This window comes from Nonomuraea bangladeshensis (assembly GCF_039529455.1).
Classification (GTDB): domain Bacteria; phylum Actinomycetota; class Actinomycetes; order Streptosporangiales; family Streptosporangiaceae; genus Nonomuraea; species Nonomuraea bangladeshensis.
The window spans coordinates 50719-106827 of record NZ_BAAAMV010000020.1; the positions used below are offsets into that span (position 1 = coordinate 50719).

The 56109-nt window shown below is 72.8% G+C and carries 54 protein-coding genes (2 of these 54 cut by a window edge); 30 read left to right on the top strand and 24 right to left on the bottom strand.

Annotation, left to right across the window (positions count from 1 at the left end; translation table 11 throughout):
* From ABD292_RS45415 to ABD292_RS45435, 5 genes are all read right to left on the bottom strand, one after another.
* Positions 1 to 1258, bottom strand: the 5' portion of a protein-coding gene (locus ABD292_RS45415) for a SpoIIE family protein phosphatase (protein ID WP_344219009.1). The gene continues 737 nt to the left of window position 1, outside the view; the window shows 1258 of its 1995 coding nt (coding positions 1-1258); it begins with the start codon at positions 1256 to 1258; its stop codon lies beyond the left edge, outside the window.
* Positions 1255 to 1566, bottom strand: coding sequence for an STAS domain-containing protein (locus tag ABD292_RS45420; RefSeq protein ID WP_344219011.1), 312 nt, complete (start codon positions 1564 to 1566; stop codon positions 1255 to 1257). Before ABD292_RS45420 ends, ABD292_RS45415 begins: the two co-directional genes overlap by 4 nt.
* 166 nt (positions 1567 to 1732) lie before the next feature.
* Complete coding sequence (locus tag ABD292_RS45425) at positions 1733 to 3520, bottom strand: SpoIIE family protein phosphatase (protein ID WP_344219013.1); 1788 nt, start codon at positions 3518 to 3520, stop codon at positions 1733 to 1735.
* A gap of 99 nt (positions 3521 to 3619) precedes the next feature.
* Positions 3620 to 4387, bottom strand: a complete 768-nt coding sequence (locus ABD292_RS45430; protein ID WP_344219015.1) for a hypothetical protein — start codon at positions 4385 to 4387, stop codon at positions 3620 to 3622.
* Positions 4384 to 4884 carry a SigE family RNA polymerase sigma factor gene (locus ABD292_RS45435; RefSeq protein ID WP_344219017.1) on the bottom strand — a complete coding sequence of 167 codons (501 nt, stop codon included), beginning with the start codon at positions 4882 to 4884 and terminating at the stop codon, positions 4384 to 4386. The genes ABD292_RS45430 and ABD292_RS45435 overlap by 4 nt, the downstream gene beginning before the upstream one ends.
* A gap of 164 nt (positions 4885 to 5048) precedes the next feature.
* Between ABD292_RS45435 and ABD292_RS45440 the strand changes: the two genes are divergently transcribed.
* The 3 genes from ABD292_RS45440 (at position 5049) to ABD292_RS45450 (ending at position 6722) form a co-directional block, all read left to right on the top strand.
* Positions 5049 to 5372, top strand: a complete 324-nt coding sequence (locus ABD292_RS45440) for a hypothetical protein (RefSeq protein WP_344219019.1) — start codon at positions 5049 to 5051, stop codon at positions 5370 to 5372.
* A gap of 102 nt (positions 5373 to 5474) precedes the next feature.
* Entirely contained in the window at positions 5475 to 5768 is a 294-nt protein-coding gene (locus ABD292_RS45445) for a TraR/DksA C4-type zinc finger protein (protein WP_344219021.1), read from the top strand.
* A 222-nt stretch (positions 5769 to 5990) separates the two neighbouring features.
* A complete protein-coding gene (locus ABD292_RS45450) occupies positions 5991 to 6722 on the top strand; it encodes a dienelactone hydrolase family protein (RefSeq protein WP_344219023.1) in 732 nt (243 codons plus the stop codon).
* Positions 6723 to 6759: 37 nt separating this feature from the next.
* Here the strand turns inward: ABD292_RS45450 and ABD292_RS45455 are convergent, their stop codons facing one another.
* Together ABD292_RS45455 and ABD292_RS45460 are read right to left on the bottom strand one after the other, a co-directional pair.
* The gene (locus tag ABD292_RS45455; RefSeq protein WP_344219025.1) at positions 6760 to 6990 is read right to left on the bottom strand and encodes a hypothetical protein; all 231 of its coding nucleotides are present in this window, start codon (positions 6988 to 6990) and stop codon (positions 6760 to 6762) included.
* Between the two features lie 298 nt (positions 6991 to 7288).
* A complete protein-coding gene (locus ABD292_RS45460; protein ID WP_344219027.1) occupies positions 7289 to 8719 on the bottom strand; it encodes an MFS transporter in 1431 nt (476 codons plus the stop codon).
* Positions 8720 to 8784: 65 nt separating this feature from the next.
* Between ABD292_RS45460 and ABD292_RS45465 the strand changes: the two genes are divergently transcribed.
* The 4 genes from ABD292_RS45465 to ABD292_RS45480 all read left to right on the top strand — a co-directional run bounded on the left by ABD292_RS45465 (position 8785) and on the right by ABD292_RS45480 (position 11759).
* On the top strand, positions 8785 to 9465 hold the full coding sequence (locus ABD292_RS45465; RefSeq protein WP_344219029.1) for a TetR/AcrR family transcriptional regulator: 681 nt from the start codon (positions 8785 to 8787) through the stop codon (positions 9463 to 9465).
* A 186-nt stretch (positions 9466 to 9651) separates the two neighbouring features.
* Positions 9652 to 9840, top strand: coding sequence for a roadblock/LC7 domain-containing protein (locus ABD292_RS45470; RefSeq protein ID WP_344219031.1), 189 nt, complete (start codon positions 9652 to 9654; stop codon positions 9838 to 9840).
* Between the two features lie 48 nt (positions 9841 to 9888).
* Entirely contained in the window at positions 9889 to 10539 is a 651-nt protein-coding gene (locus tag ABD292_RS45475; RefSeq protein WP_344219033.1) for a GntR family transcriptional regulator, read from the top strand.
* Between the two features lie 20 nt (positions 10540 to 10559).
* Complete coding sequence (locus ABD292_RS45480) at positions 10560 to 11759, top strand: MFS transporter (protein WP_344219035.1); 1200 nt, start codon at positions 10560 to 10562, stop codon at positions 11757 to 11759.
* A 9-nt stretch (positions 11760 to 11768) separates the two neighbouring features.
* Here the strand turns inward: ABD292_RS45480 and ABD292_RS45485 are convergent, their stop codons facing one another.
* On the bottom strand, positions 11769 to 13073 hold the full coding sequence (locus ABD292_RS45485) for a S1 family peptidase (protein ID WP_344219037.1): 1305 nt from the start codon (positions 13071 to 13073) through the stop codon (positions 11769 to 11771).
* A 171-nt stretch (positions 13074 to 13244) separates the two neighbouring features.
* On the opposite strand from ABD292_RS45485, the gene ppk2 reads away from it, so the two are divergent.
* The 3 genes from ppk2 to ABD292_RS45500 all read left to right on the top strand — a co-directional run bounded on the left by ppk2 (position 13245) and on the right by ABD292_RS45500 (position 15883).
* Entirely contained in the window at positions 13245 to 14171 is a 927-nt protein-coding gene (gene ppk2 / locus ABD292_RS45490) for a polyphosphate kinase 2 (protein ID WP_344219039.1), read from the top strand.
* 117 nt (positions 14172 to 14288) lie between these two features.
* Positions 14289 to 14843 (top strand): helix-turn-helix domain-containing protein, encoded by a 555-nt coding sequence (locus tag ABD292_RS45495; protein ID WP_344219041.1) that lies wholly within the window; start codon positions 14289 to 14291, stop codon positions 14841 to 14843.
* Positions 14844 to 14950: 107 nt separating this feature from the next.
* Entirely contained in the window at positions 14951 to 15883 is a 933-nt protein-coding gene (locus tag ABD292_RS45500; protein ID WP_344219043.1) for a DUF8094 domain-containing protein, read from the top strand.
* A 36-nt stretch (positions 15884 to 15919) separates the two neighbouring features.
* On the opposite strand, the gene ABD292_RS45505 is transcribed toward ABD292_RS45500, so the two are convergent.
* Positions 15920 to 16162, bottom strand: a complete 243-nt coding sequence (locus ABD292_RS45505) for a hypothetical protein (RefSeq protein WP_344219045.1) — start codon at positions 16160 to 16162, stop codon at positions 15920 to 15922.
* Between the two features lie 366 nt (positions 16163 to 16528).
* Here ABD292_RS45505 and ABD292_RS45510 point away from each other — a divergent pair, with 366 nt between their 5' ends.
* The 3 genes from ABD292_RS45510 (at position 16529) to ABD292_RS45520 (ending at position 18833) form a co-directional block, all read left to right on the top strand.
* The gene (locus tag ABD292_RS45510; protein ID WP_344219047.1) at positions 16529 to 17116 is read left to right on the top strand and encodes a hypothetical protein; all 588 of its coding nucleotides are present in this window, start codon (positions 16529 to 16531) and stop codon (positions 17114 to 17116) included.
* Positions 17109 to 17996, top strand: coding sequence for a transporter substrate-binding domain-containing protein (locus ABD292_RS45515; RefSeq protein ID WP_344219049.1), 888 nt, complete (start codon positions 17109 to 17111; stop codon positions 17994 to 17996). Before ABD292_RS45510 ends, ABD292_RS45515 begins: the two co-directional genes overlap by 8 nt.
* Before the next feature lie 660 nt (positions 17997 to 18656).
* Positions 18657 to 18833 (top strand): hypothetical protein, encoded by a 177-nt coding sequence (locus ABD292_RS45520; protein ID WP_344219051.1) that lies wholly within the window; start codon positions 18657 to 18659, stop codon positions 18831 to 18833.
* A gap of 128 nt (positions 18834 to 18961) precedes the next feature.
* Here the strand turns inward: ABD292_RS45520 and ABD292_RS45525 are convergent, their stop codons facing one another.
* The 3 genes from ABD292_RS45525 to ABD292_RS45535 form a co-directional block, all read right to left on the bottom strand.
* The gene (locus ABD292_RS45525) at positions 18962 to 20170 is read right to left on the bottom strand and encodes an acyl-CoA dehydrogenase family protein (protein WP_344219053.1); all 1209 of its coding nucleotides are present in this window, start codon (positions 20168 to 20170) and stop codon (positions 18962 to 18964) included.
* Between the two features lie 61 nt (positions 20171 to 20231).
* Positions 20232 to 21179 carry a glucosyl-3-phosphoglycerate synthase gene (locus ABD292_RS45530; protein WP_344219055.1) on the bottom strand — a complete coding sequence of 316 codons (948 nt, stop codon included), beginning with the start codon at positions 21177 to 21179 and terminating at the stop codon, positions 20232 to 20234.
* 45 nt (positions 21180 to 21224) lie between these two features.
* The gene (locus ABD292_RS45535) at positions 21225 to 22697 is read right to left on the bottom strand and encodes a helix-turn-helix domain-containing protein (protein ID WP_371247183.1); all 1473 of its coding nucleotides are present in this window, start codon (positions 22695 to 22697) and stop codon (positions 21225 to 21227) included.
* Positions 22698 to 22945: 248 nt separating this feature from the next.
* Here ABD292_RS45535 and aceA point away from each other — a divergent pair, with 248 nt between their 5' ends.
* Positions 22946 to 24229 (top strand): isocitrate lyase, encoded by a 1284-nt coding sequence (gene aceA, locus ABD292_RS45540; RefSeq protein ID WP_344219057.1) that lies wholly within the window; start codon positions 22946 to 22948, stop codon positions 24227 to 24229.
* 110 nt (positions 24230 to 24339) lie between these two features.
* On the opposite strand, the gene ABD292_RS45545 is transcribed toward aceA, so the two are convergent.
* From ABD292_RS45545 to ABD292_RS45555, 3 genes are all read right to left on the bottom strand, one after another.
* On the bottom strand, positions 24340 to 24936 hold the full coding sequence (locus ABD292_RS45545; RefSeq protein ID WP_344219059.1) for a restriction endonuclease: 597 nt from the start codon (positions 24934 to 24936) through the stop codon (positions 24340 to 24342).
* A gap of 315 nt (positions 24937 to 25251) precedes the next feature.
* Complete coding sequence (locus ABD292_RS45550; protein WP_344219061.1) at positions 25252 to 26598, bottom strand: 6-phospho-beta-glucosidase; 1347 nt, start codon at positions 26596 to 26598, stop codon at positions 25252 to 25254.
* A gap of 16 nt (positions 26599 to 26614) precedes the next feature.
* The gene (locus tag ABD292_RS45555) at positions 26615 to 27373 is read right to left on the bottom strand and encodes a DeoR/GlpR family DNA-binding transcription regulator (protein ID WP_344219063.1); all 759 of its coding nucleotides are present in this window, start codon (positions 27371 to 27373) and stop codon (positions 26615 to 26617) included.
* A 153-nt stretch (positions 27374 to 27526) separates the two neighbouring features.
* Between ABD292_RS45555 and ABD292_RS45560 the strand changes: the two genes are divergently transcribed.
* Genes ABD292_RS45560 through ABD292_RS45580 form a run of 5 tightly spaced genes read left to right on the top strand, consistent with a single transcriptional unit; the run spans position 27527 to position 34520 of the window.
* Entirely contained in the window at positions 27527 to 28795 is a 1269-nt protein-coding gene (locus ABD292_RS45560; RefSeq protein WP_344219065.1) for a carbohydrate kinase family protein, read from the top strand.
* A 2-nt stretch (positions 28796 to 28797) separates the two neighbouring features.
* A complete protein-coding gene (locus ABD292_RS45565) occupies positions 28798 to 30186 on the top strand; it encodes an extracellular solute-binding protein (RefSeq protein WP_344219067.1) in 1389 nt (462 codons plus the stop codon).
* A complete protein-coding gene (locus tag ABD292_RS45570) occupies positions 30186 to 31082 on the top strand; it encodes a carbohydrate ABC transporter permease (RefSeq protein WP_344219069.1) in 897 nt (298 codons plus the stop codon). Before ABD292_RS45565 ends, ABD292_RS45570 begins: the two co-directional genes overlap by 1 nt.
* Positions 31079 to 31879: a carbohydrate ABC transporter permease gene (locus ABD292_RS45575; protein WP_344219071.1), complete on the top strand. Its 801-nt coding sequence runs from the start codon at positions 31079 to 31081 to the stop codon at positions 31877 to 31879. The genes ABD292_RS45570 and ABD292_RS45575 overlap by 4 nt, the downstream gene beginning before the upstream one ends.
* A gap of 16 nt (positions 31880 to 31895) precedes the next feature.
* Positions 31896 to 34520 carry a sugar-binding protein gene (locus tag ABD292_RS45580; RefSeq protein WP_344219073.1) on the top strand — a complete coding sequence of 875 codons (2625 nt, stop codon included), beginning with the start codon at positions 31896 to 31898 and terminating at the stop codon, positions 34518 to 34520.
* Positions 34521 to 34598: 78 nt separating this feature from the next.
* On the opposite strand, the gene ABD292_RS45585 is transcribed toward ABD292_RS45580, so the two are convergent.
* The 3 genes from ABD292_RS45585 to ABD292_RS45595 all read right to left on the bottom strand — a co-directional run bounded on the left by ABD292_RS45585 (position 34599) and on the right by ABD292_RS45595 (position 38275).
* Positions 34599 to 36224 (bottom strand): serine/threonine-protein kinase, encoded by a 1626-nt coding sequence (locus tag ABD292_RS45585; protein WP_344219075.1) that lies wholly within the window; start codon positions 36222 to 36224, stop codon positions 34599 to 34601.
* A gap of 181 nt (positions 36225 to 36405) precedes the next feature.
* On the bottom strand, positions 36406 to 37242 hold the full coding sequence (locus ABD292_RS45590; protein WP_344219077.1) for a siderophore-interacting protein: 837 nt from the start codon (positions 37240 to 37242) through the stop codon (positions 36406 to 36408).
* Between the two features lie 91 nt (positions 37243 to 37333).
* Positions 37334 to 38275 (bottom strand): alpha/beta hydrolase, encoded by a 942-nt coding sequence (locus ABD292_RS45595; RefSeq protein WP_344219079.1) that lies wholly within the window; start codon positions 38273 to 38275, stop codon positions 37334 to 37336.
* A 323-nt stretch (positions 38276 to 38598) separates the two neighbouring features.
* Between ABD292_RS45595 and ABD292_RS45600 the strand changes: the two genes are divergently transcribed.
* From ABD292_RS45600 to ABD292_RS45610, 3 genes are read left to right on the top strand one after another with little or no spacing between them, the layout of a single operon-like run.
* Entirely contained in the window at positions 38599 to 39330 is a 732-nt protein-coding gene (locus ABD292_RS45600) for an ABC transporter permease (protein ID WP_344219081.1), read from the top strand.
* Positions 39323 to 40111: an ABC transporter permease gene (locus ABD292_RS45605; RefSeq protein WP_344219083.1), complete on the top strand. Its 789-nt coding sequence runs from the start codon at positions 39323 to 39325 to the stop codon at positions 40109 to 40111. Before ABD292_RS45600 ends, ABD292_RS45605 begins: the two co-directional genes overlap by 8 nt.
* 2 nt (positions 40112 to 40113) lie before the next feature.
* Entirely contained in the window at positions 40114 to 40893 is a 780-nt protein-coding gene (locus ABD292_RS45610) for an ABC transporter ATP-binding protein (protein ID WP_344219085.1), read from the top strand.
* Here ABD292_RS45610 and ABD292_RS45615 read toward each other — a convergent pair.
* On the bottom strand, positions 40887 to 41384 hold the full coding sequence (locus ABD292_RS45615; protein WP_344219087.1) for a hypothetical protein: 498 nt from the start codon (positions 41382 to 41384) through the stop codon (positions 40887 to 40889). The two genes, ABD292_RS45610 and ABD292_RS45615, sit on opposite strands and share 7 nt — an antisense overlap.
* 122 nt (positions 41385 to 41506) lie before the next feature.
* Between ABD292_RS45615 and ABD292_RS45620 the strand changes: the two genes are divergently transcribed.
* The 4 genes from ABD292_RS45620 to ABD292_RS45635 all read left to right on the top strand — a co-directional run bounded on the left by ABD292_RS45620 (position 41507) and on the right by ABD292_RS45635 (position 44936).
* Positions 41507 to 42049, top strand: coding sequence for an MFS transporter (locus ABD292_RS45620; RefSeq protein ID WP_344219089.1), 543 nt, complete (start codon positions 41507 to 41509; stop codon positions 42047 to 42049).
* Between the two features lie 48 nt (positions 42050 to 42097).
* Entirely contained in the window at positions 42098 to 42835 is a 738-nt protein-coding gene (locus ABD292_RS45625) for a YcnI family copper-binding membrane protein (RefSeq protein ID WP_344219091.1), read from the top strand.
* 143 nt (positions 42836 to 42978) lie between these two features.
* Entirely contained in the window at positions 42979 to 44436 is a 1458-nt protein-coding gene (locus ABD292_RS45630) for an MFS transporter (protein WP_344219093.1), read from the top strand.
* Positions 44433 to 44936 carry a MarR family winged helix-turn-helix transcriptional regulator gene (locus ABD292_RS45635; protein WP_344219095.1) on the top strand — a complete coding sequence of 168 codons (504 nt, stop codon included), beginning with the start codon at positions 44433 to 44435 and terminating at the stop codon, positions 44934 to 44936. The genes ABD292_RS45630 and ABD292_RS45635 overlap by 4 nt, the downstream gene beginning before the upstream one ends.
* Here ABD292_RS45635 and ABD292_RS45640 read toward each other — a convergent pair.
* From ABD292_RS45640 to ABD292_RS45650, 3 genes are read right to left on the bottom strand one after another with little or no spacing between them, the layout of a single operon-like run.
* Positions 44873 to 45889 carry an ABC transporter permease gene (locus ABD292_RS45640; protein ID WP_344219097.1) on the bottom strand — a complete coding sequence of 339 codons (1017 nt, stop codon included), beginning with the start codon at positions 45887 to 45889 and terminating at the stop codon, positions 44873 to 44875. The two genes, ABD292_RS45635 and ABD292_RS45640, sit on opposite strands and share 64 nt — an antisense overlap.
* Positions 45876 to 46865: an ABC transporter ATP-binding protein gene (locus tag ABD292_RS45645; RefSeq protein ID WP_344219099.1), complete on the bottom strand. Its 990-nt coding sequence runs from the start codon at positions 46863 to 46865 to the stop codon at positions 45876 to 45878. The genes ABD292_RS45640 and ABD292_RS45645 overlap by 14 nt, the downstream gene beginning before the upstream one ends.
* Before the next feature lie 8 nt (positions 46866 to 46873).
* A complete protein-coding gene (locus ABD292_RS45650; protein ID WP_344219101.1) occupies positions 46874 to 48034 on the bottom strand; it encodes a LolA family protein in 1161 nt (386 codons plus the stop codon).
* A 127-nt stretch (positions 48035 to 48161) separates the two neighbouring features.
* On the opposite strand from ABD292_RS45650, the gene ABD292_RS45655 reads away from it, so the two are divergent.
* A complete protein-coding gene (locus ABD292_RS45655) occupies positions 48162 to 48836 on the top strand; it encodes a response regulator transcription factor (RefSeq protein WP_344219103.1) in 675 nt (224 codons plus the stop codon).
* Positions 48829 to 50187: a sensor histidine kinase gene (locus ABD292_RS45660; RefSeq protein ID WP_344219105.1), complete on the top strand. Its 1359-nt coding sequence runs from the start codon at positions 48829 to 48831 to the stop codon at positions 50185 to 50187. Before ABD292_RS45655 ends, ABD292_RS45660 begins: the two co-directional genes overlap by 8 nt.
* Before the next feature lie 282 nt (positions 50188 to 50469).
* Here the strand turns inward: ABD292_RS45660 and ABD292_RS45665 are convergent, their stop codons facing one another.
* On the bottom strand, positions 50470 to 51342 hold the full coding sequence (locus ABD292_RS45665) for a LysR family transcriptional regulator (RefSeq protein ID WP_344219107.1): 873 nt from the start codon (positions 51340 to 51342) through the stop codon (positions 50470 to 50472).
* Between the two features lie 201 nt (positions 51343 to 51543).
* On the opposite strand from ABD292_RS45665, the gene ABD292_RS45670 reads away from it, so the two are divergent.
* A complete protein-coding gene (locus tag ABD292_RS45670) occupies positions 51544 to 53046 on the top strand; it encodes a neutral zinc metallopeptidase (protein WP_344219109.1) in 1503 nt (500 codons plus the stop codon).
* A 139-nt stretch (positions 53047 to 53185) separates the two neighbouring features.
* Positions 53186 to 54733 (top strand): LCP family protein, encoded by a 1548-nt coding sequence (locus tag ABD292_RS45675; protein WP_344219111.1) that lies wholly within the window; start codon positions 53186 to 53188, stop codon positions 54731 to 54733.
* A 10-nt stretch (positions 54734 to 54743) separates the two neighbouring features.
* Here the strand turns inward: ABD292_RS45675 and ABD292_RS45680 are convergent, their stop codons facing one another.
* Positions 54744 to 56109: the 3' portion of a spermine/spermidine synthase domain-containing protein gene (locus tag ABD292_RS45680; protein ID WP_344219113.1), read on the bottom strand. The gene runs 671 nt beyond the window's last position; 1366 of the gene's 2037 nt are visible here — the last part of the coding sequence; the start codon falls outside the window, past its right edge; it ends in the stop codon at positions 54744 to 54746.

Sequence of the window (56109 nt, forward strand, 5' to 3'; positions counted from 1 at the left end):
CGGCCAGCTCGTGCTCGGCGGCGAGGATGCGCTGGTGCTCGCGGAGCTGCTCCTCGACCTCGGTGAGCCTGAGCCTGCTGGTCTCGCGGGCGGTGACGTCCTGGACGATCCCGTACACCTTGACCGGGGTGCCCGCCGCGTCGCGTACGGCGTCCACGACCATGCGGACGTGCTTGACGCGGCCCGCCACCCCGATGCGGAAGGTGGCGTCCACGGCCTCGCCGCGGCCGAACGCCTCCGCCGCCTCGCGGCGTACGGGCAGGTCCTCGGGCAGGACCAGCGCCTCGCTCTCCTCGCGGGGCAGCGGCCCGGCGGCCGGGTCGCGCTCGTAGATCTGGTAGAGCCCGGCCGACCAGCGGGTCTGCCCGGCGACCAGGTCCCATTCCGCCCAGCCCAGGTTGCCGAGGCGCTCGGTCTGGGTGATGCGTTCGGCCAGCCGCGTCTCCTCGTCGTGGCGGACCCAGCTCTGCAGCAGGCCGCCGCCGACCGGCCACACCTTCACGGTGAGCAGCACCTCGGCGGGCACGCGGTCCGCCGAGCTGACGTAGGGGACGGGGCCGACCTCGCGCGGCCGGCCGTCGCGCAGCGTCTCGCGCCAGGCGTCCCAGATGGGGCCGCCGACCACCGAAGGGTAGATCTCGCTCATCCTGCGGCCGAGGATCTCCGCGCCGCCGCGCCCCGACAGGTCCACGACGGACGGGGCGGCGGCCGCGATGACGTAGTCGGCGACCTGGCCGGTCACGTCGTACTCGGGGAGGATCAGGATGTGACGCTCGGGCAGGGCGTCGAGGACCTGCCGCACGGCCTCGATCCACGCCGGCCGCGGCGACGCGGGCTCGCCGGCCGCCTGACCCGCCGGCCCGCTCGCCGGCCCGGTCGCCGGCGGGGTGGGCAGCGGGGTGGGGGGCAGGGCAGGCGAGAGCGTGGGCGGTGGGGCGGGGGGCAGGGTGGCGTGGCGGGCCGGGCTCAGGCGGGACGGCAGGGCCGCCTCCACGGTGGCGGCCAGCCCGGCCTCGCCGCGTGGCGGCAGGCGTTCCAGCGCCGCCAGCACCTCGGCGGCCAGCTCCTGGACGGGCCGCCGCCGCTCGGCCGCCAGCCGCACCAGGTAGGCGTGGGCCTCCCCCACCCGGCAGCCGGTCCGCCCGGCCAGCAGGCCGCTCGCCCGCGCCAGCAGCACCTCGGGGTGGGAGCGCGCCCGAGCGAGGCGGGCGTCGAGGTCGGCCAGCCGGCCGCGGTAACCCTCCAGCGGGTCCATCATTCGAGGCCGAACGCGGTCAGCAGCCCCGTCGTGCGCAGTTGGTCCAGCATGCGGCGGGTGGGGTTCTCCACCCGGAAGTCGGCCTGCGCGGCCAGGGCCACGCGCATGGCGTCGACCAGCACCCCGATCCCCGTGGAGTCCATGAACGTCACCCCCGCCAGGTCGACGCGGACCGCCTGGGGCCGCCGCTCGGACACGGCGTCCGTGATGATCTTGTGGATCTCGGTCGAGTTCGTGAAGTCGATCTCGCCGCGCAGCGTCACGCGCAGCGCGCCGTCGTCGTTGGTGTCGACCGACGCCTCATGCATGGCGTTTACCCCCTCCAATACCGTTCAAGAAGATGAAACCGGCATGAACGCCACGACTTACCGACTCCGCGACTCTGCGTCTCACACGGGTTGCACTAGGCGTATTCTTCCGCAACGATCGCGCGCTGTCAGTGGTACGTCGCACCGCAAAGCCGCCGGGCGCCGGTCAGCGGGGCACCCGCAGGACGAGCATGGCCACGTCGTCGTCGTTGTCGCCCGGCCGCACCCCCGACAGCAGCAGGTCGCACAGGGAGTCCAGGGGCCGCTCGGCCAGCCCGGCGGCGTAGGCGGCCAGCCTGTCGAGCCCTTCGTCGAGGATGCGGCTCGGCGACTCGATCAGCCCGTCGGTGTAGAGCAGCAGCGTGGAGCCGGGCGGCAGCTCGACGGCGGCCTCCGGCCGGGGCGCGCGCAGGCCGGTGCCGAGCAGGAGGCCGTGGCCGTCCTCCAGGTAGCGGGCCCGCCCGCCGTGCTCCACCAGCAGCGGCGGCGGATGGCCCGCGTTGGTCCAGCGCAGCGTCCAGCGGCCGGACGGGCCGGGCTCCAGCCGGGCGAGGACCATGGTGGCCATGACGGGCTGGACCATCCGCGTCACGGCCTGGTCGAGCCGGTCCACGATGGCGTGCGGCGGATCGTCCTGGCCGCCCGCGAAGGCGCGCAGCATGTTGCAGACCTGGGCCATGCCGGCCGCGGCGTCGAGGTCGTGGCCGACGACGTCGCCGATCACCAGGGCGGTCGCGCCGCCGGGCAGGGGGAAGGCGTCGTACCAGTCGCCGCCGACCTGGGAGGCGCGCGGCGCGGGCCGGTAGCAGGCGGTCATCCGCAGGCCGGGCACCGACGGGAGCTGCGGCAGCAGGTGGCGCTGCATGGTCTCGGCGACCCGGCGCTGCCGCTCGTACAGGCGGGCGTTGTCCAGCGCGAGGCCGGCCCGGCGCGCGATGTCCTCCACCAGCAGCAGCTCGCTGCGGGTGAACGCGTCAGGGCGGGAGGCACGGCCGAGGGTCAGCGCCCCGACCGTCTCCCGGACGCCGCGGATCGGCGCGATGCTCGCCGAGTGCATGCCGGTCGCCTGGAACAGCTCCTGCTGGACGACCGCGAGGGCCGAGTCGGGCTGCCCCCGGTAGGTCTCGGGCCCGGCCAGGGCCGCGGTGACCCCGCGCAGCGCCCGTGACAGCGGCATCGAGGACGCCTCCGGCACGGGCGGCATGGCTCTCTCCAGGTCCTCGTGGTGGACGAGCCCGCCGTTCTCGTGGTGCACGACGACCTGCCGCGCCACGCCGCCCTCCTCGGTGAGCAGGTCCACGACCGCCCAGTCGGCGAGCAGCGGCACCACCAGCCGGACGAGCTGGCGCAGGATCTCCTGGACGTCGAGGGTGGAGGTGAGCGTCGCCGTGGTCTCCGCGAGGAGTGCCAGCCGGTCCAGCTCCGACAGCGGACCCTCGGCGTCGGCCGCCCACGGGCCGGGGGACGCGGCCGGGTCGACCTGGTGGAAGATCACCACCGCGCCCCGCTCCCCCGGCGCGAGCTCGCAGGGGGCGACGGTCCAGGCCAGCGGCAGCAGGGAGCCGTCGCCGCGCTCGAACCAGGCGAGCTCGCTCTGCAGGGTGCGCCCGGACAGGAACGCCTGCTTCACCATGCAGCGGATGCCGGGGATCGACTCGCCGCGACTGTCGCGGTGCAGCAGCTCGTGGGCGTTGCGGCCGAGCAGGTCGGCGGTCCGGCGGCCGACCAGCCGCTCGGCCTCGGCGTTGACCGCGACGATGAGGCCCCGGTCGTCCACGACGTACACGCCGGCGTCGATGAGCTCGGGCAGCCGCCAGGCCCGCGCGGCCGAGCCCAGCCCGCCCGGAGCCGGCCCGGCCGACACCCGCCCGCCCGCAACCGGCCCGCCCGGGACTCGCCCGCCCGGAACCGGCCCGTTCCCGACCCGCCCGCTCCTGCCGCAGGCACCTTCCATGGTCCGGATCTCCTTCGACTCACCTCCCGCTCCCTCTACCCGCCGGATCTGACCCCATTACCCTCGGCTCCGCGCTTGTGACGCGCAGTCGCCGTGGCGCTACTCCTTCCGCGGGGCGTCGTACACGCCGACGGCCCAGCCGCCCGGCTGCTCGCCCACCTCGGCCGACAGACGTTCGAGCACCTCGGGACGGGACAGCGCCCCGGCCTGATCGTCCTCGTCGCAGCCCCTCGGCTCGCAGCCGACGGTCGACTTCATCACCTTGCTGATCGGGGCGTCCGAGGGGAAGACCCAGACCTCCAGGGTCTGGGGCCGCTTCAGCCAGTCGGCCGGCGCCGACAGCTCGTCGTGGTGCGGGCCGCCGCCCTTCCCGCACCGGCCGCTCGTGCCGCTCGGCTCGCCGCTCCTGGTGTCGGTGATCGTGACGACCCAGGCCCGCGGATCGGCGCAGACCACCGTGAAGCCGGTGGAACGGCTGACCGGGGTGAAGGTGACAGTCCGGTGGACGCCGACCGTGGAGAATTGCTCGGCGTGGATGCGCGGCATCGCGAACTCCTTGGCGCCCAGCTTCACCTGGTACGTCGCGGGCAGTTCCGGGGCGCGGACCACTTCGGCCATGTCCGCGGGCGGGCCCGCGGTCATCGAGGCCGGTGGCGCTTCCTGCCGGATGACCGGGAGGGTGAACACCAGCGTGACGGCGGCGGCGAGCGCGCCGCCCGCGCCCAGCACCCGCCGGACCCGGCGACCCCGGTGGATGCGGCGGCCCCGCCGGACGATCGCGTCGAGGCTCACGGACGGCTCGCCGCCGGCCGGGTGGTGGCCGCGCTCGTCGAGCAGCGCGCGCAGGTCGCTTTCCGTGTGTCTCATCGCGAGGTCCTCTCCAGCGTCATGGTCCGGATGTCGGGATCGACGCGCAGCCGGGTGAGCGCCCGGCCGAGCTGGCTCTTCACCGCTCCCAGCGAGCAGCCGACGATGTCGGCGACCTGGGCGAGCGTCCGGCCCTCGAAGTAGTGCAGGACGATCACCGCGCGCTGGCGCGGCGACAGCGTGCCGATCGCGTTCCACAGCGCGGCCTGATCCTCCAGCCGGGCGGCCGGGTCGTGCGGGTCGGCCGTGTCGGGCAGCGTGGCGGCCGGGATCTCGCCCCGCCAGCGCCGTCTCCACCAGGAGGAGTGGGTGTTCACGATGATCCGGTAGACGTACGGATCGGGGTTGCCCTCGATCCGCCGCCAGGCCAGCCACGCCTTGGCCAGCGCCGTCTGCACCAGGTCCTCGGCCGTGCCCCAGTCCCGGGCGAGGAGGTATGCCATCCGGCACAGGCGCAGGTGACGCTGCGCCACGTACTCGGCGAACCCGTCGTCCATCAGTCAGCTCCGTCTTGTCGGTTCCGGCGATGACTACCGGCCGGGAAGGCGGTTCGGTTGACAGCGACTCGCAGATGTACATGCCTTTTGGTGCCTTCTGGGCTATGGTCACCGGTATGACGGGACCGTGGCGGACTGCACCCGGGTCCATCGCACGTCTCGGCGTGATGGGCCTGGTTCTGCTGTCCATGGTGCTCATGGTCTGCACGAACGCCGGCTCGCGCGCGGGCGCCGCGCACGCGTCGGCGTCGGTCTCCCACTCCGGCTGGACCCCCGACGGACTGGACGCCCGCCTGTCGAGCCTCCCGCCCGTGCAGCACGTCACCGCCCGCGAGCTCCACATGCTCTCGCTCTGGCCGCGCGGCGACCGCGCGCCGGACGCGCACCTGGCGCTGCTGCCGAGGACGGGCGCCGAGCCGGCCGCCTTCCGCGACCCCCAGCAGCTCGGTCACTGCGCCGCGGGCTCACGCAGCCCGCCGTCGATCTGACCGGTTCCCGCTCTACGTTCCGCGTTCCTTCCGGGCCGCCCGCCGTCGCGGGTCGTGGCCCTTCCCCGTGGTTTCCCTTCCGAGAAGGAGCCGATCTTCGTCATGGCCGGCGTTGGATCCCTTCACGACCTCATGCGGCACTACGACCAGCACCTGGAAGGGCTGGAGAGCCTGCGTACCCTGCTGCACGACCAGCTCGCCGCCGTCCGGCGCCTCCGGGACTCCCGGTCGGCGCGCCTGGCGGCCGCCATCGAGGCGGCGCTGGAGCGCATGGACCGCGGATGCTACGGCACCTGCCTGCGGTGCGGCGCGCTGATCCCGTTCGAGCAGCTCATGCGGCGGCCCCAGCGCCGCCACTGCGACGGCTGCGCCGAGACCCCGACCCGGGCCGCCTGACGGCCCGCCGGTGACCGGCGGCCGGGCTCGGGAGCGCCGCGCTCGTCCGGCGTGGCGGTCGCGAGTTCAGCCGCCGGAAAGATCATGATAAGTTCGGCGTCGCCGTGCATGGCCCGCGAGCTGAGGAGGTGAGACCGATCAACGCTGTGACAGATCGGGGCTCCCTCCCTCGCATGGCCTAGGGAGCGCCCGCAGCAGTCATCCCGGAAGGCATGAACCGCTTTGCGCTTCACTTCTCCGACGTCGTCGGACGGCGTCACCGAACGATCGTTCACCCTCGGCGAGATCCCCGGCGTGCTCTGGACGCCGCAGGACGCCACCGGCCCCCGCCCCCTGATCCTGATGGGGCACGGCGGCGGGCAGCACAAGAAGGCTCCGGGCGTCGTGGCCCGCGCGCGGCGCTTCGCCGGCGGGGGCGGCTTCGCGGTGGCCGCGATCGATGCGCCCCATCACGGCGAGCGGCCGAAGAGCGAGGAGTTCGCCCGGATCACGGCCGGGCTGCGGGCCGGCATGGCCGCGGGTGAGGACGTCGGCGAACAGCTCGCCGTCATGCACACGTTCCTCGCCGGGCAGGCCGTGCCCGAATGGCGGGCGGTCCTCACCGCCCTGCGGGAGCTCGACGCCGTCGGCGACGGGCCGGCAGGCTACTGGGGGATGTCGATGGGCTGCGCGCTCGGCGTCCCCCTCGTCGCCGCCGAGCCGCGGATCGGCGCCGCGGTGCTGGGCCTGCTCGGGGTGAACGGGCTGGCCGCGAGCGCCGCGGAGGTCGCCGTCCCGGTGCTGTTCCTGCTCCAGTGGGACGACGACATGGTGCCAAGGGAGCAGGGCCTGGCGCTGTTCGACGCCCTGGCCTCGCCCGGCAGGACGCTGCACGCGAACCCCGGCGGGCACGGGGAGATCCCCGAGCCGGAGACCGGCAGCGCGCTGCGGTTCTTCGCCCGGCACCTCACGTAGGCTCCCCGCCTCCTCACGCTGAGCGTCAGGAGGCGCGTCAGGAGGCGGAGGAAGCCGCCACCTGCGCCGGTCGCCGCAGCTGCGCGGTGGTGGCGGGCGTCGCGGGCGTCTCGGCCGCCGCCGGGGGCTGCTGCGGCTCGGCGCGGTGCCCCTGGCAGTAGCCGTTGCTGACGATCAGCCGGCCGCGCGCGGCGGTGTAGGCGCTGTTGTCGGGAGCGATGAGCACGCCCTGGCAGGTGGGGCAGACGAGAGGCTGGTCGGCGGTCATGGTGGCCCTTTCGGTGAGGGAATCGTCGTACGGGCACGCGATCAGAGGGCTCTGCCCAGGACACGCCGGGTCACACCCGGCGATTCCGCATCCGTCGCCGTCCCAGCGCGATCGGGGGGCCGCGCCACCTCGCAGTATGCCTCGCGCGCCTGCTCGGCGCGGCGCGCGGGGCGCGGGGCGGCTAAGGATCGTCATCCCGCGAGTACGATTCCTTACCTTCCACGAGGGACAACTTCTCCCGTGGAACGGGGGGTCGCCGTCGCCAAGGTGATATTCATCTCAACTGCGACAAGCCGTATCAATTACTGAGATCCGCCGTAGAACCGGACGGCTCGGCAGCGGCCGTGCGGGGCAGGACGGTCGCGGCTATGAGCACGGCGGCGAGCAGCAGCCCGGCCGCCAGGGTGAGCCCGAGCGCGTACCCCTCGGCGAGCGCCGCCGGGCCGGCCGACCCGCCGGCCCGGCCGTACGCGACGGTCCCGAGGCCGGCCAGCCCGAGCGCGGCCCCGAGCTGGCGCGAGCTGTTCAGCAGGCCCGACGCGGTGCCGCTCTCATGGGCCGCGACGCCGGCCGTGGCGGTGGAGACGACCGGCCCGAGACAGAGCCCGAACCCGGCCCCGGCGACCACCGAGGGCCCGAGGACGTCGGTGAGGAAGGCGCCGTCCGGGCTGATCAGCCCGAACCAGGCGAATCCGGCCCCGGTGAGCAGCCCGCCGAGCACCATGAGGGTCCGCGGCGCGAGCCGGTAGCCGAGCCGCACGCCGAGGGCGGCCCCCGCGACCACGGCGAGCGCGAACGGCAGGAACTGCAGCCCGGTCAGGGCCGGCCCGCTGCCGAGCACCCGCTGCAGGTAGAGGGAGACGAAGTAGAAGGCGGCGGCCATCGCCGCGCCGAGCAGCAGGTTGTAGGCGTTCGCCGCGGCGACCGAGCGGTTGGCGAACAGGCCGAGCCGGATCAGCGGCTCGCGGGCGGTGGTCCGCTCGACGTACGCGAACGCGGCCAGCAGCGCCACGGCGGCGGCCAGCGTCACCGCCGTGACCGGCGAGGCCCATCCGAATTCCGCCGTGCGTACGATGCCGAACACCAGCAGCGTCATGCCCGCCGTGACCAGAACCGCGCCGAGGACGTCCGGCCGCCCGCCGCGCACCAGGGCCAGACCGGCCGCGACCCGCCAGACCAGGGCGAGCGCGACGGCCGCCATGGGCACGTTCACGAACATCACCCAGCGCCAGCCGGCGTACTCGGTGAGCACGCCGCCGATCAGCACGCCGAGCGCGCCGCCCGCGGCGTTCGTGGCGCTCCACACCCCGAAGGCCCGCACCCGCGCCCGTCCGGCGGGGAACGCCGCCGTCAGCAGCGCCAGGGCGGCCGGGGCCAGCGCGGCGGCCCCGACGCCCTGCGCGGCGCGGGCGGCCACCAGGTGGCCGGGCTCCTGGGCGAGGCCGCCGAGCAGCGAGGCGAGGCCGAACAGGACGAGCCCCGAGAGCAGGACCCTCTTCCTGCCGTACCGGTCGGCGGCCTTGCCGCCGAGGAGCAGCAGGCCGCCGAAGGTGAGCGCGTAGGCGTGGATCACCCAGGTCAGGCCCACGCCGCTGAAGCCGAGCCCGGCCGCGATGCTCGGCAGTCCGACGTTCACGACGGACAGGTCCAGGGACACCATGAACTGCACGACGGCCACCGCGGCCAGGGTGATGCCCGGCCCGGCGCTTCTCATGGACTTTTGGAACATGTTCCGAAAGTAGCACCGCGAGTGCCCGGCCGTCGACAGCTGATGAGGGCCGCCAGAATGGGACGGTGTCCGGAACCGAATCGTCGCGCGGCCGCACCGGCCGGCCGCCGCTCACCTCCCGCGAGCAGATCCTGGCCGCGGCCCGCCGCATCATCGACAGGGACGGCTGGGAGAAGCTGACCGTCCGCCGGCTGGCCGCCGAGCTGGGCATCGGCGCGACGACGGTCTACCACCACGTACGCGACCGCGAGGACCTGCTGATCCAGCTCCTCAACCAGCACGCCGACCAGACCCTGAGCCCCGACCTGCCCGCCGAGCCGCGCGAGCGGATCGTAGCGGCGGCCGTCGCGATCCACGACTCCCTCGCCGCCTGGCCGTGGGCGGCCGAGGTCCTCACCACCGACGGCTTCCTCGGCCGCCTCGGCGAGTCGGCGCTACGGATGGTGGAGGCCGTCGTGGCCGCCGCCGTCGACCACGGGTGCACGCCGGAGCAGGCCGTGCACGTCTTCCGCAGCATCTGGTACTACACGGTGGGCGAGATCCTGGTCCGCGCCCACTCGGAGGGGCGGCAGCCGGCCGGTGACGGACGGCCCGCCTTCTTCGCCGGCGTCGACCTGTCACACCTGCCGCGCCTCGCCGCCCTGGGCGACCAGTGGCCCGCCCTCGCCGCGCGCGACACCTACCGGGAGGCGCTGCGGGCCTTCGTCGACGGGCTCCTCGCCCAGGCGGCCGCGGCGGCCCGCTGACCTTTCTCGTCGCCTAATGGCGACAAATTCCGTTAAAGGGCGATTTATCGCTCAATACGACGAAGAGCGAAGCGGGCGAGCGCCAGATCGGCACGTTCCCGGTCGAGGACCAGATACAGGAAAAGCTGCGCACCGGGCACCGCGAGCAGCCGGATGACGTGATACCGGCCCTTCAGCGTGACCAGGATGTCCTCGATCTCGTCGTCGCGGCCGAGCCGCTGCCGGGGCGGCTACGTCGTGGGGTACGCGGTGGGCCGCATGGGCCTGCCGGCCGTGCTGGCGGACCAGGGGCTGGACGTGGCGCGGCTGCACGTCGAGTCGCGTCCCACGGTCGAGCGGCTGAACAAGCTGCTGACGCAGGGCAACCCCAACTGACCGGCACCATAGATACAAGCATGGATGCATGCCCGGTACGCTGGGCGTATGCCTGATGCCGCCGCCAAGCGCCCCTCCGCCGCCGAGACCGCGTACACGCTGACCAAGGAGCTGATCCTCTCCGGCGAGCTGCCCGGCGGCAGCCTCATCAGCGAGGGCGAGATCGCCGGCCGGGTCCAGGTGAGCAGGACCCCGGTGCGCGAGGCGTTCCTGCGGCTGGAGTCGGAGGAGCTGCTGGCGCTGCACCCCAAGCGCGGCGCGGTGGTCGTGCCGGTGCCGCCCGGCGAGGCGGCGGACGTGCTGGAGCTGCGGCTGGCGCTGGAGCGCTCGGCCGCCGAGCGCGTCGCCCGCACCGGCCTGGCCGGTGAGCACCTCGACCGGATGCGCGAGCTGCTGCGGCGGCAGCGCGCCCTCGCCACGGCGGCGGACGTCGGCGGGTTCGCCGCCGCCGACGAGGCGTTCCACCGGTGCGTCGTGGAGGCGTCGGGGAACCGGCTGGCCGGCCGGTTCTACGCCACCCTGGGCGATCGGCAGCGCCGGATGAGCGTGTCCGCGCTGACGCCCCGGCCGGAGCGGCTGTCGCTGCTGGCCGACGAGCACGAGACCCTGCTCGGCCACCTGGTGGACGGCGACGCCGCCGCCTTCGCCGCGACGCTGCTCGCCCACCTCACCGCCACGCACGGCTCCCCTATCAGCTGACCGTGAAAGCCCCTTCTCGCATGCTCCACAGTCGTCCGTCCTGGCGGGTCGTCGCCCTGGCGATGTTCACCTGCGGCTGGGGCGGCAACCAGTTCACGCCGCTCCTGCTCATGTACCGCCGGCTGGGCGGCTACTCGGCGCTCAGCGTCGACGCCTTCCTCGGCGCGTACGTCGTGGGCCTCGTCCCCGGCCTGCTGCTCGCCGGGCCGGTGTCGGACCGGCGCGGGCGCCGTCCGGTGCTGGTGGCGGGCACCGCCGCCTCGGCCGTCGCGAGCCTGGTGCTCTGCTTCGGCGGCGGGAGCGCCTGGCCCATCTACGCGGGCCGGCTGCTCACCGGTGTCGCCGTCGGCATCGCCATGGCCGTGGGCACGAGCTGGGTCAAGGAGCTGTCCAGCGGCGCCGACCGGGCGCTGCCGGCCCGCCGCGCCTCGCTCTGCCAGACGGCCGGGTTCGCGCTCGGCGCCGGAGTGGCGGGCGCGCTGGCGCAGTGGGGGCCGTGGCCGATGGTGACCCCGTACGCGGTCCACGTCCTGCTCACCGCGGCAGTGCCGGTGCTGCTCCTGCGGGTGCCGGAGACCCGGCCACGGGCCGCGGCCTCCCCGAGAGGGGGCCTGCTGCGGGCGCTGCTGGCGGACCTGCGCGTCCCCGCCCCCGCCAGGAGGCGGTTCCGGCTGGTGGTGCTGCCGATGGCGCCGTGGGTGTTCGGCTCGGCGGGGCTCGCCTACGCCGTCATGCCGCAGCTCGTCGGCTTCCGCGTGGGCGACTGGGGCCTCGCGTACGCGACCGGGCTCACCGTGCTGACCCTCGGCATGGGCCTGGCCGTGCAGCCCGTGGCCAAGAGGCTGCACGCCAGGGCCCGCGCCGGACGCGCGCCGGTGGCCGCGATGACGGCGATGCTGGCCGGCACGGCGCTCTGCGCGGCGAACGCGGTGCTGCTGTCCGCCTGGCTCGCCGCCGCGGCGGCGGCCGTCCTGGGCGCCGCCTACGGCATCGCGGTGGTCTCCGGCCTGCTGGAGATCCAGCGCATGGCAGGGCCGGACGACCTCGCCGGGCTGACCGGCGTCTACTACACGCTCGCCTACGCCGGATTCCTGCTGCCCACCTTGCTCGCCTCCCTGTCGGGGTGGCTGTCGTACCCGGTCATGCTGACCGCGGTGGCCGGGGCGGCGCTGCTCTGCCTCGCCCTGGTCGCGACCGGCGCCCGGACGACCACTGCCTGAGCGCCGGCCTCACCACACCTGCAGCAACGCGCCGAACTCCTTGTCCACGTCCCAGACGCGCGGGAAGGTGAGCACCCGCCCGCCGTCGAGGCCGCCGCAGTACACCTGCTTGCCCCAGGCCGACACGATGCCCTGGGCCGCCACCTGCCACCAGGCCGCGCCCGGGTAGGAGAAGATCGGGCCGCCGCTGTCGCCGGCGGCCACGGCGCAGCCGCCGGCGACGTGCTTGGCGCGCACCATGTGCTTCACCTTCTGCCCGTTCGTGTACGTGCCGCTCCAGCCGACCTCGGTCACCCTGATCAGGCAGACCTGGCCGAGGCTGGCGCCGGAGTTGCAGACGAAGTTGCCGACGTGCGCCTTCCACAGGGCCACGACTTGGGCGTTCGAGGCGGAGGAAGGGCTGCCGTTGAAGGCGTTGGCGGTGGCGTCGGCGAGCACGATCGCGGCGTCGCGCTTGGTGACGTACCAGGAGTACTCGCCCATGCGGTTCGCCGGGTCGCCGGTGCCGCCGCCATCGTAGAAGGTGTCCCAGAGCTTGCCGCAGTGGGCGGCCGTGAGGAAGCCGGGAGTGCCGTTCTTGTCGTAGACGGCGAAGCCGGAGGTGCAGCCCGCGCCCGTGGCGGCGTTCGTGGTGCGGCCGCCCGCGTAGTAGCTGGGGACGTCGTCGCGCCGGTCCCACGCCGGGCTCATCTCCTCGCCGCCCTCCACAGTGATCGGCGCGCTCGCCCCCGCGGGCCGCAGCAGCGTGCCGGGGGTGACGTCCTCGGCGGCGGCCGAGAGGCGTACGCCGCTGCCGTCGGGCGCCGGGGCGGCGCCCGTGACCTGGCCGGACTCGGTCCACTCGGCGGCCTCCGCCAGCAGCCGCGCCTGGCTGTAGGGGGCCGGGAGCACCCGTACGGGCGCGCGCAGCCGTCCCTCCTCCAGCGCGCTCTGGACGGCCGGCGGCACCTCGCCGTGCCAGTACACGCGGACCTCGTGGTTCTCCGGGGCGACGATCATCCCGGCGTACCCTTCGGCGTGCTCGGCGGAGTCGAGGACACGGTCGGCCGCCGCGTTCAGGCGCGCCTGCTCGGCGAACAGGTCCGCCCAGCCGGCGAACCCGCCGGGCACGGGCTCGCGCGGCCCCGTCGCGTCGCCGGCCGGCGGCTTGCCGTCGGGGACGCGGGCGCGTACCGGGTCGTCGCCGGTCCCGGTGGCCGAGGCGGTTCCGGCGGCTGAGGCCGTTCCGGCGGCTGAGGCGGTTCCGGCGCCCAGGACGGGCAGCAGGACGCAGGCGGCCGCAGCCACGAGACGTAAACGGATTTTTCTGGACATGGTCCCCCCATGAGTTCGATGAAGGGCCATCACAGCGCGCTCCGCGACCGAGCGCCGCGTCCTTCTACCGCCTGGGAGAGTGCTCCCGGAGCTTGCGCGCCACCACCCCGATTTCCGGTCTTCACCTGCGGACACGCATACCTTGAGCGCTTTCCGTGAAGAAAGAGCGTCATGGACACCAGCCCCCGAGGCGACACCCCGCTACCGGACCTGCTCGACGCCACCCCCGGCCTGTGGGTGGACGACCGCGAGGAGGACGACCCGGTGCTACTCCGCGCCGACGGCCGCCCGGTCGACACCTGGCGCCAGCACTACCCGTACGACTCCCGCCTGTCCCGCGACGAGTACGAGCGCGACAAGCGGCTGCTGCAGATCGAACTGGTCAAGCTGCAGTACTGGATCAAGGACACCGGGCAGCGCCTGGTGATCCTCTTCGAGGGGCGCGACGCGGCCGGCAAGGGCGGCACGATCAAGCGGTTCACGGAGCACCTCAACCCGCGCGGCGCGACCGTCGTGGCCCTGGAGAAGCCCAGCGAGCGCGAACGCGACCAGTGGTACTTCCAGCGGTACATCGCCCACCTGCCGGCCAAGGGGGAGATCGTGCTGTTCGACCGCTCCTGGTACAACCGGGCGGGCGTGGAGCGGGTCATGGGGTTCTGCACCGAGGAGGAGTACCTCGAGTTCATCGAGCAGACGCCGCGACTGGAGGACCTGCTGGTGGAGTCGGGGCTGCACCTGGTCAAGCTGTGGTTCTCGGTGTCGCGGGCCGAGCAGCGCACCCGCTTCATCATCCGGCAGGTGGACCCGGTCAGGCAGTGGAAACTGTCGTCGATGGACCTCGCCTCGCTGCACAAGTGGGACGACTACACCCGGGCGAAGGAGGACATGTTCCTGCACACCGACACCGAGCGCGCCCCGTGGACGGTCATCAAGAGCAACGACAAGAAACGCGCCCGGCTGGAGGCCATGCGGTACGTGCTCAGCCTCTTCGACTACGAGGGCAAGGACCGCGAGGTCGTCGGCACCCCGGACCCACTCATCGTGATCTCGGCCGGTGACATCTTCGACGAGGACCACGCCCTGCCGGACTCACCGTAGGCCCGTCAACCGTACACCGGGGGGAGTACGGCGGCGGCCGCTCACGGGCGGACGCCGCCCCGGCCCGAGCCGGAGACGATGTCCGGACCGGGAACCGCTTCGGAAGGCGGACAGGCCATGGACGGAAACGACGAGCACACCCTCGGGACGCTGTTACGGCGCTGGCGGGAACGCGCCCTGCTCACCCAGGAACAACTGGCCGAGAAGGCGGGCCTGAGCGTCCGCACCATCCGCCGGCTGGAGCGCGGCGATCCACACCGGCCGCGTACGGCGTCGCTACGACTCCTCAGCGAGGCACTGGACCTGAACACGGCCGAACACACACTCCTCACCGCCACCCGCACCGTCCAGTCACCGCCAGCGGCCCGGGAACGCCCACCCTCCGGCCCGCCCGACACGCCCGGCACGCCCGGCTTCTACAGCGCGCCCGGCGCGTGCGGCCCCCGGCCTCCCACCACCCCGCCGCCTCCCACCACCCCGCCGCCGCACGCCACCCCGCCTCACGCCGGCCCGCCCCCTGCCGCTCTCTCCCTCGCCGCCCTGCCCCTCGCCGTACGGGACGCCGCCGCCCACCTGCGGTCCGCGTGGGACGCCGGCCACGTACGGCGCGGCGGCGACGGGCGCTGCTCCGGCCCCTTCAGCCGGTCCCCCTGGTGGAACGCCGCCCCTTGACCGCACCGCCTGACTCTCCTGTCGAACAGAGTGGCCGGCCGATGCCGGATGTCCGATAAATTCTCTTTCGGTCATGCCTTTGCTCCACTCTCGAAGGGTCGATACCGGTGCGTGGAACGCTGCTGATCGCAGCCCTGGTCGGAAGCCTGGCCGGCTGCGCCGCCGTCCCCGGACGCATCACCTGGCCCTCCGGCGACTCCCCACCTGCCCCGGCCACCTCATCGGCGGCCACTCCGCCCGTCACACCATCGGCCACCCCCACCCCCACCCCCACTCCCTCCGCGACCCGCGCGGCGCTGACCTCCTCGGAGGCGGCGCGGGCCCTGCGCACCTGGGTGAGGGCGTACAACGCGACGCTCAAGAAGCCCAAGTGGTGGTGGAAGAACGACCTCCTCGACGCGCTGTTCGTCGAGGGGGCCCTGCACGAGGGCGTGCTCGAACGCAGCCACGAGGAGCGCGGCCGCGAACCGGGCCACAAGCGGATCGTCCTGACCGGCAACCCGGTGATCTACCTGCCCCGGCCGGAGAAGCAGCCGTCGATCGGCGACTGGTTCATCGCGCAGGCCACCTACAAGGACACCAAGGGCCACGCCCGCCCGCACGTGCTCGCGTTCTTCCGCTCACCCGGGCACGCGTTCCGGCTGGTCGTCTCCACCCCGGTCCACTGGGGCCAGAAAATGCCGAAACCGCTGCTCGACGCCGACGGCCACGTCACGGACATGGACGACGACCTGGCCGCCGCCGTGGCGAAGGAGTACCAGAACTTCTGGAACCACGAGAAGAAGGAGGGCGCCTCCGGCTACCGCCTGGCCAAGGACAGCTTCAGCCGCAAGGCGTTCCCCGCCGTCTACAAGGGGCTGTACGTCCGCTTCGCCCGCCACGGCTCGATCTTCGGCTTCCGGACCGCGGACGGCGGCTCGTTCCTCCTGTTCGCCCTGCTGAACAACGACAAGAGCGTCCACCAGGTGCTGAGCGAGGCCCTGCTGGTGCCCAAGGGCAGCAGGACCATCCAGGAGTTGGGCGCCAACTGGTTCTCCTGAGCCGGCTCCGCCACCACCACTCACACGGCCGAGCGCTCAGCGGCTCGCCATGATGATCAGCAGGACGATGACGGCGACGACGCAGAGGACGATCTCCACCCCGCTCATCCCTTCCGAGGAGTTCTGCCTGCTCACGTGCCGGTCCCAGCTCTCACGCCTTCTGCGCGAGTCGTCGTCGGACTGCCGGATGCGCCGGAGATGATCATCCAGCCCACGCTGCCGGGATCGATCGAAGTCGTCGAAGGGCATGGCGATGTCGTCCTTATCGATCGTTGCCACTATCTGTAACAATAATACTACGCATTGTCGCCATTCACGGATAACATCGTCGCCCCTCGTTACGGACCAAAAAATAGCCACATTTCGGCTCGATCGGCCGAATCGGCGCGAATTGCTGAGCAAAGCGGCCAAACCCGCAGCTATCAGGAATCCACTTGCGGGTCAAATATCTGCACTGTTTAATATTCGTACTCTCGGCGACAGAGATCAACAGACCGGACACTGGGCGTGCAGCGTCAGATTCTCCCACCAGCAGGAGAGGTTTCGTTGACAACCCATAGGCGCGCAAAGAAGGACCACATCCCTTTGCGCGCCACGCTCCTCTGCGTAGGGGCCATAGGGGCCACAGTTCTCACTGTTACTTATGTGAGATCGGACCAGGTCCTCACGGGTCTGGCCACCGCGGCTCTCTCCTTCGGGGGAACCGTCATCGCCGCCTGGATAGCCAGATCGAAACCGCAGGACGCACAACCCGGGCCGGCTCAATGGATCATCACGATCACCAGATGGCCGGTGATCGCCGCGCTGTTCGCACTCAACGCGATCGTCGGTGCGATCACTTACGTGAGCACCTATGTCCACGAGAACCAGTCGGTCGACGCGACCGCACAAATACGCCTCGACAACGTGAAAGGCCTGCTGCCCGAGCAAGGGCACGCGACCGTCGAGATCACGGTCAAGCCCTGGCGAAAGAAGGCACTGATCACCTTACAGACGTCGGACCATCGACCGGAGCTGGGAACATGCCGCATCAGCACCGAGCTCCAAGTGACGCCGCTCATCGCCAAGAACCCGGGCCCGACCATTCGTACCCTGCCCGGAGAAGAGTTCCAGGTGGACATAAGGCCGGGCGCAGAAAAACTCTCCCTCGAAGTAGTCGTGATCAACAAAGCCAAAGACGCCAACTGTGCGGTCGATCTGTCCGTCCTCAAAGTCACCCTGTCGAATGATTGAAGAGGATCAGCCGGTCATGCGTAGGATTTACAGGCTGCTCGCCGCGGCCATGACACTGTCGACCCTGCTCGCGTGCAGCTCCGGATTGACGTGCCCGCCGTCCTCGGGAAAAGGCGCCTCGCTCCTCTCCGGGACGATCGCGGTAGGCGTGACGAACGACTCACCGGGATTCGCCGTCGGCGGCGCATCGGGGAAACTGAGCGGCTTCGACATCCAGGTCATGAAGGCACTCGAAGATCCGGCGAGCCGCCGGGCGACCGCGGCCACCATCCTCACCGTGGCCAATCGCGCCGCCAGCCTCAAGGACGGGCACGCCGAACTCGTCATCGCGACCTTCTCCATCACCAGCGACCGCAAAGCCGACGGCATCGACTTCGCCGGCCCTTACATGACCACCCCGCAAGCCCTGCTCGTCAGAGCAGATGACAACAGAATGAACACCCGAGAGGACCTCGCCGGAAAAGTCGTGTGCGCCGTCGAGGACACCACCGGCCACAAGGTCACGATCCAGGACGCGAACTTGGACAACCCCGCCCCCACCACCAACGCGTGCGTGGACAAACTGGAGAACAAGCTAGCCGACGCCGTGTTCGACGACGAGATCATATTGCACGGCTTCATGCAGGCCCGCCCCGGCAAATACAAGATCATCTTTCCTGGCGCGTTCGGCACCATCCAGCAATACGGCATCGCGATGGAAAGAGGTCATGGAGCAGACTGTGAAGCGATCACCACCATCATCATCGACTATGTCAAGAAGCAGTGGACGACCGATTTCAAGGCCCACCTGACGAGCGCCGTGGACGCATATCCGGAAGATTTCGAGACCAGATTCAAGCCCGCCCCGTCAGACATCAGCAGGGTCTCCTGCAAACCGTAGGGAGACGCCCGGCGTCGCCGGGAGCAGCGACGTGTCCTGCGGGAGCCCCATCTGGCAGGCCGCACCGGACGTCTACGTCCGCACCGCGCACGCGTTCTCGCGGAAATGCGTCCATAACGTCACCAACCCGCCCAACTCAATCATGTTCGGGGTCCTGAGCGACCAGGACAATCTCGTCGCCGCCCTTGCACCAGCGTGGCCACGACCGACTCAACGCCCACTTGTCCAAGCGGGAAGTCGGCCCGCACCACTTTTGGTGCGACCTCTCTTTCTCGCCGTGGCGTCGCCCGGCTTGGCTGACTTGTGCTCGGCGGGAGTTGGATGGCGCGCTGCAGCGCCCGAGGCTGGTCCCGCAGCGTCCGCATGAACGCGACCAAGTCGCAAAAGGCTCGCAGTGCACCTCGTGCTTGGCCAGGAGGGAGGCGAGGAACGAGGGGTGTCGTCAGCAAGAGCGCCAGAAGGCCGACCCGAAAGCCGTGCGTGCCGCAGTTCCCGCCCAGGACCGACGGCATGAGCCCACCGCCCTCCGTCCACTGCCATTCCGAGGTACCGAGAGGCAGGGGCACGCGTATGCCAACTGATCACCAAGACCTCGCCAAGAGATCACCAAGGGCGCTGAAGATCATTGCTCGTGTCCGACGACACAAGGAGATGTTCCATATGAACAAGAAGCGTACGGCTGCAATGATCATGGCCGCGTTCTTCACCATCGGTGCCGCGCAGCTCATCAGTGCCGGTCCCGCAGCGGCCGCGACCTCTGACGGCGGAGGTGTTTCGTCGATCTATCCCGACCTCGACCCCATCGACTGCGACACGTCGCCGCACCACTGCCGCTGATCCGGCCACTAGTCGTGATCGACTAGCCCGGCCTTCCCCATAGGGGAGAGCGCGGACGGTTCTGGGGAAACAGAGGCCCTCCGCGCTCTCCACCCAGCAGCTACCGCCGAGCATCGAGCAGGGTGAGTTCACCGGACCGGGAGGCCGGTGACGGCGCGGCCGATGATCAGGCGTTGGATCTCCGACGTGCCCTCGAAGATGGTGAAGATCTTGGCGTCGCGGTGGAAGCGCTCCACCGGGTGCTCGCGGGTGTAGCCGGCCCCGCCCAGGATCTGGATCGCCTGCTCCGTCACCCACACCGCCGTCTCGCTGGCCACGAGTTTGGACATCGAGCCCTCCGCCTGCTCGAACCGCCGGCCGTTGCGGGCCATCCAGGCGGCGCGCCAGGTCATGAAGCGGGCGATGTCGACGCGGGTGGCCATGTCGGCGAGGAGGAAGGCGACGGCCTGGTTCTCGGCGATGCGGCGGCCGAACTGCTCGCGCTCGCGGGCGTAGTCGCGGGCGTACTCGAAGGCGGCGCGGGCGATGCCGACGGCCATGGCGGCCACGGCCGGGCGGGTGGTCTCGAAGGTGCGCAGCGCGGCCTGCTCGCCGGCGCGCTCGCCGTTGCGGACGCGGGCCAGCCGGGCCTCCAGCTTCTCCTCGCCGCCGAGCAGGCAGGAGCCGGGTACGCGGACGTCGTCGAGGACGACCTCGGCGGTGTGCGAGGCGCGGATGCCGTGCTTGCGGAACTTCTGCCCCATGGACAGGCCGGGCGTGCCGGGCGGGATGATGAAGGACGCCTGGCCGCGGGTGCCGAGCGCGGGATCGACCGCAGCGACGACGATGTGGACGTTGGCGATGCCGCCGTTCGTGGCCCAGGTCTTGACGCCGTTCAGTATCCAGTCGCCGCCGTCGCGGACGGCGCGGGTGCGGATGGCGCCGACGTCGGAGCCGGCGTCGGGCTCGGAGGCGCAGAAGGCGCCGAGCTTGACGTCGTTCTCGGTGCCGAACATCTGCGGCAGCCACTCCCCCATCTGCTCGGGGGTGCCGTTGGCGGACAGGGCGGCGGCGGCCAGGCCGGTGCCGACGATGGACAGGCCGATGCCGGCGTCGCCCCAGAAGATCTCCTCGAACGCGACCGGCAGGCCGAGGCCGCTCTCCTCGAACCACTGGGTGGCGAAGAAGTCGAGGGAGTACAGGCCGGCCTTGGCGGCCTCCTGGATGACCGGCCAGGGGGTCTCCTCGCGCTCGTCCCAGTCGGCGCCCGCGGGGCGGATCACGTCGCGGGCGAACTCGTGCACCCAGTCGCGTACCTGCTTGACGTCGTCGCTGAGCTCCGGGCAGAACCCGCTCATGGGCCGCACACTCCCCTTCCGACCCCGCTGCCGGGGGTTACCAGTGGTAACACCTTACCGGTCAGTAGGCCCCGGCAGGAAGGCGGCCGGGAAGGGTGAGCATGGGCGGGCGTTCGGCGATGGCGATGTCCCGGCTGGTCACGTCGTGGCCGGTCAGCCCGCGCCGGAACTGGGCCAGCAGGCAGGACGGCTCGTGCCAGGCCTGGATCTTGCCCTGGCGCCGCAGGCGGGACCAGGCGGCCAGCATGATCTGGCAGGACATCGCCCCCAGGGCTTCGGTCGACTGCGGCGCGTGCTCGCGCGAGCCCAGGTCCACCTGGGCGAAGGCGTCCAGCCCCGCCAGGTCGAGCAGGTCGATGAGCAGGCCGAGCTCGACGCCGTAGCCGGTCAGGAAGGGCACCCGCTCCAGTACGGAGCGACGACCGGCGTACTCGCCCGCCAGCGGCTGGACGAACCCGGCCAGCTCGGGCCAGTGCAGGTTGATGAGCGGGCGGGCCACCAGCTCGGTGACCCGGCCGCCGCCGTTCGGCGCGCCGTCGAGCGGGCGGTCGTAGCAGCCCTTGACGTAGGCGAGGGTCGGATCGGTGAGCAGCGGGCCGAGCACGCCGCCGACGAGCGAGGCCCGGAAGTGCCTGATGTCGGCGTCGGCGAAGACCACGACGTCGCCCCGGGTGACCGCGAGCGACTTCCACAGCGCCTCGCCCTTGCCGTCGAGCGGGCGCAGGTGGGGCAGGATGTCGTCCTGGGCGTGCACGCGGGCGCCCGCCCGCGCGGCGACGCGGGCGGTGTCGTCACGGGAGCGGGAGTCGATGACGACGACCTCGTCCAGGAGGCCGTCCAGTTCGCGGCGCAGGATCCCGACGATCTCGCCGACGGTCGCGCGTTCGTCGCGGGCCGGGAGCACCACGCTGACGGTCGTCGTCCCCTTGGCGGCCAGCAGGTCCCGGACGGGCCAGTCGCGGGCCGACGACGTACGGCGCCGCAGCCATCCGCGCACTTCGGGCAGCATCCTCCGACCACCTCCTCCCCACCCCCCGATACCCGTTATGTCGGGTTATGTACCATTTGCGTGGCGCTCCAGGAAGGTGTAGACGTCCGCCTCGTCCACGCCCGGGAACGACCCCGGCGGCAGCGCGGCGAGGACGTGGGAGTTGGCGCGGGCCGACGGCCAGGCGTAGCCCTCCCAGCGCTCGGCCAGCTCGGCGGGCGGGCGCCGGCAGCACTCGCCGTTCGGGCAGTCGGACTTGGTGCGGTGGGTGGTCTCGCGCCCCCGGAACCACCGCGACTCCTTGTACGGCACCCCGAGCGTGATCGCGAAGTCCCGCTCGCGCGACGGGTCCACGTGCGCGACGCAGAAGTACGTGCCGGTCGGCGAGTCGGAGTACTGGTAGTAGACCGAGAAGCGGTCCGGCGACAGGAACACCTGCCGCCCCGACCACTGCAGGCACATCCGCTGCCCCTCGATCGCGCCCTGCTCGTCGGCGGGGAAGACGATGCCGTCGTTCTCGTACGCCTTGTAGATGGTGCCGCCCGCGTCGTTGCGCACGAAGTGGCAGACGAGGCCGAGGTGGTGCGTGGCGAGGTTGGTGAAGCGGTGGGCGGCCATCTCGTACGACACCGCGAAGACGTCCCGCAGGTCCTCGACCGACAGCGCCCGGTCGGACTTGGCCTCCTGGAGGTAGAGCGCGGCGGCCCGCTCGGGCACCAGCACGGCGGCGGCGAAGTAGTTGGCCTCGGTGCGCTGGCGCAGGAAGTCGGCGAAGTCGCGGGGCTTGTCGTGGCCGAGGGCCAGGTGGCCGAGCGTCTGGAGCAGGATCGTGCGCGGGGTGTGCATGCCGAGCTGCTCGTGTTTGACGTAGATGCGGCGGTTGCGCATGTCGGTGATGGAACGCACCGATCGCGGCAGATCCTGGGCCGTGTGCACGGTGTAGCCGAAGTGCGTGACCAGGCTCTGGATCGTGCTCTGCGACAGCGCGCCGCTGCGGTAGCCGACGGCGTCCAGGGCCTCGGCGGCGGCCTGCTCGATCTCGGGGAAGTAGTTGCCGACCTCGCGCTGACGGCGGCGCAGCTCGGCGTTGGCCACCCGGGCCTCCTCCGGGGTGGCGGTGCCGCGGGCCTGGCGGGCGCGCAGCTCGCCGTACAGGCCGAGCACGTGCTCCAGGACGTCGTTGGGCACGCGGGCGGAGACCTTCAGCCGGGGCAGGCCGAGCCCCGCGTACAGGGGGTCGCGCTGGGCCTCCTCCAGGGCGATCTCCAGCTGGGCGCGGCGGTTGGGCGGCTGGCGGCGCAGCAGCTCCTCGACGGGCACGCCCAGCGCTGAGGCCAGCGATTTGAGCAAGGAGAGCTTCGGCTCACGTTTGCCGTTCTCCAGCAGGGAGAGCTGACTGGGTGCGCGGTTGACCCGGGAACCGAGGTCCGACAGCGTCAGGCCGCGCTGTTTGCGCAGGTGACGCAGGCGCTGGCCAAACGCGATGAGATCGAGCTCCTGCGTCAAAGACAGCGGTTCTTCGCCCAGCAACGAGGCCATGTACGCATCTTAGACAGAAAATCTGCTCATCTTCTAGCCCATCGGGCAGCCGGGACAGGACGGTCCGAGCGCGCCCAGGATTGGTCTAGGCCAACGGTAAAACTCGCGAATTCTTCCCTACTGAATACCCGCCAGTAATGGACAAGGAGGAAAATTTCACGATTCTTCTGCTCTACTGCGCCTGTTGGCCGGTGTCCTCCCGGGCACACACTCGGCACAGGCACCCAGGGGACGAAAAAGGAGTGACCATGATCGATCGCCTCAAGGGAGCTGCTCAGCAGCTGCAGGACGAATGGGACAACGACCCTCGCTGGGAGGGCATCGAGCGCACCTACAGCGCCGAGGACGTCATCCGGCTGCGCGGCAGCGTCCAGGAGGAGCACACGCTGGCGCGGCTCGGCGCCGAGCGGCTGTGGCAGCTCCTGCACACCGAGGACTACGTCCACGCGCTCGGCGCCCTGACCGGCAACCAGGCCGTGCAGCAGGTGAAGGCGGGCCTCAAGGCGATCTACCTGTCCGGCTGGCAGGTCGCCGCGGACGCGAACCTCGGCGGGCAGACGTACCCCGACCAGAGTCTGTACCCGGCCAACTCCGTGCCGGCCGTCGTGCGCCGCATCAACAACGCGCTGCTGCGCGCCGACCAGATCACCTGGTCGGAGGGCGTCGAGGCCCCGCACTGGCTCGCGCCCATCGTCGCCGACGCCGAGGCCGGCTTCGGCGGCGTGCTCAACGCGTTCGAGCTGATGAAGGGCATGATCGCGGCCGGCGCCGCGGGCGTGCACTGGGAGGACCAGCTCGCCTCCGAGAAGAAGTGCGGCCACCTGGGCGGCAAGGTGCTGATCCCGACCGGGCAGCACATCAAGACGCTCAACGCCGCCCGCCTCGCCGCCGACGTCTGCGGCGTCCCCTCACTGGTCATCGCGCGGACCGACGCCCAGGCCGCGACGCTCCTGACCAGCGACGTGGACCCGCGCGACCAGGAGTTCACCACCGGCGAGCGCACCGCCGAGGGCTTCTACCGGGTCCGCAACGGCATCCGGGCGTGCATCGCGCGCGGCCTGGCGTACGCGCCGTACTCGGACCTGCTCTGGATGGAGACCGGCACGCCCGACCTGGACGTGGCCCGCGAGTTCGCCGAGGCGATCAAGGCCGAGCACCCCGACCAGATGCTCGCCTACAACTGCTCGCCGTCGTTCAACTGGAAGAAGCACCTGGACGACTCGACCATCGCCAAGTTCCAGCGCGAGCTGGGCCACATGGGGTACAAGTTCCAGTTCATCACCCTCGCCGGCTTCCACTCGCTGAACTACTCGATGTTCGACCTCGCCCAGGGGTACGCCAACGACGGCATGACGGCCTACGTCGAGCTCCAGGAGCGCGAGTTCGCCGCCGAGCGGCGCGGCTACACCGCCACCCGGCACCAGCGCGAGGTGGGCACCGGCTACTTCGACCTGGTCAGCACCGCCGTGGCGCCCGACTCCTCGACCACCGCGCTCAAGGGCTCGACCGAGGAGGAGCAGTTCGGCCACTAGGGCACCCCTGATCTCGCCGGCCACCTCCAGGGCATGGGACGGTTCCCCGGCGAAACGGGCCGCGCCGGTCCCCCCAGCACCGGCGCGGCCCACCCATGTCCTTCCGCACGTCAGATGGCCTCCTCGCCGGCCAGCGGGCCGGGGCGGCGCGCCCGCCGCGCCGGGAGCAGCGGCGCCGCGCCGACCAGCCAGTCGGCCAGCCGGTCGCGCTCGACCAGGATCAGTGGCTCCCGCGCGCCCAGCGCCTCCTCCCTGGCCTGCCGGGTGAGGCGGCCGGAGGTGACGAGCACGCCGGTGTGCCCGGCGAAGGTGTTGGCGAGCGCGCCCAGGAAGTTGCGCACCTCCGGCGCGCCCACCGACCCGACGTAGCGCTTGCACTGGACGGCGTAACGGCCGTGACCGGGGGCGACGGCCGTGATGTCCACCCCGAAGTCGCCTCTGCCGCCGCACTCGCGGACCTGGCGGAACCCCTCGGCGATCATCCGCTCGGCGACCAGGTGCTCGAACTCCGGGCCCGACATCAGATCGACCTTCTCCAGCTCGGCGTTGGCGGCGAGGAACCGCCGCCGTCCCGCCTCGATCGCGCGGTGCCGCAGGATCAGCCCGCCGACGAACAGCACCACGAGCAGGCCCGCGATGCCCGCCGCCCACCCAGGGTGCTCGGCCGCGAACCAGACCACTCCGCCACCGGCCGCCGCGACCGTCACCGCCGCGGCGTTCCGCCGCCGCCGCCGAAAGGCCGCGGCACCCCACCACCGCCGGAGGGCCGCGGCACCCCACCACCGCCGGAGGGCCCCAGCGCCACCCGACCGCCGGAAGGCCGCGACATCCCGCCGCCGCCGGGAGGTCGCGGCGCCCCGCGGCTGCCGGGACCTCGCAGCCTCCCGCCGCCGGGAGGCCGCGGTGGCCCGCCGCCCGGCGCTCCGGCCGCCGGTGCGCTTTCGAGAGCCTCTCGCCATGGCGCCTCCCTCGGAGCGATGCCGAAGGCCAGTATGCGCGGCGGGACCGACAGAATCCGGGGCTCAGACCGCGCCCGGCACGACCCGCGCCAGCTCCGGGACGCGGGCGCGGTAGCCGTCGAGCAGGGCGCGGGCCGTGGAGACCGAGTCGACCAGCGGGTGCAGGGCGAACGCCGCCACGGCCAGCTCGGCCGACCCGCTCAGCGCTGCCTCGATGGCGGTCTGCTCGACCGCCTTCACCTGCTGCAACAGCCCCAGGAAGCGGCCCGGCAGCGGGCGGGTGGCCAGCGGGCGCACGCCCGCGCCGCCCACCGCGCACGGGACCTCCACGACCGCCTCGGCGGGCAGGCCGGGGACGGCCGAGCCGTTGCGCACGTTGAGGATCATCGTGGCCGGCTCGCCGCGCGACAGCGCGGCCATCAGCGCGAGCGCGATGCCCTCGTAGCCGCCCGCCTCCAGGTCGGCCGCATCGCGCTCGCCCGCCTCGGCCGTGTCGCGGACGTCGGCCATGTACGACTCGTCGCGCTCCCTGCGCGCCCGCCGCCACTCGGCCAGCGCCTGACCGGGATCGGCCTGGACGGCGGCGTAGAAGGCCTCCTGCCCGTCCAGCAGGCTCTCGCCCCGGGTGCGGCCCCGGCTGGCGGCGATCGCCTCGCGGGTGAAGTAGTAGTAATAGAGGTATTCGTTCGGCAGGGCGCCGAGCGTGCGCACCCAGCCGGGCCCGAACAGCCGGGCCTCCTCGACCTGGCGCAGCGCCGTCTCGTCGGCGAGCAGGCCGGGCAGCACGTCCTGGCCGTCGTGGCCGAGCCCGCGCAGCCAGCCCAGGTGGTTGAGCCCCACGTAGTCGGGCTCCACGCGGGCCGGGTCGAGCCCGAGCGCGGCGGCGGCGCGGCGGATCAGGCCGATCGGCGAGTCGCAGATGCCGATCACCCGGTCGCCGAGCACGGTCCGCATCGCCTCGGTGATCATGCCGGCCGGGTTGGTGAAGTTGATGACCCAGGCGCGCGGCGCCAGCTCGGCGACCCGCTCGGCCATCCGCACGGCGACCGGCACGGTGCGCAGGCCGTAGGCGATGCCGCCGGGACCGGTGGTCTCCTGGCCGAGCAGCCCCAGCTCCAGCGCGACCCGCTCGTCCGCGGTGCGTCCGGCCAGGCCGCCGACCCGCATCGCGGAGAAGACGAAGTCGGCCCCGCGCAGCGCCTCGTCGAGCGAGGTGGTGACGCGCACCGCGGGCGGGTCGTCGTGCCCTGCGGCGAGCTGACGCAGCACGTGGGCGACGACCGCCAGCCGGTCGGCGGAGACGTCGTGGAGCACGATCTCCTCGACCCGCGGCTTGGCCCGGTCGCGCAGCAGCGCGCCGTACACGAGCGGCACGCGGAAGCCGCCGCCCCCGATCACGGCCAGTCTCATACGAACTCCCTCACCCTCAAGCGAGCAGCACCTCGGCGCCCGCGGCCGTCAGGCTGCGCAGCGTGGCCGGATCGGCCCCGGCGTTCGTGACGACCACGTCGACGTCCTCGGGCCCGCACACGCGCAGGGCGCCCGTCCCGGGGAACTTGTGCCGGTCGACCAGCAGCAGCACCTGCCCCGCCGCGGCGATCATAGCCCGCTTGAGCGGCACCTCGGCGAGCGTGGTGTCGACGAGCTGCCCGTCGGGGCGCACGCCGCTGGCGCCCAGGAACACCCGGTCGGCCACCACCTGCTTCAGCGCGGCCTCGGTGAGCACCCCGACCAGCGAGTGGTAGGGACGCCGGACCATGCCGCCGAGCAGCAGCAGCTCGACCTCGGGGTCGCAGCGGAGCGCGTCGAGCACGGCGAGGCTGGAGGTGACGACCGTGACGCGCCGCCCGCGCAGCCGCCGGGCGAGGCACGCGGTGGTGGTGCCGATGTCGAGCAGCACCACGTCGCCGTCGCGGACCAGCTCGGCCGCGCGTGCCGCCACGGCCTCCTTGTCCTGCCCGTCGACCTCGGCGACCTCGGCGAAGGGCCGGTCGGCGTCGGCGTCCAGGCTGGGGAGAGCGCCGCCGCGGACGCGGCGCAGCGTGCCGTCGCGGTCGAGCACCTCGAGGTCCCTGCGGATGGTGGACGGGCTCACGCCGAGCTGGCTGGCGAGATCGCGGACGCTGGTGGCGCCTGAGAGCCGGACGCGGCGCATGATCTCGGCATGCCGGAGGCGCTGAAGCACGGCGTCACCTTATCAGTCATTTCCGCCCAACAGTAAGCACCAAGTAAGCATTTCGTACGCATTTGGTGTCATCGTTCGCACGGAGGGCTTGAAGTGTGCGCGTAAACGTGCAAGATTGCGCACATCGCGGCGTGTCGAGGAGGCCTCATTCCCGTGACTGTTCAGGCGTACGACCCTCTCGCCGGCGAACGCACCCCCGGCAGCCCGCAGTTCGACGTGTTCCTGGCGGGCACGGTCTTCCTGGACATCATCTTCACCGGGCTGCCCGCCATGCCCGCCGCCGGCACCGAGATCTGGGCCGACGGCATGGGCTCGTGCCCCGGCGGCATCGCCAACCTCGCCATCGCCACCAGCCGCCTCGGCCTGCGCACCTCCCTGGCCGCGGCCTTCGGCGACGACGACTACGGCGACTTCTGCTGGCGCACGCTGGAGGAGCAGGAGTCGGTCGACCTGTCGAGGTCGCGCCGCTTCGAGCACTGGCACTCGCCGGTCACCGTCTCCATGGCCGTCGACCGCGACCGCAGCATGGTGACCCACGGCCACCCCTCCCCCATGTCCGCCTCCGAGATGATCGGCAAGCCGCCCCGCTCCAAGGCCGTGATCGTCACCCTCTCCGAGGACGAGCCGCTCGGCACCCCCGGCAGCGCGTGCAACTGGGCCGAGCTGGCGCACCGCGACGGCGCGCTGATCTTCGCCGACGTCGGCTGGGACCCGTCCGGCTCCTGGTCCTCCGGGGTGCTGGAGCAGCTGTCGATCTGCCACACCTTCATGCCGAACGCCGTCGAGGCCATGGCCTACACCCGCACCGACACCCCGCGCGACGCGCTCTACGCCATCGCCGACCACGTGCCGGTCGCCGTGGTGACCGACGGCGCCAACGGCGCGATGGCCATCGACTCCACCACCGGCGAGGAGGCGTTCGTGCCCGCGCCGCGGGTCAACGCGCTCGACCCCACGGGCGCCGGCGACGTGTTCGGCGCGGGCTTCGTGCTCGGCACCCTCTGCGGCTGGCCGCTCACCGACCGCGTCGCCTTCGCCCAGGTGTGCGCGGCCCTCGCCGTGCAGCAGTTCGGCGGCTCGCTCGCCGCCCCCGGCTGGGGCGACATCGCCGACTGGTGGCACGAGGTACGCGCCACGGCCCCCCACAGCGGCGCCTACGGCAGCTCACTCGCCCGCCGCTACGCCTTCCTGGACCGGCTGGTGCCCACCGACCCGGTCGGCGCGGTACGCCGCGCCGCCGCCACCATCGCCCGCTACGCCGACGTCGGCGTCGCCCCCCAGCCCCAGCCGGGCGGCGAGGCCACCCCGGTGACGGACGCCGGATCCAGGAAAGAGGGTCCGCGGGACGACTCGCACGGGGGTGGCCCCGCGCACGACGACGGGGACCCCGGCACCTCCCGCGTGCCCGCGCAGAAGGAGTAACCATGACGTCCACGACGCGACGGACGGCGCGACGGACGGGCCGCACCCCGGCGATCGCACTGCTCGCCGCCGCCGCCCTCGCCCTGACCGCGTGCGCACCCGGATCCTCCGCGCCGCCCGCCCCGCAGAGCCCGGCGGCCCCGTCCGCCGTGCGCACCGACGCCGCCGCCCTCGGCGACGTCACGCTCACCGTGTGGGACCAGGAGGTCCGCGGCGGGCAGGCGGCGCAGATGAAGCAGCTCAACGACGCCTTCCAGGCCAAATACCCCAACATCAAGCTCAACCGGGTGTCCCGCTCCTTCGACGACCTCAACACCACCCTCCGCCTCGCCCTCAGCGGCAACGAGCCCCCGGACGTCGTCGAGGCCAACAACGGCCGCTCCTCCATGGGCGCGTTCGTCAAGGCCGGCCAGCTCCTCCCGCTCGACGCCTACGCCGACGCCTACGGCTGGAAGCAGCGCTACCCCGAGTCCGTCCTGCGCTACTCCCGCTACAGCGCCGACGGCAAGCTCTTCGGCGAGGGCAACCTGTACGGCCTCCCCCAGGTCGGCGAGGTCGTCGGCGTCTTCTACAACAAGGCCAAGCTCACCAAGCTCGGGCTGCAGCCGCCGAAGACGTGGGCCGACTTCGAGACCGCGCTCGGCACCGCCAAGACCGCCGGCGAGGTGCCCCTGCAGCTCGGCAACCTCGACAAGTGGCCCGCCATCCACGTCTTCGGCACCGTCCAGGGCCGGCACGTGCCGGCGGAGCAGATCTCCGCGCTCGCCTTCGGCCGCAAGGGCGCCTCCTGGACCACGCCCGAGAACACCGCCGCCGCCGAGCAGCTCGTCGGCTGGGTCGACAAGGGCTACTTCGCCAAGGGCTTCAACGGCCAGGGCTACGACCCCGCCTGGCAGGCGTTCGGCAAGGGCGAGGGCGTCTTCCTCGTCGCGGGCACCTGGCTGCTCGCCGACCTGGAGAAGGCGCTCGGCGACGACCTCGGCTTCATGCTGCCGCCGGGCGTCACCGCCGACGCCGCGCCGGTCGCGACGGGAGGCACCGGGCTGCCGTTCGCCATCACCGCCAAGAGCCCCCACCCGGACGCGGCGGCCGCGTACGTCGACTTCATCACCAGCGCGGACGCCATGAAGGTGCTCACCTCGACCGGCAACCTGCCGGTCGCCGAGACCGGGGAGCAGAGCGTCAAGGCGGGGCCGCAGCAGGACGTCTTCACCGCCTTCGGCACCGTCACGGAGAAGGACGGGCTGGTCCCCTACCTCGACTACGCGACCCCGACCTTCGCCGACACGCTCGGTGCGGCGCTGCAGGACCTGCTCGCCGGGAAGGCGAGCCCGCAGGAGTTCCTGGCCACCCTGGAGAAGGACTACAAGACCTTCGCCGAGAGCAACTGATGGCACGGCGGAGGGCGGCGGGGCGGCCTCCGGGCGAGCCCCGGCGCGTCGCCTACCTCTACCTGCTGCCGGCGTTCGTGATCTACGCGGCGTTCCTGCTGTTCCCGATCGGGCGGGCCGTGCAGTTCTCCCTCTACGACTGGGACGGGCTGTCCGTGGGCAGGTGGGCGGGCCTGGACAACTACGCCGCCATCGTGGCCGACGAGGGGCTGCGCGCCGCCTTCGGGCACGCGCTGGTGCTCGTCGTGTTCTACGCGCTGATCCCGCTCGCCATCGGCCTGGCGCTGGCGGCGGTGCTCAACCACGCCAAGGTGCGCGGGCTCGGCTTCTTCCGCACGGTGGTGTTCCTGCCGCAGGTGGTGGCGATGGTCGTGGTGGCGGTGGCGTGGCGGCGGGTCTACGCGCCCGACGGCACGCTCAACGGCCTGCTCGGCGCGCTCGGGCTGGACTCGCTGACGCGGGGCTGGCTCGGCGACTACACCTTCGCGCTGCCCGCCGTCGGGGTGGTCGGCACGTGGGTCGAGACGGGGCTGGTGACCGTGCTGCTGCTGTCCGGCATGAGCCGGGTGCCGCCCGACCTGTACGAGGCCGCGCGCCTCGACGGGGCCGGCGCGGTCAGGGAGTTCTTCGCCGTGACGCTGCCGTCGGTGCGCGGGGAGATCGCGGTCGCCCTGACGCTCACGGTGATCGCCGCGCTGCGCACGTTCGACCTGGTGTACGTGACGACGCGCGGCGGTCCCGGCACGTCCACGACGGTGCCGTCGTACGAGGTCTACCACCGGGCCTTCGGGCTCGGCCAGGTGGGCTCGGCGGCGGCCGTCGGGGTGACGCTGGCGCTGCTCATCTTCGTGATCTCGTTCGGGATCAACCGGTTCGCCGACAGGGGGCTCACGTGATCTCGCGCGGGGAGCGGGTGGCCAACTACGTCATCCTGTCGGTGTTCGCGGTGTTCGCGCTGCTGCCGATCGTGACGATCCTGGGGGCGGCGCTGGGGCCGTCCGACAGCGGCGGGACGGCGGGGGCGGCGAACTTCGCGGCGGCCTGGGAGGTGGGCCGGTTCGGGACGTACCTGCGCACGAGCATCGCGGTGTCGGCGTTCGTCGTGGTGGTCAGCGTCGTGCTGTCGGTCATGAGCGGGTACGCCTTCGGCACGATGCGCTTTCGCGGGCAGTCGGCGCTGTTCTACCTGTTCATGCTCGGGATCATGATGCCGAGCGAGGCCGTCGCGGTGCCGCTCTACTTCGACCTGCGCTCGCTCGGGCTGATCGACACGTTCTGGTCGGTGGCGTTGCCGCAGGTGGCGCTCTCGGTGGCGTTCGGCACGTTCTGGATGCGGGCCTACTTCCGCGCCTCGAACCGGGCGATCGTGGAGGCGGCGCGCATCGACGGGGCCTCGACGTGGCGGATCCTGTGGCAGGTGCTGGTGCCGCCGGCGCGGCCGGCGGTGGTGACGCTGACGGTGCTGGTCTTCATGTGGACGTGGAACGAGTTCCTCATCCCGCTGATCATGGTGACCAGCGAGTCGCTGCGTACGGCGCCGCTCGGCCTGGCGTTCTTCCAGGGCCAGCACACCTCGGGCTTCACCCTGCTCGCGGCCGGGTCGGTGATCGTGGCGACGCCGGTCGTGATCTTCTACCTGTTCCTCCAGCGACACTTCGTCCGCGGGCTGCTCCAAGGGGCGGTTCGCGAGTAGATCCTCCGGAGGCGCCATGCGATTGATCCTGTCCGCCCTTCTGCTGCTCGTCCCGGGAGCCGCCGCCCTGCCCGCCCAGGCGGCGGCCGCCCCGGCCGCGCCCGTGGACCTCGACGCGCTGTTCGTCGGCGCGCACCCCGACGACGAGGCGTTCAGCCTGTCCACCCTCGGCCAGTGGAACGAGGACCACCGCGTCCGCACGGGCGTGGTCACCGTCACGCGGGGCGAGGGCGGCGGCAACGCCGTCGGCCCCGAGGAGGGGCCCGCGCTGGGGCTGCTGCGCGAGGCCGAGGAGCGCGCGGCGGTCGGCGGGGCCGGCGTGCGCGAGGTGTTCAACCTGGACGACGTCGACTTCTACTACACGGTGAGCGCCCCATTGACCGACCAGGTCTGGGGCGGCGACACGCTGGAGAAGGTCGTCAGGGTCGTCCGGCAGACCCGGCCGGAGATCCTGCTGACCATGGACCCGGCGCCGACGCCCGGCAACCACGGCAACCACCAGCAGGCGGCCAGGCTGGCGATCGAGGCGTTCTACGCGGCGGCCGACCCGAAGGCGTTCCCCGAGCAGCTCACGCGGGAGGGGCTGAAGCCGTTCGCGCCGGCCCGGCTGCTGACCGGCGGCGGGCGCGGCACGTCGCAGGCAGGGCCGTCCTGCGGGGCGACCTTCCGCCCGGCGAACCCGGCGCAGAACGTGTACGGCGTGTGGAGCGGGCGCACCTCCGGCGGCGGCCGGACGTGGGCGGCCATCGAGCGGGACTCCCAGCGCGTGTACGCCTCCCAGGGCTGGGCCGTCTTCCCCGACGTTCCCGCCGACCCCGCGCAGCTCGGCTGCGACTTCTTCACCCAGGTGGACGCGCGGGTGCCGTTCCCCGAGCCGGGCACCACGGCCGCGGCGGCGCCCACGGCGATCCTGGACGGCGTGCTGACCCGCCCGGCGGGCTCCGTGCCGCTCGGCACCGGGCTGTCGCTGCGCACCGGCGCGTTCGACGTCCGGCCTGGGACGCCGTTCGCCGTGGAGGTCTCGGTGACCGCCCGCGAGCCGCTGGGCCGCTCGTCGGCCGCGCTGCGCCTCCCCGAGGGCTGGACCGCCTCCGGCTCCGGCGACCTCGGCCGGATCACCCCCGGGCGGGCGGCGACGGCGCGGTTCACCGTCACGCCGGCGGCGGGGGCGGCGGGCCGGGCGCGGATCGGCGCGGTGCTGACCACCGAGCGGGGCCGCGGCTGGACCGACCGGCAGGTCGAGGCGAGCCCGGCCGTACGCGGCCGGCAGCAGCTCCTCCCGCAGGTCGCCCAGTACGAGAAGTGGACCGCAGACGTCGGCGTGCCGCAGCTGCGCGGCCTGGTGACGCCGGTGCTGACGCTGCCGTCGGGCGGCTCGCGGCAGGTCGGCGTCGTGGTGACGAACGTCGGCGACGCGCCGCGCGCCGGCACCGTGCGCGTGGACCTGCCCGCGGGCTTCGCCGCCGACCGGGCCGAGGCGGCCTACCCCGAGCTGGCGCCGGGCGCGTCGGCGACGGTGCCGTTCACGGTCACGAACACCGACGCCGCGCTGAAGACGTCCAACGAGGGCGGCGACTACGCCTACACCGTCACCGTGGACGGCGTGGTCACCGACCGGCCCGCGCTGGAGCTGGTGCCGGCGGCCACGATCCCGCAGGCCGGCGCCGCGCTCGACGTGGACGGGGACGACTCCGGCTACCCGGGGCCCGCGATCGACGTCTCCCGGCTGTGGGAGGGCACGGCGTGCTCGTCGGCGGCCGACTGCTCGGCCACGGCCCGGCTGGCCTGGCACGAGGACACGCTGTACGTCGCGGTCCGGGTCAAGGACGACGTGCTCGGCACCCGGCTGGCCGCCGCCGACTGCAAGCGGCACTGGCGTACGGACGCGGTGGAGATCGCGCTCGACCCGCGCGGCACGTCGGAGAACACCTCCACGACGTTCAAGGCGGCGGTGCTGCCGGTGACCGCCGAGGGGCCGCCGTGCGCGCTGCGCGACGCGGACAACCGGCAGGGCCCGGCCACCGGGATGCGGATCGCGTCCAAGGTCTCCCCCGGTGAGTACACGGTGGAGGCCGCGATCCCGCTGGAGCTGCTGCCCGGCTCGGTGGATCCGCAGCACCTCGGGCTCAACATCCTGGTGTACGACTCCGACACCCAGGACAAGACCGGGCAGACCCGGATCGGCTGGTCGACGTGGGGCGGCGTGCAGGGCGACCCGTACCGGTGGGGCGTGGCGTCGCTGGCGGGCTACCGGAGCACCGAGCGGCCGGCCCCCGAACCGGTCATCCCGGACACGGCGCTGTCCAGCCTGGACTCGCCGCAGTCGCTGGAGCAGGCGGTCCGCGTGAACGTGCCACCGGCCGGCGGCCCCGCGGCGGCGGACGCCGGGCAGGTGGTCACGGCGGTCCGGGCCGGGAACGCGGTCACGGTGACGTTCCGGGCGGCGGGGCCGGGCAAGGCCCACCTGTTCGTACGGGACGCGCGGGGCACGGCGGGCTCGGCGGTCACCGCCGTGCCGCGCCGGGGCACGACGACGGTGAAGGTCCCGCTGACCCGGACCCTCGCCGCCGATCCCGCCGTGGTCGCCGGCTGGGAGTCCTCGCGCGGCGGCGCCTCGGCGTCCCGGGCCCGCGTACGCTGACCCGCGCGTAGGGGGCACGCGGGTGCCGGCCGCCCGCCAGTTGGTCCGGCCGGCACCCGTGCCCCCCGTCCGGCCCGGTCAGGAGCTTCCCGTGGCCGTCGGCGTCGGCTGGGCCGACGTGGACGGGTCCGGGGACTCGCCGGGGCCGTCCTGGGGGATCGTGGTGATCGAGGCGGTCGGGCGCGGGCATTCGCGGCGGGCCGCCGCGTCGCCGCGCCGCCGGCTCGCCGGGTTCGCGCACTCGCCCGGATCGGGGCCGCCCGGATCGGGGTCGCCGGGTTCGCCGGCGGTGGGCGGCCGGGAGGTGTCCTCCCGGTTCGGGGCCGGGGTGACGACGGCGACGGTGGCCGCCGTGCGGGTGCGGGTGACGTACACGGTGGGGGTCCTGCCGGAAGGGCGCTCGACGGCGGGGGTGACGACGGCCGGGACCGTCCTCGGGATGCCCGCGCGGCCGGGCGGCGACGGACCGCCGGTGCGGGTGGCGGGGGGACGCAGGGTGGAGTCGGCGCTGGACTGCGGCACCACGGCGGGCGGCGGCGCGACGGACCCGCCTTCCACGTCCTGCCCGGAACCGGACGCGGCGGCGATGACGGTGACCGCCGCGATCGAGACGGTGGCGAGGGCGGCGAAGGTCGCGTGCGACAGCTGAGCCCCCGCCCGCCCCCGGCGACGCCCGTCCCCCGGCCCGGACGCCACCGCGCTCGCCGGCTGCCCGGACGACACCGCCGGCGACGCGGCCGGCTCCCCCGACGGTGGGTGGTCGCCCACCGGGTACGGCACCGGAGTCCAGATCCGGCCGAGCACGCCCTCCACCGCCTGCCGCAGATCCCGCGGAACGCCGACCCCGCCCGCCGCCAGCAGCGCCCGCAGCAGTTCCGCGGCGTCGGGCCGCCGGCCGGGGTCCTTGGCCAGCGCCGCTTCCACGGCGGGCCGCAGCAGGACGGGCAGGCGGTCCAGCCGGGGCGGCTCGAAGAGGATGCGCCGGGTGATCGCCTCCGTCTCGTCGCCCCCGTGGCCGCTCCCGTACGGGTGGTGCCCGGACGCGGCGAACGCCACCACGCACCCCCACGCGAACACGTCGGCCGCCGGGAGGGCGTCCCCGCCGGTCAGCCGTTCGGGCGCGACCCAGCCGGGACTGCCCATGACCTGCCCGGCCTGGGTGTGGGCGTCCGCGCCGCGTTCGCCGGTGACGTCGCGGGCGATGCCGAAGTCGATGACGCGCGGCCCGCGCGGCGACAGCAGCACGTTGGCGGGCTTGAGGTCGCGGTGGACGAACCCCGCCTCGTGCACGGCCACCAGACCGGCCGCCGCCCCCAGTGCGACGCCGTAGGCGAGGCCGGGCGCGAGGGGTCCGGTGGCGAGGACGACCTGCGAGAGCGCGGGCCCCGGGATGTACTCGGTGACGAGGTACGGCCGCTCGTGGTCGGCGCCGTCCTCCAGCACGGCGGCGGTGCAGAACGGCACCAATCTGCGTGAGAAGGCGACTTCTTCGGCGAAGCGGGCCAGCAGCGTGGCATCGTGGAGGTGCGCCGCGTGCGGCGTCTTGAGCGCGACGAGGCCGCCCCGAGGGTGCTCGGCCAGGTAGACGACTCCCATCCCGCCCGCCCCGAGACGGCCGAGGAGCGGATATCGGCCGATGACGACCGGGTCGCCCGCCGCCAGGGGCCGCACGCCGGGAGGCATGCCGCTCTCACCACGCGCCATCCGGATTTCGCCTCTCCTGTCTGGAACACGGCCAAGGCACACTGTGGCCGCATCCGCGGAGGCTGTCCGCATGTCTTACTTAAGCGGTATTGGAGGTAAGGCGGTCATTCCCCGCAGGTGAGGAAGGGGAGGGCCGGAAGCTGCGGGTGAGGCTGGTGTTCCCCGGCCCCGGGGAGAGCCGTCAGCTCGCGAGGGCCGCGGCCTCCTCGGCCTCGACCTTCCTGTTCCAGTCGCGCTTGACCTCGCGCCAGGCCTCGTCGTCCACGCCGCGCCGCCAGTAGCCGGAGATCGACAGCCGCTCCAGCGGGATGCCGCGCTCGACGCGCAGGTGGCGGCGCAGCTCCTTGACGAAGCCGGCCTCGCCGTGGACGAACGCGTGCACGTCCCCGTCCGGGAACTCCAGCTCGCGGACGGCCGTGACCAGCCGCTCCCCCACGGGGCGGTCGCCCCGGTAGAGCCAGGTGATGTGCGCCTCGGCCGCCGTGCCGAGCTTCAGCTCGTCCTGCGGCCCCTCCACCTCGATGAGCACGTACGCGAGCGTCCCGTCCTTCAGTGCCTCCAGCGAGGCGGCGATGGCGGGCAGCGCGCTCTCGTCGCCCACCATGAGGTGCCAGCCCGCCTCCGGGGAGGGCGCGTAGCCGCCGCCCGGCCCCAGCAGGAACACCTCGTCGCCGGGCGCGGCCCGCTCGGCCCAGGGGCCGGCCAGGCCCTCGTCGCCGTGGACCACGAAGTCGAGCGTCAGCTCCAGCGCGTCGGGGTCCCAGGCGCGCACGGTGTAGGTGCGCAGGCGCGGCCACACCTCGCGCGGCATGGTCTCCCTGCACGCCTTCACGCTGAACGGACGGGGGTACTCGACGCCCTCGTGCGGAAAGACGATCTTGACGTAGTGGTCGGTGAGGCCGGAGGTCGCGAAGTCCGCCAGCCCGTCGCCCCCGACCACGACGCGGACCATGTGCGGCGAGAGCCGCTCGGTCCGCTGGACGATCCCCCGGTGGTGGTCCACGGGCCTGTCAGCCATATGTCACTGCCCCCTGACGCAGGTAAGGTATACCTAACCTTACACGCTGCCGGGCGAACGGGGCCAGGAAGACCCCTCATTCAGGCAACGCTCAGGCCGCCGCCTCGTCATCCCGCACCGCCGGCCTGGCTCCCGCCGCGGCGAGGAACCTGGCGATGTGCCGGAAGGCCATCCTGGCCTCGGGCAGCACGTCGGCGAGGATCGGGAAGACGTGCGGCATGCGCCGCCACTCCTCGTACCGGACGGGGACCCCGGCGCGGCGCGCCGCCTCGGCCACCCGCCGCCCCTCGTCGCGCAGCACCTCGGTGGAGCCGGTCATGATCATGAGCGGCGGCAGCCCGGTGAAGTCGCCGAGCACCGGCGAGACCAGCGGGTCGCGGGGGTCGAGCCCGTCGGTCCAGCGGCGGGCCAGCCACCGCACCCGGCTGGCCGGCAGCAGCGGGTCCTGCCAGCGGTTGGCGCGGCGCGGGATGTCGGTGAGGTCGGTCCACGGCGACATGCAGACGGCGGCGGCGGGCAGCGGCAGGCCCCGGTCGCGCAGCGCCAGCAGCGTGGCAAGCGTCAGGTGCCCGCCGGCGGAGTCGCCTGCGACGATGACGTTCTCGGGGGCGTGGCCGCGCCGCAGCAGGCACTCGTAGGCGTCGAGGGCGTCGGCCAGCGAGTCGGCCAGCTTGTGCACCGGCCCCTGCCGGTAGTCGAGCGCCAGCACGGGACGCCTGGCCACCACCGACAGCCGCCAGGTGATGGAGCGATGGGTACGCGGCGAGCACGAGAAGTAGCCGCCGCCGTGGAAGTACAGCAGCACCTTGTTCTCCTCCAGCTCCTCACCGCCGCGCACCCACTCGCCGCCGCAGTCGGAGAAGGCGGCCGGCACGATCGACACGTGCGCCGGCTGTGGCGCCTGCACCAGCCGGGCGAGCTCGCCGACGCGGGCGGCGCCGGCCAGCGCGAGCGGATGACGCATGAGGAGCGTGGACGCCGGCTTCAGCGTGCCCCACATGACTCCGGTCAGCGCGCGGGCCTGCCAGCTCAAGGGGTATTCGGGTACCACATCCCCGTTGATCCGCATAACGACCCTCCGACAGGTCTCATTCCCCCGGATACGGCCCTCGCTACCGGCCAGTAGGTATCTCATTTCTTACCCGGATATTTCCTAAATATTTCCGAGGGCGAGAGCGTGTTAAATCCGTTGCGGGCTCGCGGGCCACCGACGGATAATGCCCTGCTTTCCCATCGGCAGGCCCGTGCGCGGGCCCGGACACGGTTCGTCACCGTGCCGTCACACTTCGGAGGTGCGAGACCTTCCCGCTCTATGCCCGGCTCGTCCGGTACGGCTTCCGCAAGCACGCCACCTACGTGTGGGCCGCCCTCGCCGGAGCGTTCACCAACAGCGTGTTCGGCATCCTGCGCGCCTACATCCTCATCGCCCTCTGGCAGGCCCGCCCCGGCCTGGCCGGATACGACCTCACCGACGCCGTCACCTACTGCTTCGTCACCCAGGCGCTCATCGCCCCGATGCAGCTCTTCGGCGGCGGCCTCGGCCTGCCCGAGCGCATCCGCAGCGGCGACATCGCGCTCGACCTGGTCCGCCCCGCCCCGCTGCAGCTCTGGACGCTGGCCGAGGACACCGGCCGGGCCGCCTACCTGCTCCTGGTGCGCGGCCTGCCGCCGATGGCGGTCGGCGCGGCGGTGTTCGGGATCACGCTGCCCGCCACGGCCGGCCAGTGGGCGGCGTTCCTGGCCGGCCTCGTGCTCGCGATCGTGGTCAGCTTCGGCTGGCGCTACCTGGTCGCGCTGTCGGTCTGCTGGCTCGTCGACGACCGTGGGGTGGCCGTGCTGTCGCTGGTGCTCAGCACGTTCTTCTCCGGCATGATGCTGCCCCTGCACATCTTCCCCGGCGCGCTCGGCGACCTCGCCGCCGCGCTGCCGTGGGCGGCCATGGTCCAGGTGCCCACCGACCTCTATCTCGGGACCGCGCCCGTCCTGCCGTCCCTGGCCTTCCAGGCGTTCTGGGCGGCCGTGCTGCTCGGGCTCGGCGCCCTGGCCACCCGGGCGATCCGCCACAAGGTGGTGATCCAGGGTGGTTAGGACCTATTTCCTGCTGGCCTGGACGTGGACGCGGGCCGCGGCCGTCTATCCCGTCTCGTTCTGGCTGATGACCGTGCTCAGCCTGGCCGTGGCCGCCATGGACCTCGGCGTCATCCTCGTCGTCTTCGCCAACACCACCAGTCTCGCCGGCTTCTCCCGAGAGGAGGTGCTGTTCCTCTACGGGGCGGCGAGCCTGCCGTTCACGCTGTGCGACCTGTTCGTCAGCAACCTCGACCGGGTGAGCCGGCACATCAAGGACGGCACGCTCGACGCCTTCCTCATCCGGCCGGCGGGCGCCTGGCTGCAGCTCGCCACCGACCGCTTCACCCCCAGCCGCGTCGGCCGGGTCGTCCAGGCCGCCGTGGTGCTCGTCTGGGCGGTCGCGGCGCTCGACATCGATCCCGCCCGGCTGTGGATGCTGCCGGTGATGACGGCCACGGGGCTCGTCGTCTTCACCTCGTTGTGGACGCTGGCCGGGGCGGCCCAGTTCGCGCTGACCGACGCCCCCGAGGTGGTCAACGCCTTCACCTACGGCGGCCACCAGCTCACCCAGTACCCCCTCGCCATCTACGGGCGCGACCTGGTGCGCGGCGTCACGTACGTGCTGCCGCTCGCCTTCGTCAACTGGCAGCCCGGCCTGTACGTGCTGGGCCGCGACGACCCGTTCGGCACGCCGGAGTTCATGCGTTTCCTCGGGCCGGTCGCCGCGCCGGCCCTCGCCCTGCTGGCCGCGCTGGCCTGGCGGCGGGGCGTCAGGCACTACCGATCCACCGGGAGTTGACGATGATCGAGCTCGACCGGGCGGGACGCACGTTCAAGGTCAGGAAGAACGTCGTCCACGCCGTACGCGACCTGTCGTTCACCGTGTCCGCCGGAGAGTTCGTCGGCTGCCTCGGGCCGAACGGCGCGGGCAAGTCCACCACGATCAAGATGCTCTGCGGCATCCTCACGCCCACCTCCGGCCGGGTGCGCGTGGCCGGGCTCGACCCCTCGCGCCGGCGCACCGCGCTCGCCCGGCGCATCGGGGTGGTCTTCGGTCAGCGCACCACGTTGTGGTGGGACCTGCCGCTGGCCGACAGCTTCGAGCTGATCCGGCTGCTCTACAAGGTCGAGCGGGCCGCCTTCCGCGCCCGGCTGGCGGAGCTGACCGACGCGCTCGACCTGGGCGGGTTCCTGCGCACGCCGGTGCGCCAGCTCAGCCTCGGCCAGCGCATGCGCGGCGATCTCGCGGCAGCGCTGCTGCGCGCGCCCGAGGTGCTGGTGCTGGACGAGCCCACGATCGGCCTCGACGTGGTCAGCAAGGCCGGCATCCGCGAGTTCCTGCTGCGGGTCAACGCCGAGCAGGGCACCACGGTGCTGCTGACCACCCACGACCTCGGCGACGTCGAACGGCTGTGCCGCCGGGTCATGGTCATCGACCACGGCCGGCTGGCCTTCGACGGCACGCTGGCGGACCTGATGGCGACCGCGCCGGCCGACGCGGACATCGAGGACGTCGTCACCCGCCTCTACAAGGGCGAGGCGGTGCTCGCCGACGGCCGGCCGGCGGGGGCGGATCAGTAGTAGCCGCCCTCCTGGGAGCTCTCGTAGTCGTCGTCATCGTCGTCGTACGGGCGCGACCAGCGCGACGGCATCAGCACGGGGATGAACAGGGCCACGCCCAGCAGGGCCAGCACGCCCGTCGTCAGGAGGGTCTGCGCGCCGGCGCCGGCCTCCCTGACGATCTGGTCCACCGACGGCTCTGCGGGGACGAGGGAGATCGCGCGCGCCGGGTCGAGCGCGTAGACGACGGTCCAGGACAGCAGCGCCATGGACGGCACGAAGGTGGCGAGCGGCGAGATCCGGCCCGCCACCACGAGCCCGTACACCAGGCCGACCGCGGCCATCGCGCCGAGCGCGATCCAGAGCTTCTGGTTGTCGGCCGGGGTGACCGGGGCCTGCCCCGTGACGTGCGCTGCGGCTTGCGCGGCGGCCTGCGTCACGGCCCAGCCGCCGCCCGCCAGGACGGCCGCCGTGACCACTAACCCGATGAGGAAACCGCCTAAGTGCCGCAACGTTCTCACCTCTATGTCAACGTAGATCGGCACGACCCTAGCGACAAACAGTGTGCAACGCCCAGGCATCGCCCGGTTGAGGCCACAGGCAACCCTGCCCCGTGAGACGATGGGGCACACCCATGCGCGCGCGACTCCCCCTGAGGCTGGCGCGGACGGCGGCCTTCTCCGCCGTCTGCGTGACTCTCGCCGCCCTCGCCCACCTGGTGGGCGGCGGCTCCGGGCCCGCTCCGTGGGCCGCCGGGCTGGGGCTCGCGGCGTCGGCCGGGCTGGGGCTCGCGCTGACCGGCCGGGAGCGCTCGGCCCCGGTCGTCAACGTCGTGCTCGTCGGCGCGCAGCTCGGGCTGCACGAGCTGTTCGCGCGGGCCGGCTCCCAGGACATCGCCTACGTCCCCGTGCACGGGCACGGGCAGGGGCTCGCGGTCAACGCCGGCATGCTGGCCGCCCACCTCACGGCCACGCTTCTCACGGGGGTGTGGCTGGCGCGCGGCGAGGCCGCGCTGTGGGCCCTGCTCCGGCGGGCCGGGCGGCGGCTCACGCTGCTGCGGCCGGTCGCCGTGCCCGCCGTGCGGCCCCGCCCGCCGGTGGCCGCCGCGCGGGCCGTCCCTCTCTCGCCGGTTCTCCGGCACTGCCTGGCCAGGCGCGGTCCTCCACTTCCCGCCTGATCGTTCTGACACCCCTGTTCTTCCCTTCCTCTCAAGTGGAGTTTCCGCATGTCCTTCGTACGCCGGGCCGCGACCGTGATCGCCGCCGCCACCGCACTCACCGCCGGGCTCGCCCTGCCCGCCCTCGCCCACGTCACCATCCAGCCGGGCTCCGCCGAGCAGGGCGGCTTCACCAAGGTCGCCTTCCGGGTGCCGAACGAGCGTGACGACGCCTCGACCACCACGATCGAGGTCACCTTCCCCGCCGACCACCCGCTGGCGTTCGTGTCGGTCAAGCCCGTGCCCGGTTGGAAGGTGAAGGTCACCGAGGGCAAGCTGCCCACGCCGGTCAAGACCCAGTACGGCGAGCTCAAGGAGGCCGTGACCAAGGTCGTCTGGTCCGGCGGCAAGATCGAGCCCGGGCAGTTCCAGGAGTTCGAGGTGTCCATGGGCCAGTTGCCCACCGACACCGACCAGCTCGTCTTCCCGACGAAGCAGACCTACTCCAGCGGTGAGGTCGTCGACTGGTCCGAGGCGCCCAAGACCGACGGCACGGAGGCCGAGCACCCGGCGCCACTGCTCAAGCTCACCCCGGCCACCGGCGACGACGGTCACGGCGCCGTCGCCCCGCGCACGGCCCCCGCTTCCGCCGTGCCTACCGTGTCCCCGGCCGCGCCCGCGGCGCCGGCCACCGCGGGCGGCAGCACGGACGGCACCGCCCGGCTGCTGGGCGGAGCGGGCCTCGCGGTGGGCGTGATCGGCGTCATCATCGGCGCCCTCGGCCTCCGCCGCCGCCCCAGCGCCTGACCCGCGCACCCGCCCGGCGGCGCGGCCGTCCTGACCCCGATCCGCCCGCCCGGCGGCCTCGCGGCCGGTCCTCATCCGCCCGCCCGGCCTCGCCGGCGGGCGGGCGGGCGGGAGAAAGTTAGTTACGGCAATATAATCGTTGCATGGCATCGACGAACCTCGGCCTCCGCGCCCGGCAGGTCCGGCCCGTGAGGCCGATGCTCGTTCTGGCCATCTGCTGCACCAGCCTGTTCATCGTCGGGCTGGACAACACGATCGTGAACATCGCGCTGCCGTCCATCCGGCGCGACCTCGGCGCCTCCGTCTCCGGCCTGCAGTGGATCATCGACGCCTACACCGTCGTGCTGGCCTCGCTGCTCATGCTGGCCGGCTCGACCGGCGACCGCATCGGCCGGCGGCGCACCTTCCAGACCGGGCTCGTGCTGTTCACGCTGGGCTCCCTCGCCTGCTCGCTCGCGCCGAGCCTGGGGTGGCTGGTCGCGGCCCGCGCCCTGCAGGCCGTCGGCGGCTCGATGCTCAACCCGGTCGCCATGTCGATCATCACCAACACCTTCACCGAGCCGCGCAGCCGGGCCCGCGCGATCGGCGTGTGGGGCGCGGTCGTCGGCATCAGCATGGCGCTCGGGCCGCCGCTCGGCGGCGCGCTCGTGGCCTCGGTCGGCTGGCGGTCCATCTTCTGGATCAACATCCCGGTCGGCCTGGCGGCGCTCGTGCTGTGCGCGCTGTTCGTGCCCGAGTCGCGCGCGCCGCGCCCCCGGCCGGTGGACGTCGTGGGGCAGGCCCTGGTCGTCGTGCTGCTGGCGAGCCTCACGTACGGGCTGATCGAGGCGCCCGCCGCCGGCTGGGGGTCGGCGCAGACGCTGGGCTGCTTCGCGCTCGCCGCGCTGGCGCTGGCGGTGCTGGTGCCGTACGAGCTGCGCCGCCGCGAGCCGCTGATCAACCCGCGCTTCTTCCGCAGCGCCCCGTTCGCGGGGGCCACGCTGATCGCGGTGTGCGGCTTCGCCGCGCTCGGCGGCTTCCTCTTCCTCAACACCCTCTACCTGCAGGAGAGCCTCGGCTACTCGGCCCTGCACGCCGGTCTGCTGACGCTGCCCATGGCCGCGCTCACGGCGGTGTGCTCGCCGGTGTCCGGCCGCCTGGTCGGCACGGCGGGGCCGCGCGTCCCGCTGGTCGTCGCCGGGGTGGGGCTCACGGCCAGCATGCTCATGATGACCGGCCTGACCGCGCACACGCCGCTCTGGCAGCTGCTGACCGCGTACGTGCTGTTCGGGCTGGGGTTCGGGATGCTCAACGCGCCCATCACCAACACCGCCGTCTCCGGGATGCCGGTCGCCCAGGCGGGGGTGGCCGCCGCCGTGGCCTCCACGAGCCGGCAGATCGGTCAGTCGCTCGGAGTGGCGGTGATCGGCGCGCTGGTCACCTCCGCCGTACGCGGCCCGCTGCCCACCGGCTTCCCGCAGGCCAGCCACATCGGCTGGTGGGTGGGCGCCGGCTGCGGCGCGACGATCCTGCTGCTCGGCGTCCTCACCACGGGCCCCCGGGCCGAGCGGAGCGCCGCCCGCACCGCCGAGCGGCTCATCCAGGACGGAGGCTCCTCATGAACGCCCCGGAGGCCCCCGACGACCGCGCCGCGGCGCTCGCCCGCGTGTGGGCGGCGATGCGCGCGCTGGTGCTGGAGGACGACCGCCGCAAGGAGGTCGCCGACGCCCTCGGCATGAGCTTCTCGCGCGCCAAGGCGCTGCGCCGGCTGCTGCCCGGCCCGCTGACCATGCGCGAGCTGACGGCCTGGCTGGGCACCGACAGGCCGTACACGACGCTGGTGGTCGACGACCTGGAGAGCCGCGGCTACGTGCGGCGCACCGTCCATCCCGGCGACCGCCGCCACAGGATCGTCACGCTCACCGAGGCGGGGCGGGCCGCCGCGGAGCGGGCCGATCGCATCCTGGCCCGCCCGCCGGACGCCCTCGCCGCCCTCAGCGCCGACGACCTGGCCGCCCTCGACCGCGTCATGGCCGCGGTCGGCTCCGCCGGGGCCGCTCAGGACGTGATGTCCTTGCCGGAGAAGCGGGCCCAGGCGATCGAGCCGAACAGCGCGATGTAGGCGGCGAAGGACAGCAGCCCGTCGCGGAGCGCCGCGAAGTCGACGGGGTCGCGCAGCACCGCGTCGAACGCGGTGAACCTGGTCGGCAGCAGGTACGGCGTGACCGCATCGAGCGCCGGCACCGCGCGCACCACCTGGCAGACGACCAGCAGCACCAGGGTCCCCGCGATGGCGCCGATGGCGACCTCGGTGAAGGTCGACAGCGCCAGCGCGACGGCGGCCAGCGCGGCCATGGCGGCGCCCACGTAGCCGACGGCGAGCAGGATGCGCAGCAGCCCCTCCCCCATCGTGATCGTGGTGCCGGACAGCAGCGTCACCGAGCCGCCGGGGAACAGCGCGAGCCCCGTCAGCAGCGCCGTCACGGCCACGACGGCGGTGACCGCGTAGCCGAAGACGACCGCGTTGAGGTACTTGACCGCCAGCAGGCGTCCCCGGCCCACCGGAGCGGCCAGCAGGTAGCGCAGGGTGCCGCCGCCCGCCTCGCCGGCGATCGCGTCGCCCGCCACCACGCTCACCGCCACCGGCATGAGCAGCAGCACGAGGAACGAGAACGACAGGAACGTCAGCATGAGGCTGTTGCCGGCGAGGTTCTGGACGATGCCGCCCATCTCGTCGTCGCCGGCCGTGCCCGAGGCGAACCGCAGGCCGATGCCGAGGACGACGGGGACGACGCCGAGCACCGCGAGCAGCGCCATGTTGCGGGGGCGGCGGAAGGTCAGCCCCAGCTCCGAGCCGAGCAGCCGCCAGAACGCGCCGATCCGGCGTCCCTCGGCCGCGGGCTCTCCGACGATCCCGCCCGCGTCGTCCCCGGCGGGATGGGTCAGGGGCTCGGGCGGGCGGCGTGCGACGGTGCGCAGGGTCTCCGTCACCGGCACCAGGCCGGGCATGCGGCGCAGTTGCTCGGCCGCGGCGGTGCCCGCGCCCGCCTGGGTACGGGTCTCAGCCGTCGACATCGAATCCCTCTCCTGTCAGTCCGACGAACACGTCCTCGAGGCTCGGCCGGACGACCGCGAGCCCTCGTACCGCCACCTCCTGCCCCACCAGAGCGGCATTGATCATCTCGGGCCGCTGACCGCCCAGTTCGGCGGTGACCTCGCCCGCGCCCGCCCGTACGCCGGTCAGGCCGAGCTCGCCGAGCACCCGCGCCGCCTCGGCCGCGTCCGGCGTCTCGACGCGGATGAGCGGGACCCGGCCGGCGCTCAGCGAGGCGATCGTGCCCTGCACGACCAGCCGGCCGGCCCGCATGATCGCCGCGTGCGTGCACATCTGCTCGATCTCGGCCAGCAGGTGCGAGGAGACGAAGACGGTGGTGCCGTCGGCGGCGATCTCCTTGACGAGGGCGCGCACCTCGCGGGTGCCCTGCGGGTCGAGCCCGTTGGTGGGCTCGTCCAGGACGAGCAGCTCGCGCGGCCCGAGCAGAGCGGCGGCGATGGCCAGCCGCTGGCGCATGCCGAGCGAGTACGTCCGGTAGCGCTTGCCGGCCGCGGCCGACAGCCCGACCCGGTCGAGCGCGTCGGCGATCCGCCGCCGGGCGGTGGCGCGGCGCGCCGACGGGTCGGCGGCGTCGAAGCGCATGAGGTTGGCCGCGCCCGACAGGTACGGGTAGAACGCCGGCCCCTCGACCAGCGCCCCCACGCGCGGCAGGGCCCTGGCGGGCGGCAGGCCGAGCACCTCGTACGTGCCGGCCGTGGGCGTGACCAGGCCGAGCAGCATGCGGATCATGGTGGTCTTGCCCGAGCCGTTGGGCCCGAGGAAGCCGTACACGGAGCCGCGCGGCACGGTCAGGTCCAGCGCGTCCACGGCCACCTGGCCGCCGCGGAAACGTTTGCTGAGGCCGCGGGTGACGATGGCGGCGGAGCGGTCGCCGGCGGGCGGGGCCGCCCCGAAGGGCGCCCCCGCTTCCTGCGTCGTGCCGGTGATGGATGTCACTGCTGGTGTCACTTCGTCCCCGCCACGCGGACGAGCTCCTCGGGGGTGACCGCGCCGGCCAGCAGGCGGCCGTCGTCGGTCAGCAGGGCGGTCAGCAGCTTCGTCCTGATCAGCTTGCCGGAGCCCCACGTGCCGCTCACCGGGGTGGCGGACTTGAGCACGCTGTCCACGAGCGCGTTCGCCTGCGCGCCCCGGCCGTCCTGCCCGGTCTGCCCGTCCTGCCCGGCCGCCTCGGCCTTGAGGTCGGAGAGGGAGAACGGCACGACCGCGACGGTCGTCCAGCCGTCGCCGACCAGCTTGGCCTTGCCGGCCATGTCGGCGGCGTGCTCGGCGCGCTCCTCGGCCTTCGCGCCCATGCTCTCCTCGCCGATCGTGGCCTCCTTCACCTTGGCGCCCGGGGGCGGGGTGAAGGTGAAGTTCTCCGGGGCCGGCGGGGTGAAGGTCACCTGGGTGAAGCCCACCTGGTAGGCGGGTTCGGCCGACCCCTTGGCGTAGAGCTGCACCTGGAGCGGCATGTACGTCTCGCCGTCGAGCGCGATCCGCACCTCCTGCACCAGCGAGCTGCCCGCCTTGGGGGCCAGGACGAGCTGGTAGACCGGCCGGCCGGCCACCTCGGCGGTGTTGATCACCCGGACCGCGGTGTGCTCGTCCACCTGGGCGAGCAGCCGCTGCGCCGCCTGCTGCGGCGTCACGTCGGTCGGCTGCGGCGTCGGCAGCCCGTGCTTCTCGCCGGCGTCGGCCTTGATCCGCAGCCGGGTGGCGGTGTTGGCAGCGCTGTCCCAGTACCAGGACTGCTCGCCGTTGTAGATCAGGTTGGTCTCGTTGAGGTGGGTGGGCATGGCGACGCGGATCTTGTTCTCGCCGCCGTACCAGACCTTCACCTCGTGCGTGCCGGACAACAGGCTGAGCGGGCCGGTGTCCCCGCCGGTGACGGGCAACGCGGGCAGACCGAGCGAAGCGGTCTGCTGCACGGTGCCCGACATCGGCCTCATGCCCTGGTCCTTGGCGGTGGCCGCCGCGGCGTCGGCGAGCAGTTGCTCGGCCGAGCGCTCCGGCAGCGTGGGCTCGCCGCTCACCGCGGCGATGACGGGGCCGGCGCCGATCGCGGCTCCGATCACGGCCGCCGCCGCGATCGGGACTCCCCACCTCACGAGCGTGCCTCTACGCATCTCACTCCTTAACGGTATGTCGATGGCCCTAGCCTGCGTGAGGCATCCTTAGGCGGACCTGAGACTGTCTGAGACCCCTCTCAGTCTTCTCAGCGCGCTCTCAGCGACAGAACGGGAGAATCACCGCATGAGGGTACTGGTCGTCGAGGACGAGCGGCGGATGGCGGCGGCGCTCCAGCGCGGACTCCAGGCCGAGGGCTTCGCCGTGGATCTCGCCCACGACGGCGAGGAGGGCCTGCACGCGGCCCGCCACGGCGACTACGACGTCGTGGTGCTCGACATCATGCTGCCCCGGCTGTCCGGCTACAACGTCTGCAAGCGGCTGCGCGCCGAGGAGAACTGGGTGCCGATCCTCATGCTGTCGGCCAAGGACGGCGAGTACGACATGGCCGACGGGCTCGACCTGGGTGCCGACGACTACCTGACCAAGCCGTTCTCGTACGTGGTGCTGGTGGCCCGGCTGCGCGCGCTGCTGCGCCGCGACGCGGGCCGGCGCCCGGCGGTGCTGCAGGCCGGCGACCTGTCGCTGGACCCGGCGCGGCGGCGGGTGGAGCGCGACGGCGCCGCGATCGAGCTGACGCCGCGGGAGTTCGCGCTGCTGGAGTACCTGCTGCGGCGACGCGACGAGGTGGTGTCGAAGTCGGAGATCCTGGAGCACGTCTGGGACACCTTCGACACCGACCCGAACGTCGTCGAGGTGTACGTCGGCTACCTGCGCCGCAAGATCGACGTCCCCTTCGGCAGGAACGCGCTGCAGACCGTGCGCGGCGCCGGCTACCGGCTGGCGGGCGACGGTGGCTGACGGGTCGCCCGGCTCGCCCCTGGCCTGGTGGCGGCGGCAGGGACTGCGCTTCCGGCTGTCGGCGGTCGCCGTCGCGGTGCTCGCGCTGGCGCTGGCGCTGTCGGCGTCGGTGCTGCTCAGCGTCCTCGACCGGGCGCTGATGGCGACCGTGGACGACGGCACCAGGCGGCAGGCGGACGTCGTGCGCGTGGCGGCCGACTCCGGCACGCTCACCACGCCGATCACCACCCACGACGGCACGATCGTGCAGGTGCTCGACGCGCGGAACCGGATCACGCACGTCACGTATGGCGCCGACCGGCTGGTGCCGCTGCTCGACGCCGCCGGCCGGGCACGGGCGCTGGAGTCCGGCAAGGCCGTGGAGGTGGACGGGCGGCCGTACGCCGTCCCGGGTTTCCTGCACGTCGTCGTGCTGCGCGCGGACCGCGGCCAGACCGTGCTCGCGGCGCGGTCCATCAGCGAGATCCGCACCAGCCTCGGCACGGCCGGCCGGGTCCTGATGGTGGGCACGCCCGCGTTGGTGGTGCTGCTCGCCGTGGCGAGCTGGCTGATGATCGGCCGCACGCTGCGCCCGATCGCGGCGCTGCGCCGCGGCGCCGCCGAGATCACGCACACGGCGCGCTCCCGGCGGCTGCCGGTGCCGGCCTCCCGCGACGAGGTGCACCACCTGGCCACCACGCTCAACGACATGCTGGCCAGGCTGGAGGAGGCCGAGCAGCGTCAGCGGGCGCTCGTCTCCGACGCCGCGCACGAGCTGCGCAGCCCGCTCGCCAGCATCCGGCTGCAACTGGAGGTCGCGCTCGGCCACCCCGAGGGGCAGGACTGGCAGGAGACCGCCGAGGGCGTGCTGGAGGACACCCTGCGCCTGTCCCGGCTGGCCGAGGACCTGCTCGCGCTGGCCCGGCTGGACGAGCGCGGCGGCGTCCCGGCCAGGCGCGAGCCGGTGGAGCTCGACGAGGTCGTACGCCGGGTCGTGGACCGCTACGCCGAGGCCCGGCTGACGGTCTGCGACCCGGTCGTGGTCCGCGGCGACGCGCTCGACCTGAGCCGGGTGCTGACCAACCTCATGGACAACGCCGTACGGCACACCTCCTCGAAGGTCGAGGTGGCGCTGACCGCCGACGGCGTGCTGACCGTCACCGACGACGGTCCCGGCATCCCGGAGCAGGACCGCGAGCGGGTGTTCAACCGCTTCACCAGGCTCGACTCCGGGCGGAGCAGGGACGAGGGCGGCACCGGGCTCGGGCTCGCCATCGTGCGCGAGACCGTGCGGGCGCACGGCGGCACGGTGGTCCTGGAGGACGCCGCGCCCGGACTGCGTGCGCTGGTGCGGCTTCCCGTGTCCCGATGAGGTGTTCCCGTGTCCCGGGGAGGATCTGCCCCCGGCCGCCGTCGCCGGAGAAGGGCGAGGCCGTGCTCTGGGGGCTGGATGAGGGGCCGCTGGAAGGGGCTCCCTCGGGGGCCGGGCCGCGTCGCCGGGCCCCGGGCTCGGACGGATGCCGGGCCTTGTCGGTGCGCTTCGGTGCGGTTGGGGGGGTTTCTGTAGGGGGGTTGGGGTGGGGGTGAGGGTTCTCGGGGGGTCGTCCGTGTCGGGGGATTCAGGGGTGAGTGGAGCGTTCCCCGGTTCGGTGGGTCAGGCGGCGGTCGTTCCCTTCTCCGCGGTGGCCAGGAAGTCCTGGGCGATCAGCGGCAGCCGGCGACGGGCGTGCACGACGGCGATGACGCGCCGCACGGCCGGTTCGAGCGAGCGCACCACGAGGCCCGAGCGGGCGGCCTGCTCGGCCATGCCGCGGTACCACAGGAGCGAGGCCCGGCCGGCGCGGACGGCGTTGAGCCAGCCGTTGCGCTCGTCGGTCTCCAGTACGACCGTCGGGGTGACGGCGTACCTGCCGAACATCGCGTCGAGCTCCCTGCGCCGGGTGCTGCCGCGGGCCGGGAGGGCCAGGCGCATGCCGTGCAGCCTGCCCATCGGCACCGGGTTGGGCAGTTCGAGCCCGGGTGGGGAGATCAGCACGATCTCCTGGCGTTCGAGGGGGTGGGTGACGAGGTCGGCGGGCACCGGCAGATCGGTGAGACCGAGGTCGGCCCGCTGGTCCCTGATGGCGCTGACGACCGCTTCGCGGCCTTCGCAGCGCACGATCTGGACGCGTACACCGGGGTGCTCGGCGGCGTAGGCGGGCAACAGCCGCCCCGCCAGACCGGGCTCCAGGCTGGGCGTCGAGGCGATGCGCAGTTCGGCGTCGGACGCGCCGGTGTGCTGGGCCAGGCCCTCGATCTCGTGGACGGCGTCGAGCGCCTCCCGTGCCAGCTTGACCACCCGCCGGCCCTGCGCGGTGACGACGACGCCGCGGCCGGAACGGGCGAACAGGGTCATGCCGAGCTCGCGCTCGAGATCGCGGATCGCGCGGGAGAGCGCGGGCTGCGCGATGTACAGCGACCTGGCCGCGTCGGTCATGGTGCGGTGCTCCGCAGTCGCGACCACATAGCGGAGCTGCTGGAGATTCATGCCAAGAAAGCTAGGACACCACCCGCTCCGCAGACCGAAAGATAACCGAGATCACCTCGAATGATTTCGGACTGTGACCGTGCACTGCTACATCCGTGACGGGTGATAAATCAGTATGCTTTTGCCCCAAATTTGCCAAGGGTCCGTCAAGTCGCCGGACAAAGCTCGGCAATGGGACAACGGGGCAAACGGGGAGACAGGGTGACAGGTAACGGGCAATATCCACCCCCGCCACAAGGGCCCAGTCAGCCACAGAGGCCACCCGCGCTGCCGTGGCCGCCGCCCGGGCACGGCCGGCAGCAGCAGCCGCAGGCCGGTCCGTACGGGCCGCCTCCCCAGGCGCCTCCGCCCGCCTACCCGCCCCAGGGGCCCGGCCATCCGCCGCAGAACCCCGGCTACCCACCCCAGGGCCCCGGCTACCCGTCGCCGGGTCCCGCGCACCCGCCGCCGGGTCCCGCGCACCCGCCGCAGGGCCCCGCGCACCCGCCGCAGGGCCCCGCACAGCCACCGCAGGGGCCGGGGCAGCCGCCGTACCCGCCGCAGGGCGGCCTGACGCGGCCCTACACGCAGCAGATGCCGCCGCCGCCTCCCCCGCCGCCGCAGTACGCGCAGCACTACCGGCAGCCCGGGCCTCCTCCCCCGCCGCCACCTCCACCACCACCGCCACCGATGCCGCCGCGGCAGTGGCAGCCGCCGCCGCGCCGCAAGTCGGGCATGGGCGTCATCGGGGTGCTCGGCGCGGTGTTCGGTTCGCTGGCGGCGCTGTTCGTGCTGATCGTCGTCGGCGCGGCCCTGCTGAAGAGCTCGTCGCGGTCGGAGACGACGACGCCGATCGCGGTCCCGACGTACGAGCCCACGCCGGAGCGCAGCCGCGCCACCCGGCCGCCGACCCGCCGGCCGACCGAGCTGCCGACCCGGCAGCCGACCCGCACCCCGGAGGAGACGGTGACGCCGCCGGCGCAGGTGCAGGTCAACACGAGCCTCAAGAACAACAGCCTCTACCGGGCGGGCACGCTGCCCCGGATCCCCTGCCGGGCGGGCAACGCGAGCATCTTCAGCCACAGCCAGCTCAAGGCGCTGATCCTGAAGACGGGCAAGTGCATGGACCGGGCGTGGGGCCCGATCCTGGAGAAGCAGGGCTTCGACTTCCGCCCTCCGGGCTACGCCATCGCCTCCGGAAGGGGCCGGGGCGCCTGCGGCGACTACCCGAGCGCCGGGAGCATGGTGCCGTACTACTGCCCGCGCAACTCCACGATCTACGCCTCGACCTCGGCGATGGCGCGCGGCAACGGCAACGCCCGCGGCTACGGCCAGATCATCTCCTGGCACGGCGGCATCATCAGCATGATGGCCCACGAGTACGGCCACCACGTCCAGAACGTCACAGGCCTGATGAACTCCTGGTGGGACAGCACGCTGGCCTCCTCCAGCCGGAGCACCAAGCTCGGGCTCAGCAGGCGGCTGGAGCTGCAGGCCACCTGCCTCGGCGGCATGTGGATGCGCTCGGTCGCCGCCACCTATCCGGTGACCACGTCGCTGCGGAGCCGGCTGTACTGGTTCTACGGCCAGGTGGGCGATTATCCGGGCTATCCGCGCGACCACGGGACGCCCGCCAACAACAACCGCTGGTTCCGTCAGGGATGGGAGAAGAACAAGGTTTACCAGTGCAACACGTGGATGGCTCCGTCCTCCACGGTGTCCTGAGAGGCACCTGTGAAATCCGCGCAGAGTTCATCTCGACTTGGGGAAGTGTCTGTGTTGTCCAGATATGGGGACTAGAATCCTGGCATTCTTGTCCCCGCATGGGGGCCGTTCTGCCTGGTAGGCGTCTGAAGGAGCCGGTGTGAGAAAGCGCGACGGGGAGGGCACCGTGCCTGGAGGCAGAAAGGAAGGCCCGGCGCGCCGGCCCCGCCCGGCCCCTGGCGCCCCCCGCTTCGCCCGGCCGCTCACGCCCGCCTCCGTGCTCGGCTGGACCGCGCTGTCGGCCGTCGCGCCCGGCGCCGCGCACCTGCGCGCCGGGCGCCGCCGTACCGGGCTGATCCTCATCAGCGTGTACGCGGTGCTGCTGCTCGCCGCCCTCGCCTTCGGGCTGACCCGCAACCTGGCCGACGCCGCCGCGTTCGTCGGCGACGGGATGATGCTCGCGGTGATCATCACCGCTTCGGCGCTCGCGCTGGCCTGGTTCGCCATCGTGGTCAGCTCGTACGTGGTGCTCAGCCCCAAACGGCTCAACCAGCAGGGCCAGATCCTGACCGGCATCGTCGTGGGTGTGCTGTGCGTGGCGGTGATGGCGCCGTTCGCGTTCGTCGCCAACACCATGATCACCGTGCGCGACACCTTGGGGAACATCTTCCCGTCCTCCTCCGACCCGGGCACGCCGACGGTCGCGCACAACCCCGAGGACCCCTGGGCCGGCAAGACCCGCGTCAACTTCCTGCTCATCGGCGGCGACGCGGCCGGCAACCGCACCGGCGTGCGCACCGACAGCATGAACGTGGCCAGCATCGACACCAAGACCGGCAACACGGTGCTGTTCAGCCTGCCGCGCAACCTCCAGCACGTGCACTTCCCGGCCAGCTCGCCGCTGCACAAGCAGTTCCCCAACGGCTACATGGCCGAGCTGCCCAACGGCGGCCTGCTCAACGAGGTCTGGCAGTACGCCAACGACAACCCGCAGATCATGGGCGGCAAGAACATGGGCCCGCGGGCGCTGATGGACGCCATCGGCTACACCCTCGGCCTCAAGATCGACTACTACGCCCTCATCAACATGTACGGCTTCGCCGCCCTCGTGGACGCCATCGGCGGCCTGAAGGTCCACGTGGAGTCGGACGTCAAGTGGGGCGGCCTCTACGGCACCGCCGGCACCATCAAGGCCGGCTACCGGCGCCTCAGCGGCGAGCAGGCCCTCTGGTACGGCCGCTCCCGCGTCAACAGCGACGACTTCTCCCGCATGGCCCGCCAGCGCTGCGTCATCGGCGCCTTCGCCCAGCAGGCCACGCCCCAGGTCATCCTCACCAACTTCAGGAAGATCGCCGGCGCGGCCAAGCGCATGGCGCAGACGAACATCCCGCAGCCCCTGCTCCCGCCGATCATGGAGCTGGCCGTCAAGGTCAAGGACGCCAAGATCACCAGCCTGCAGTTCGTGCCGCCGGAGTTCTACTCGGGCCGCCCCGACTGGGCCAAGATCCGCCAGGCCACCAAGAAGGCGATCTCCGACTCCATGCGCCCGCCCCGCCAGGCCCAGACGGCGAACGTCACCGCCTCCCCCAGCGTCACCGCCCCCTCCACGTCCCCGACGCAGACCCGGGCCGCGGCGCCGACGCAGACGCCCACCCGCAACACCCAGAAGGCCGGCGCCAAGTCCCTGGACGAGCTCTGCGGCCTCTGACGAGGTCGCGTCAGGCGGCGGCGCTCCTGCGGGGCAGCAGGGCGAAGGCGCCGACGTACAGCAGGGCGGCGACCACGAGCAGGCCCTTGTAGCCGATCACGAGGGCCGCGTACTCCAGGCAGCCGCCGACCATCGCCCCCAGCAGGTTCGCGCCGAAGGACGTGGTGGCGTCGGCGGTCTCGGCGAAGCGCTTGGCGAAGACCACGTTGGCCGCGAAGATCGGCAGGAACGCGACCGTGACCGCGGCCAGGGCGCGCAGTGGCACCGGCAGCGACAGCAGCCAGGCGTTCGGTACGAACCAGGCGAGCGCCAGGCCGGCCAGCAGCACGGCGTACATGACGGGCAGCGGCGGGGTGCGGAAGCGGCGGGTGATCTCGACGGCGGCGAGCACCGCGACCAGCACGCCGGCGAAGACGACGGCGTTGACCACCCATGTGGTGCCGAACAGCAGCGCGAAGCCGGTCACGCTCTTGGTCTCCAGCAGCATGAACGCCACGCCCAGCAGGAACAGGTCGCTGTAGGGGCGCATCCGCCGGTACGGCCCGGCGACGACGCGGACGGCGAGCAGGCTGACGGCGAGGATGAGCCCGAGCGTGACGAGGTAGAGCGGCGGGATCGTCGCGTCGTGCAGGTAGAGGAAGGGCCGGTCGTCGTCGGCGGGCGGCGGCGTGCCCGCGGCGGCGCCCGGCCACTCGGCGGCGCAGCGCTGGTCGGCGGCCGTCAGCCCGGCGGTGATGACGGCCTGCTGCCCGGCGGTGCTGACGACGTCCACGCACGGCTTGTGGCCGAAGGCGCGCTGCATGGTGACGGCGAGCCGGTCCACCAGCCAGCTCTCGCGGTAGTAATTGTACATCGAGAACGTGCCGCCGGGCTTGAGGTGGGCGCGGGCGGCCCGCATGGCCTCCTCGGTGAACAGGTAGCTCTCCAGCCGCAGCGAGCTGGCCCCGGAGACGAGGGTGAGCGAGTCGGGCAGCGCGAACAGGATCAGGTCGTAGGCGCCGCCGCCGCGCTCCAGGAAGGCCCGCCCGTCGGTGATGTGCGTGGTGACGCGGGGGTCGTCGTAGGGGTGGTCGGGGTGCACCGAGCCGCCCAGCTCGCGCAGCTTGGGGTCGATCTCGACGGCGTCCACCCGCCGGGCGCCCTTGGACAGCGCGATCGCGACGTCGGTGCCGCTGCCCGCGCCGACGATGAGCACGTCCTGGGGCGGCTTGGAGGCCCGCTCGTACGGCAGCCCGTACTGGGCCTCCCACTGCAGCCGGGTGGCGGCGGGCACGGCCTGCTGGTGCGGGATGCCGTTGACCGCGATGTCGGTGACGGGCACCCCGAGCACCGCCAGCGGCTTGGCGGTGACCTTGTAGTACGGCGACCAGACCGCC

Coding starts and splice junctions, on each gene's coding strand:
- ABD292_RS45420 (WP_344219011.1), bottom strand. CDS start 1,566: ATGCATGAGGCGTCGGTCGACACCAACGACGACGGCGCGCTGCGCGTG.
- ABD292_RS45425 (WP_344219013.1), bottom strand. CDS start 3,520: ATGGAAGGTGCCTGCGGCAGGAGCGGGCGGGTCGGGAACGGGCCGGTT.
- ABD292_RS45430 (WP_344219015.1), bottom strand. CDS start 4,387: ATGAGACACACGGAAAGCGACCTGCGCGCGCTGCTCGACGAGCGCGGC.
- ABD292_RS45435 (WP_344219017.1), bottom strand. CDS start 4,884: ATGGACGACGGGTTCGCCGAGTACGTGGCGCAGCGTCACCTGCGCCTG.
- ABD292_RS45445 (WP_344219021.1), top strand. CDS start 5,475: ATGGCCGGCGTTGGATCCCTTCACGACCTCATGCGGCACTACGACCAG.
- ABD292_RS45455 (WP_344219025.1), bottom strand. CDS start 6,990: ATGACCGCCGACCAGCCTCTCGTCTGCCCCACCTGCCAGGGCGTGCTC.
- ABD292_RS45460 (WP_344219027.1), bottom strand. CDS start 8,719: ATGTTCCAAAAGTCCATGAGAAGCGCCGGGCCGGGCATCACCCTGGCC.
- ABD292_RS45470 (WP_344219031.1), top strand. CDS start 9,652: ATGTCCTCGATCTCGTCGTCGCGGCCGAGCCGCTGCCGGGGCGGCTAC.
- ABD292_RS45475 (WP_344219033.1), top strand. CDS start 9,889: ATGCCTGATGCCGCCGCCAAGCGCCCCTCCGCCGCCGAGACCGCGTAC.
- ABD292_RS45480 (WP_344219035.1), top strand. CDS start 10,560: ATGCTCCACAGTCGTCCGTCCTGGCGGGTCGTCGCCCTGGCGATGTTC.
- ABD292_RS45485 (WP_344219037.1), bottom strand. CDS start 13,073: ATGTCCAGAAAAATCCGTTTACGTCTCGTGGCTGCGGCCGCCTGCGTC.
- ppk2 (WP_344219039.1), top strand. CDS start 13,245: ATGGACACCAGCCCCCGAGGCGACACCCCGCTACCGGACCTGCTCGAC.
- ABD292_RS45495 (WP_344219041.1), top strand. CDS start 14,289: ATGGACGGAAACGACGAGCACACCCTCGGGACGCTGTTACGGCGCTGG.
- ABD292_RS45515 (WP_344219049.1), top strand. CDS start 17,109: ATGATTGAAGAGGATCAGCCGGTCATGCGTAGGATTTACAGGCTGCTC.
- ABD292_RS45520 (WP_344219051.1), top strand. CDS start 18,657: ATGAACAAGAAGCGTACGGCTGCAATGATCATGGCCGCGTTCTTCACC.
- ABD292_RS45525 (WP_344219053.1), bottom strand. CDS start 20,170: ATGAGCGGGTTCTGCCCGGAGCTCAGCGACGACGTCAAGCAGGTACGC.
- ABD292_RS45530 (WP_344219055.1), bottom strand. CDS start 21,179: ATGCTGCCCGAAGTGCGCGGATGGCTGCGGCGCCGTACGTCGTCGGCC.
- ABD292_RS45535 (WP_371247183.1), bottom strand. CDS start 22,697: ATGGCCTCGTTGCTGGGCGAAGAACCGCTGTCTTTGACGCAGGAGCTC.
- aceA (WP_344219057.1), top strand. CDS start 22,946: ATGATCGATCGCCTCAAGGGAGCTGCTCAGCAGCTGCAGGACGAATGG.
- ABD292_RS45550 (WP_344219061.1), bottom strand. CDS start 26,598: ATGAGACTGGCCGTGATCGGGGGCGGCGGCTTCCGCGTGCCGCTCGTG.
- ABD292_RS45565 (WP_344219067.1), top strand. CDS start 28,798: ATGACGTCCACGACGCGACGGACGGCGCGACGGACGGGCCGCACCCCG.
- ABD292_RS45570 (WP_344219069.1), top strand. CDS start 30,186: ATGGCACGGCGGAGGGCGGCGGGGCGGCCTCCGGGCGAGCCCCGGCGC.
- ABD292_RS45580 (WP_344219073.1), top strand. CDS start 31,896: ATGCGATTGATCCTGTCCGCCCTTCTGCTGCTCGTCCCGGGAGCCGCC.
- ABD292_RS45585 (WP_344219075.1), bottom strand. CDS start 36,224: ATGGCGCGTGGTGAGAGCGGCATGCCTCCCGGCGTGCGGCCCCTGGCG.
- ABD292_RS45590 (WP_344219077.1), bottom strand. CDS start 37,242: ATGGCTGACAGGCCCGTGGACCACCACCGGGGGATCGTCCAGCGGACC.
- ABD292_RS45610 (WP_344219085.1), top strand. CDS start 40,114: ATGATCGAGCTCGACCGGGCGGGACGCACGTTCAAGGTCAGGAAGAAC.
- ABD292_RS45620 (WP_344219089.1), top strand. CDS start 41,507: ATGCGCGCGCGACTCCCCCTGAGGCTGGCGCGGACGGCGGCCTTCTCC.
- ABD292_RS45625 (WP_344219091.1), top strand. CDS start 42,098: ATGTCCTTCGTACGCCGGGCCGCGACCGTGATCGCCGCCGCCACCGCA.
- ABD292_RS45630 (WP_344219093.1), top strand. CDS start 42,979: ATGGCATCGACGAACCTCGGCCTCCGCGCCCGGCAGGTCCGGCCCGTG.
- ABD292_RS45635 (WP_344219095.1), top strand. CDS start 44,433: ATGAACGCCCCGGAGGCCCCCGACGACCGCGCCGCGGCGCTCGCCCGC.
- ABD292_RS45640 (WP_344219097.1), bottom strand. CDS start 45,889: ATGTCGACGGCTGAGACCCGTACCCAGGCGGGCGCGGGCACCGCCGCG.
- ABD292_RS45650 (WP_344219101.1), bottom strand. CDS start 48,034: ATGCGTAGAGGCACGCTCGTGAGGTGGGGAGTCCCGATCGCGGCGGCG.
- ABD292_RS45655 (WP_344219103.1), top strand. CDS start 48,162: ATGAGGGTACTGGTCGTCGAGGACGAGCGGCGGATGGCGGCGGCGCTC.
- ABD292_RS45665 (WP_344219107.1), bottom strand. CDS start 51,342: ATGAATCTCCAGCAGCTCCGCTATGTGGTCGCGACTGCGGAGCACCGC.